At 58.9% G+C, this 56948-nt stretch carries 51 protein-coding genes (1 of these 51 cut by a window edge); 37 read left to right on the top strand and 14 right to left on the bottom strand.

What is annotated here, in order from left to right; translation table 11 throughout:
- Window positions 1-1333 carry the 5' portion of an electron transfer flavoprotein-ubiquinone oxidoreductase gene (locus H8F23_RS08785; protein ID WP_016985998.1) on the bottom strand. Its footprint begins 332 nt before the window's first position, so only the first 1333 of its 1665 coding nucleotides appear in the window; its start codon is at window positions 1331-1333; its stop codon lies off the left edge, out of view.
- Window positions 1334-1883: 550 nt separating this feature from the next.
- Here H8F23_RS08785 and H8F23_RS08780 point away from each other — a divergent pair.
- From H8F23_RS08780 to H8F23_RS08735, 10 genes are all read left to right on the top strand, one after another.
- Window positions 1884-2633 (top strand): electron transfer flavoprotein subunit beta/FixA family protein, encoded by a 750-nt coding sequence (locus H8F23_RS08780; RefSeq protein WP_007908338.1) that lies wholly within the window; start codon window positions 1884-1886, stop codon window positions 2631-2633.
- Window positions 2634-3563: an electron transfer flavoprotein subunit alpha/FixB family protein gene (locus H8F23_RS08775; protein WP_093435361.1), complete on the top strand. Its 930-nt coding sequence runs from the start codon at window positions 2634-2636 to the stop codon at window positions 3561-3563.
- A gap of 80 nt (window positions 3564-3643) precedes the next feature.
- A complete protein-coding gene (locus H8F23_RS08770; RefSeq protein WP_095048587.1) occupies window positions 3644-4465 on the top strand; it encodes a substrate-binding periplasmic protein in 822 nt (273 codons plus the stop codon).
- A gap of 9 nt (window positions 4466-4474) precedes the next feature.
- A complete protein-coding gene (locus tag H8F23_RS08765; protein WP_093435356.1) occupies window positions 4475-4831 on the top strand; it encodes a DUF4398 domain-containing protein in 357 nt (118 codons plus the stop codon).
- Window positions 4828-5640, top strand: coding sequence for an OmpA family protein (locus H8F23_RS08760; RefSeq protein WP_194934057.1), 813 nt, complete (start codon window positions 4828-4830; stop codon window positions 5638-5640). Before H8F23_RS08765 ends, H8F23_RS08760 begins: the two co-directional genes overlap by 4 nt.
- Before the next feature lie 201 nt (window positions 5641-5841).
- A complete protein-coding gene (locus tag H8F23_RS08755) occupies window positions 5842-7281 on the top strand; it encodes an aminotransferase-like domain-containing protein (protein WP_016985994.1) in 1440 nt (479 codons plus the stop codon).
- Window positions 7282-7360: 79 nt separating this feature from the next.
- Complete coding sequence (locus H8F23_RS08750; RefSeq protein ID WP_099759341.1) at window positions 7361-7831, top strand: translation initiation factor 2; 471 nt, start codon at window positions 7361-7363, stop codon at window positions 7829-7831.
- A 166-nt stretch (window positions 7832-7997) separates the two neighbouring features.
- The gene (locus H8F23_RS08745; protein ID WP_007908349.1) at window positions 7998-8252 is read left to right on the top strand and encodes a YkgJ family cysteine cluster protein; all 255 of its coding nucleotides are present in this window, start codon (window positions 7998-8000) and stop codon (window positions 8250-8252) included.
- Window positions 8253-8293: 41 nt separating this feature from the next.
- Complete coding sequence (locus tag H8F23_RS08740; protein WP_016985992.1) at window positions 8294-8899, top strand: START domain-containing protein; 606 nt, start codon at window positions 8294-8296, stop codon at window positions 8897-8899.
- 314 nt (window positions 8900-9213) lie between these two features.
- Complete coding sequence (locus H8F23_RS08735; RefSeq protein ID WP_194934056.1) at window positions 9214-11307, top strand: LTA synthase family protein; 2094 nt, start codon at window positions 9214-9216, stop codon at window positions 11305-11307.
- 74 nt (window positions 11308-11381) lie between these two features.
- On the opposite strand, the gene H8F23_RS08730 is transcribed toward H8F23_RS08735, so the two are convergent.
- Window positions 11382-11540 (bottom strand): DUF3309 family protein, encoded by a 159-nt coding sequence (locus H8F23_RS08730; protein WP_169432680.1) that lies wholly within the window; start codon window positions 11538-11540, stop codon window positions 11382-11384.
- 323 nt (window positions 11541-11863) lie between these two features.
- Here H8F23_RS08730 and H8F23_RS08725 point away from each other — a divergent pair, with 323 nt between their 5' ends.
- The 3 genes from H8F23_RS08725 to csrA all read left to right on the top strand — a co-directional run bounded on the left by H8F23_RS08725 (window position 11864) and on the right by csrA (window position 13396).
- Window positions 11864-12679, top strand: a complete 816-nt coding sequence (locus H8F23_RS08725; RefSeq protein ID WP_194934055.1) for an SDR family oxidoreductase — start codon at window positions 11864-11866, stop codon at window positions 12677-12679.
- Between the two features lie 63 nt (window positions 12680-12742).
- Window positions 12743-13075, top strand: coding sequence for a YnfA family protein (locus tag H8F23_RS08720; protein ID WP_016985989.1), 333 nt, complete (start codon window positions 12743-12745; stop codon window positions 13073-13075).
- Window positions 13076-13210: 135 nt separating this feature from the next.
- A complete protein-coding gene (csrA, locus tag H8F23_RS08715) occupies window positions 13211-13396 on the top strand; it encodes a carbon storage regulator CsrA (protein ID WP_016985988.1) in 186 nt (61 codons plus the stop codon).
- Window positions 13397-13401: 5 nt separating this feature from the next.
- On the opposite strand, the gene H8F23_RS08710 is transcribed toward csrA, so the two are convergent.
- From H8F23_RS08710 to mnmC, 5 genes are all read right to left on the bottom strand, one after another.
- A complete protein-coding gene (locus H8F23_RS08710) occupies window positions 13402-13629 on the bottom strand; it encodes a YheU family protein (RefSeq protein WP_003192759.1) in 228 nt (75 codons plus the stop codon).
- Window positions 13630-13799: 170 nt separating this feature from the next.
- The gene (locus tag H8F23_RS08705; RefSeq protein WP_016985987.1) at window positions 13800-14990 is read right to left on the bottom strand and encodes an osmoprotectant NAGGN system M42 family peptidase; all 1191 of its coding nucleotides are present in this window, start codon (window positions 14988-14990) and stop codon (window positions 13800-13802) included.
- 156 nt (window positions 14991-15146) lie between these two features.
- Window positions 15147-16892, bottom strand: coding sequence for an N-acetylglutaminylglutamine synthetase (gene ngg, locus H8F23_RS08700; protein WP_194934054.1), 1746 nt, complete (start codon window positions 16890-16892; stop codon window positions 15147-15149).
- Window positions 16893-16895: 3 nt separating this feature from the next.
- Entirely contained in the window at window positions 16896-18668 is a 1773-nt protein-coding gene (locus H8F23_RS08695) for an N-acetylglutaminylglutamine amidotransferase (RefSeq protein ID WP_093435339.1), read from the bottom strand.
- Window positions 18669-18830: 162 nt separating this feature from the next.
- Entirely contained in the window at window positions 18831-20810 is a 1980-nt protein-coding gene (mnmC, locus tag H8F23_RS08690) for a bifunctional tRNA (5-methylaminomethyl-2-thiouridine)(34)-methyltransferase MnmD/FAD-dependent 5-carboxymethylaminomethyl-2-thiouridine(34) oxidoreductase MnmC (protein WP_194934053.1), read from the bottom strand.
- 172 nt (window positions 20811-20982) lie between these two features.
- Here mnmC and pap point away from each other — a divergent pair, with 172 nt between their 5' ends.
- Together pap and H8F23_RS08680 are read left to right on the top strand one after the other, a co-directional pair.
- Window positions 20983-22497, top strand: a complete 1515-nt coding sequence (gene pap / locus H8F23_RS08685; protein ID WP_095048579.1) for a polyphosphate:AMP phosphotransferase — start codon at window positions 20983-20985, stop codon at window positions 22495-22497.
- Between the two features lie 102 nt (window positions 22498-22599).
- Entirely contained in the window at window positions 22600-23784 is a 1185-nt protein-coding gene (locus H8F23_RS08680) for a thiolase family protein (RefSeq protein ID WP_194934052.1), read from the top strand.
- A gap of 102 nt (window positions 23785-23886) precedes the next feature.
- Here the strand turns inward: H8F23_RS08680 and H8F23_RS08675 are convergent, their stop codons facing one another.
- A complete protein-coding gene (locus H8F23_RS08675; protein WP_194934051.1) occupies window positions 23887-24090 on the bottom strand; it encodes a DUF6316 family protein in 204 nt (67 codons plus the stop codon).
- Window positions 24091-24300: 210 nt separating this feature from the next.
- Here H8F23_RS08675 and H8F23_RS08670 point away from each other — a divergent pair, with 210 nt between their 5' ends.
- Entirely contained in the window at window positions 24301-25260 is a 960-nt protein-coding gene (locus H8F23_RS08670) for a DMT family transporter (protein ID WP_194934050.1), read from the top strand.
- A 104-nt stretch (window positions 25261-25364) separates the two neighbouring features.
- Here H8F23_RS08670 and H8F23_RS08665 read toward each other — a convergent pair whose 3' ends face one another.
- Window positions 25365-26759 (bottom strand): class II fumarate hydratase, encoded by a 1395-nt coding sequence (locus tag H8F23_RS08665; RefSeq protein ID WP_194934049.1) that lies wholly within the window; start codon window positions 26757-26759, stop codon window positions 25365-25367.
- A gap of 194 nt (window positions 26760-26953) precedes the next feature.
- On the opposite strand from H8F23_RS08665, the gene H8F23_RS08660 reads away from it, so the two are divergent.
- The 7 genes from H8F23_RS08660 to H8F23_RS08630 all read left to right on the top strand — a co-directional run bounded on the left by H8F23_RS08660 (window position 26954) and on the right by H8F23_RS08630 (window position 34790).
- Window positions 26954-27475 (top strand): DUF2059 domain-containing protein, encoded by a 522-nt coding sequence (locus H8F23_RS08660; RefSeq protein ID WP_034155305.1) that lies wholly within the window; start codon window positions 26954-26956, stop codon window positions 27473-27475.
- A gap of 12 nt (window positions 27476-27487) precedes the next feature.
- Window positions 27488-27787 (top strand): BolA family protein, encoded by a 300-nt coding sequence (locus H8F23_RS08655; protein WP_007908388.1) that lies wholly within the window; start codon window positions 27488-27490, stop codon window positions 27785-27787.
- 102 nt (window positions 27788-27889) lie between these two features.
- The gene (gene trhO / locus H8F23_RS08650; RefSeq protein WP_194934048.1) at window positions 27890-28831 is read left to right on the top strand and encodes an oxygen-dependent tRNA uridine(34) hydroxylase TrhO; all 942 of its coding nucleotides are present in this window, start codon (window positions 27890-27892) and stop codon (window positions 28829-28831) included.
- A 35-nt stretch (window positions 28832-28866) separates the two neighbouring features.
- Entirely contained in the window at window positions 28867-29469 is a 603-nt protein-coding gene (locus tag H8F23_RS08645) for a DsbA family protein (protein ID WP_194934173.1), read from the top strand.
- Window positions 29462-31288: an ABC transporter ATP-binding protein gene (locus H8F23_RS08640; protein WP_194934047.1), complete on the top strand. Its 1827-nt coding sequence runs from the start codon at window positions 29462-29464 to the stop codon at window positions 31286-31288. Before H8F23_RS08645 ends, H8F23_RS08640 begins: the two co-directional genes overlap by 8 nt.
- A gap of 201 nt (window positions 31289-31489) precedes the next feature.
- Window positions 31490-33949 carry an EAL domain-containing protein gene (locus H8F23_RS08635; RefSeq protein ID WP_194934046.1) on the top strand — a complete coding sequence of 820 codons (2460 nt, stop codon included), beginning with the start codon at window positions 31490-31492 and terminating at the stop codon, window positions 33947-33949.
- A gap of 79 nt (window positions 33950-34028) precedes the next feature.
- A complete protein-coding gene (locus tag H8F23_RS08630) occupies window positions 34029-34790 on the top strand; it encodes a TenA family transcriptional regulator (protein WP_189661354.1) in 762 nt (253 codons plus the stop codon).
- Between the two features lie 134 nt (window positions 34791-34924).
- Here the strand turns inward: H8F23_RS08630 and H8F23_RS08625 are convergent, their stop codons facing one another.
- The 5 genes from H8F23_RS08625 to H8F23_RS08605 all read right to left on the bottom strand — a co-directional run bounded on the left by H8F23_RS08625 (window position 34925) and on the right by H8F23_RS08605 (window position 39829).
- Window positions 34925-35851 (bottom strand): GGDEF domain-containing protein, encoded by a 927-nt coding sequence (locus H8F23_RS08625; protein WP_093435313.1) that lies wholly within the window; start codon window positions 35849-35851, stop codon window positions 34925-34927.
- Window positions 35852-36214: 363 nt separating this feature from the next.
- Window positions 36215-36955 (bottom strand): YciK family oxidoreductase, encoded by a 741-nt coding sequence (locus H8F23_RS08620; RefSeq protein ID WP_025113079.1) that lies wholly within the window; start codon window positions 36953-36955, stop codon window positions 36215-36217.
- A gap of 108 nt (window positions 36956-37063) precedes the next feature.
- Window positions 37064-37735 carry an N-acetylmuramic acid 6-phosphate phosphatase MupP gene (mupP, locus tag H8F23_RS08615; protein ID WP_194934045.1) on the bottom strand — a complete coding sequence of 224 codons (672 nt, stop codon included), beginning with the start codon at window positions 37733-37735 and terminating at the stop codon, window positions 37064-37066.
- A 4-nt stretch (window positions 37736-37739) separates the two neighbouring features.
- Window positions 37740-38438, bottom strand: coding sequence for a bifunctional 2-polyprenyl-6-hydroxyphenol methylase/3-demethylubiquinol 3-O-methyltransferase UbiG (gene ubiG, locus H8F23_RS08610; protein ID WP_093435309.1), 699 nt, complete (start codon window positions 38436-38438; stop codon window positions 37740-37742).
- A 56-nt stretch (window positions 38439-38494) separates the two neighbouring features.
- A complete protein-coding gene (locus H8F23_RS08605) occupies window positions 38495-39829 on the bottom strand; it encodes a TRZ/ATZ family hydrolase (RefSeq protein ID WP_194934044.1) in 1335 nt (444 codons plus the stop codon).
- Window positions 39830-39937: 108 nt separating this feature from the next.
- Here H8F23_RS08605 and mtnA point away from each other — a divergent pair, with 108 nt between their 5' ends.
- The 14 genes from mtnA (at window position 39938) to rfbA (ending at window position 56789) form a co-directional block, all read left to right on the top strand.
- Entirely contained in the window at window positions 39938-41014 is a 1077-nt protein-coding gene (mtnA, locus tag H8F23_RS08600) for an S-methyl-5-thioribose-1-phosphate isomerase (protein ID WP_194934043.1), read from the top strand.
- Window positions 41015-41448: 434 nt separating this feature from the next.
- Window positions 41449-44223 (top strand): DNA gyrase subunit A, encoded by a 2775-nt coding sequence (gene gyrA / locus H8F23_RS08595; RefSeq protein WP_093435302.1) that lies wholly within the window; start codon window positions 41449-41451, stop codon window positions 44221-44223.
- A gap of 251 nt (window positions 44224-44474) precedes the next feature.
- Entirely contained in the window at window positions 44475-45560 is a 1086-nt protein-coding gene (gene serC / locus H8F23_RS08590; protein WP_194934042.1) for a 3-phosphoserine/phosphohydroxythreonine transaminase, read from the top strand.
- Complete coding sequence (gene pheA / locus H8F23_RS08585; protein WP_016770924.1) at window positions 45560-46654, top strand: prephenate dehydratase; 1095 nt, start codon at window positions 45560-45562, stop codon at window positions 46652-46654. The genes serC and pheA overlap by 1 nt, the downstream gene beginning before the upstream one ends.
- Before the next feature lie 12 nt (window positions 46655-46666).
- A complete protein-coding gene (gene hisC / locus H8F23_RS08580; RefSeq protein WP_194934041.1) occupies window positions 46667-47779 on the top strand; it encodes a histidinol-phosphate transaminase in 1113 nt (370 codons plus the stop codon).
- Between the two features lie 28 nt (window positions 47780-47807).
- Window positions 47808-50015 (top strand): bifunctional prephenate dehydrogenase/3-phosphoshikimate 1-carboxyvinyltransferase, encoded by a 2208-nt coding sequence (locus H8F23_RS08575; protein ID WP_267464068.1) that lies wholly within the window; start codon window positions 47808-47810, stop codon window positions 50013-50015.
- Complete coding sequence (cmk, locus tag H8F23_RS08570) at window positions 50012-50701, top strand: (d)CMP kinase (RefSeq protein WP_064391442.1); 690 nt, start codon at window positions 50012-50014, stop codon at window positions 50699-50701. The genes H8F23_RS08575 and cmk overlap by 4 nt, the downstream gene beginning before the upstream one ends.
- A 119-nt stretch (window positions 50702-50820) precedes the next feature.
- On the top strand, window positions 50821-52506 hold the full coding sequence (rpsA, locus tag H8F23_RS08565) for a 30S ribosomal protein S1 (RefSeq protein ID WP_034155290.1): 1686 nt from the start codon (window positions 50821-50823) through the stop codon (window positions 52504-52506).
- Between the two features lie 204 nt (window positions 52507-52710).
- On the top strand, window positions 52711-52989 hold the full coding sequence (locus H8F23_RS08560) for a hypothetical protein (protein WP_194934039.1): 279 nt from the start codon (window positions 52711-52713) through the stop codon (window positions 52987-52989).
- 152 nt (window positions 52990-53141) lie between these two features.
- Window positions 53142-53438 carry an integration host factor subunit beta gene (gene ihfB, locus H8F23_RS08555; RefSeq protein WP_003189779.1) on the top strand — a complete coding sequence of 99 codons (297 nt, stop codon included), beginning with the start codon at window positions 53142-53144 and terminating at the stop codon, window positions 53436-53438.
- 27 nt (window positions 53439-53465) lie between these two features.
- Window positions 53466-53726 carry a lipopolysaccharide assembly protein LapA domain-containing protein gene (locus H8F23_RS08550; protein WP_095125174.1) on the top strand — a complete coding sequence of 87 codons (261 nt, stop codon included), beginning with the start codon at window positions 53466-53468 and terminating at the stop codon, window positions 53724-53726.
- A gap of 203 nt (window positions 53727-53929) precedes the next feature.
- The gene (gene rfbB, locus H8F23_RS08545) at window positions 53930-55006 is read left to right on the top strand and encodes a dTDP-glucose 4,6-dehydratase (RefSeq protein ID WP_194934038.1); all 1077 of its coding nucleotides are present in this window, start codon (window positions 53930-53932) and stop codon (window positions 55004-55006) included.
- On the top strand, window positions 55003-55896 hold the full coding sequence (gene rfbD, locus H8F23_RS08540) for a dTDP-4-dehydrorhamnose reductase (RefSeq protein WP_194934037.1): 894 nt from the start codon (window positions 55003-55005) through the stop codon (window positions 55894-55896). Before rfbB ends, rfbD begins: the two co-directional genes overlap by 4 nt.
- Window positions 55893-56789 carry a glucose-1-phosphate thymidylyltransferase RfbA gene (rfbA, locus tag H8F23_RS08535; protein WP_194934036.1) on the top strand — a complete coding sequence of 299 codons (897 nt, stop codon included), beginning with the start codon at window positions 55893-55895 and terminating at the stop codon, window positions 56787-56789. The genes rfbD and rfbA overlap by 4 nt, the downstream gene beginning before the upstream one ends.
- Window positions 56790-56948: the final 159 nt, after the last annotated feature.

Raw genomic sequence — 56948 nt, 5'->3', positions numbered from 1 at the left:
AGTCGATCTTCTTGCAGTCCGCCGCGAGCTTGAGGCAAGCGTAATCCGGCTTGGTGTCGTGCAGGGTGAACGGCAGTTTGCCGCCGAAGATGTTCTGGTCCAGCCAGTTGAAGCCGCCGCCAACGATGGCGCCGAACTTGTGGATCGCCGGGCCGAAGTTACGGCTGGCGAACAGTTCGTCGTAGAGCCAGCTCTTCTTGAACGCGTCGACGTAAGTGGTCAGCTCTTCAGTGCCGTCCTTTTCCGCGAACAGCGCGTCAGCCACCGATTCTGCGGCGAGCATGCCGGACTTCATCGCGGTGTGGCTGCCCTTGATCTTGGCGAAGTTCAGGGTGCCGAGGTCGCAACCGATCAGCGCGCCGCCCTTGAAGACCATTTTCGGCAGCGAGTTCAGGCCACCTTTGCAGATCGCGCGCGCGCCGTAGCTGATGCGCTTGCCGCCTTCAAGGTACTGCGCCAGCACCGGGTGATGCTTGAGGCGCTGGAACTCGTCGAACGGCGACAGGTAAGTGTTGCTGTAGGACAGGTCAACGATCAGACCAACCACCACCTGGTTGTTTTCCAGGTGATAGAGGAACGAGCCACCGGTGTTTTCGGTGCCCATGATGTCCAGCGGCCAACCGGCGGTATGCACCACCAGGCCTGGCTGGTGTTTGGCCGGGTCGATTTCCCAGATTTCTTTCAGGCCGATGCCGTAGTGCTGGGCGTCGGCATCGCTGTCGAGGTTGTAGCGCTTGATCAGTTGCTTGCCGATGTGGCCACGGCAGCCTTCGGCGAACAGCGTGTACTTGCCACGCAGTTCCATGCCTGGGGTGTACAGGCCTTCTTTCGGGTTGCCTTCGCGGTCAACGCCCAGATCACCGGTGATGATCCCGCGCACCACGCCTTGTTCGTCGATCAGCGCTTCCTGAGCGGCGAAACCCGGGTAGATTTCCACGCCAAGGTTCTCGGCCTGCTGGGCCAGCCAGCGGCACAGGTTGCCGAGAGAAATAATGTAGTTGCCTTCGTTGTGCATGGTCTTGGGCACAAAGAAGTCTGGAATTTTCTGCGCGTTTTCGGCGTTTTTCAGCACGAAAATATCGTCGCGGGTCACTGGCGTGTTCAGCGGAGCGCCAAGTTCTTTCCAGTCCGGGAACAGTTCGTTCAGAGCGCGTGGTTCGAATACGGCACCGGACAGGATGTGTGCGCCGACTTCGGAGCCTTTTTCGACCACGCAGACGCTGATTTCCTTACCGGCTTCGGCGGCCTTCTGCTTCAGACGGCAGGCGGCGGACAGGCCAGCGGGGCCGGCACCGACGATGACCACGTCGAATTCCATGTATTCGCGTTCCACAGGCTATCTCCTACTCAAGGCTCAACAGTTTTTTTTCTAATTTGGAGGTTTGATGTCGCATCCGCTATTCCTTTACGTTAACGTCAAGGGGAATATTGGAGACCGACCTTTCTCTCTAGGCGGCGCATTATATCTACACCACTCCGAGCGTCCAATACAAACGTTTGTTTGAATCGGCTCCAGCCCAGAGAAATCAAAGAAGCGCGGCTTATGAATGGTCATTTTGCTGTATTGACCGGAATAGGCGTTCCGGTCAAGATACGGGCGGTTTTGCGCTCGTCGTAGGCAGACTGGCGGTTTCAAGAGCACGTCTAAAGACAGGGCACAGGCGGTTGAGAGTGATGCGCAGCGCAGTCTGGCGCGCAGTTTACACAGCGTGAGGATCAATGACTTGTCGGTCACCACTGACGAACGGTCGCACCCCCCTCACATCGTGGAATCACTTCGCACCCCGGTCGGCGTTTTTAGAGGTGCCCTTTTAGCCTGATGAGCATCAACCGCCAGGTTCGCCTAGGCGACTTTCTTTTCACCGGAGAGTAACGAGGAATCCATGAAGGTTCTTGTAGCTGTCAAACGCGTTGTGGATTACAACGTCAAGGTTCGCGTCAAGGCGGACAATTCCGGCGTCGATCTCGCCAACGTCAAGATGTCGATGAACCCGTTCTGCGAAATCGCAGTGGAAGAAGCCGTACGCCTGAAAGAGAAAGGTGTTGCGACTGAAATCGTCGTCGTCTCCATCGGCCCGACCACCGCTCAGGAGCAACTGCGTACCGCACTGGCTCTGGGTGCCGACCGTGCCATCCTCGTCGAATCCGCTGAAGATCTGACCTCGCTCGCCGTGGCCAAGCTGCTCAAGGCTGTGGTCGACAAGGAACAGCCGCAACTGGTTATCCTCGGCAAACAGGCGATCGATAGCGACAACAACCAGACCGGCCAGATGCTTGCTGCACTGAGCGGCTACGGTCAGGGCACATTCGCCTCGAAAGTCGAAGTCTCCGGCGACAGCGTTGCCGTGACCCGTGAAATCGACGGCGGCGCGCAGACGGTTTCCCTGAAACTGCCGGCAATCGTCACTACCGACCTGCGTTTGAACGAGCCGCGCTACGCGTCCCTGCCAAACATCATGAAAGCCAAGAAGAAGCCTCTCGAAGTGCTGACTCCGGACGCTTTGGGCGTTTCCACCGCCTCCACCAACAAGACCCTGAAAGTCGAAGCGCCGGCTGCACGCAGCGCAGGTATCAAGGTCAAATCGGTGGCTGAACTGGTCGAGAAACTGAAAAACGAAGCGAAGGTAATCTAAATGACTATCTTGGTTATTGCTGAACACGACAACAAAGTGCTGGCCCCGGCCACACTGAACACCGTGGCTGCTGCGGTCAAAATCGGCGGCGACGTCCACGTTCTGGTTGCAGGTCAAGGCGCTGGCGCCGTGGCTGAAGCCGCTGCGAAAATCGCTGGCGTGAGCAAAGTCCTCAACGCTGACAATGCCGCTTACGCGCATCAGTTGCCGGAAAACGTTGCGCCATTGGTTGCAGAGCTGGGCGCTGGCTACAGCCACATCCTGGCTGCCGCGACCTCCAACGGCAAAAACATCCTGCCGCGCGTTGCCGCGCAACTGGACGTTGACCAGATCTCCGAAATCATCTCGGTCGAAAGCGCTGACACGTTCAAGCGTCCGATCTACGCCGGTAACGCCATCGCTACCGTACAGTCGACCGCTGCAATCAAAGTGATCACTGTGCGTGCTACCGGTTTCGACCCGGTTGCCGCTGAAGGTGGTTCGGCTGCTGTTGAAGCCGTTGCTGCTGCGCACAACGCTGGCACTTCGAGCTTCGTCAACGAAGAACTGGCCAAGTCCGATCGTCCGGAACTGACCGCTGCCAAGATCGTCGTTTCCGGCGGCCGCGGCATGCAGAACGGCGACAACTTCAAGCACCTGTACGCTCTGGCCGACAAGCTGGGCGCTGCGGTGGGTGCTTCGCGCGCCGCCGTCGACGCAGGTTTCGTACCGAACGACATGCAGGTCGGTCAGACCGGCAAGATCGTTGCGCCACAGCTGTACATCGCCGTCGGTATCTCCGGCGCGATCCAGCACCTGGCCGGTATGAAAGACTCCAAAGTGATCGTTGCGATCAACAAGGACGAAGAAGCGCCGATCTTCCAGGTGGCCGATTACGGTCTCGTGGCAGATCTGTTCGAAGCCGTCCCCGAGCTGGAGAAGCTGGTCTAATCCAGCGGCTTCACTTATAAAGAGCCCGACCTTTTGGTCGGGCTTTTTTTTGTCTCGGATTTGAGTGGGAGCGTGTTGCCATGGATCTGCGTTGCGGATGGTTGTTGGGGTTGGCCCTGTTGCCGGGGTTGGCGATGGCCGCTGGCAAATGCGAGCGCCTCGTCGTCACCGGTAGCCCGGATGCGCCGCCGTATCTGTGGCAAGACCCACAAAACCCCAAGCAGTTGATCGGTGCCAGCGCTGATCTGCTGCAACAAGTCGCCAAAGACCTCGGCATCAAAGTCGAATTGCTCTACGCCGGCAAACGTTCGCAAGCCCTCGATGAAGTGCGCAGCGGGCGCATGGACATGCTCGCCGACGCGCCGCTGACCCTCAATGAGCTGGAAAACCTCGACTACATCCATCCGCCGTTGCTGGAAAACGACTATCTGGTGTGGACCCGCAAAGGCTCGACGCTGGTCTACAGCGAGGCCAAAGACTTGCACGGTCACGTCGGTGCGTTGTCGGAAAAGTCTCGTATGACCCAGGCATTTGGCACTTTCGCCGAGCAGAATCTGACCCTGACCCGGACAGCCAACCTCACTCAGGCGCTACAGAAATTGCTCTTGGGCGAAGTGGAATATGTACTCGCCGGGCGCTACTCGGGCATGGCCGCCGCGCAGGCATTGGGTATGGCCAATGACCTGTTGGTGTTCGAGCAACCGGTCGACCGGCCGGGGCTGTTCCTCGCGGTTTCGCATAACTCGGCATGCAACGATCCGTGGTTGCGCGGACAGTTGGCCAAAAAGATGACAGAATTGCCCGCGTCCGGACTGACGGAAGCCGCGCTGCAACGCAACATCGAGCGCTGGAAGGCGCAGCAGCAACAGCCGCCACAACCCGTCAGTGCCCCAAAACAGTAGGGATTCTTAGTGAGTATTCGACCTCTTTTCGCGGCTGTGGCCGTTCTGGCCCTGGCCGGTTGCGCGACCGATCCGGCACCCAATGAACAAATGCGCCTGACCGAGCAAGCCATCACCCAGGCCAAAGCTGTTGGCGCCACCGCCGATGAAGTGCCGGAAATGAAACTGGCCGAAACCAAGTACAACCGCGCCAAAGGCAACATGGCTGACCAGTCCTATCGGAACGCGCGTATGCGCTCCGAACAGGCTGAACTGGATGCACGTCTGGCCGAAGCCAAAGTGCTGACGCAAAAAAGTCAAGAACAGGTGAATGTGCTTAACACCCGCATCGTCCGTTTGCGCAAGCAATTGGGAGATGCCCAATGAGCCTCAAGTCGAAAGTCCTCGGCGGTCTGCTGCTCGCCGGTTGCGTCAGCCTGTACGGCTGCGCCGGTCAGCACAGCGAATCCGCTCTGCAAGCCGCCAGCGCCGACTTCCAGAAGGTCAAGGAGGACTCCAACGTGCTGCGCATCGCACCGAAAGACGTGATCCGTGCCGGTGAGTCGCTGGCCCGTGCCGATCGCCTGTCGACCTATTGGGGCAGCGGTTCCGATGTTGTGCACTACGCCTACCTGAGCCAGCGTTACAGCGAAATTGCCCGCGAGCACACCAATCAGGTGCTCAACGAAGAGCGCGCGGCCAAGCTCGAGCTGGATCGCCAGCGCTTGCAACTGGCCCTGCGTGAATCCAAGTTGCTCAGCGTGCAGCAACAGGGCAAATGGCTGGAAGAACAGATCGTTGCACTGGCCACCACGCAGACCGACCGTGGTCTGGTGATGACCCTCGGCGATGTGCTGTTCGACACCGGTGAAGCAGAGCTGAAAAACTCGGCCAACCGTGTTGTGCTGAAAATCGTCCAGTTCCTGCAACTGAACCCCAAACGTGTAGTGCGCATCGAGGGCTACACCGACAGCACCGGCGGCAAACAGGAAAACCTCAAGCTGTCCCGTGATCGCGCGCAAGCGGTGGCCGACGTGCTGATGGACCTGGGCATCGACGACAAACGTATTCAGGTCGAAGGCTACGGCGACGAATACCCGGTGGACGCCAACGCTTCCGAGCGTGGGCGGGCACAGAACCGTCGCGTGGAAATTGTCTTCTCCGATGAAAAAGGCCAGCTCGGCGCCGCCCGTTAAGGGTTGCGTCTCTGGAAAGCCCGGGCTGTCATGCAGTGCCGGGCTTTTTTACGTCTGTCGATTGGCTCGCAATCCGTACAGTAGGGGGCAGACACCGCACTGTATGGTCGAGTAATGTGGCAACTGTCCCAGTACACTTCTAAACTGTTCCGGTATTGTTTCACACAAGAATAAAATGCCCGTGAAATCGAGTGCTGCGTCATGACCAATCTCTTGCTCTACCAACGTATTGCTCAGCAACTGGCCGAAGACATCCGCCGTGGGGTCTATCAACCGGGGGAGCGCGTGCCTTCGGTGCGCAAGATGAGTTCGCAGCTCAACGTCAGCCATGCAACGGTGTTGCAGGCTTACGCCAATCTCGAAGATCAGGGGCTGATTCGGGCGCGCCCGCAGTCCGGTTATTACGTGCACCAGACGCCGGCATTGACGGCGCCGACGCCGGACATCGCCCGTGTCGAGCGGCCGGGGCTGGTCACCCGCAGCAGCATCATTCAACAGGTGTTGGTCGAATCGCGCCGTGAGGGTGTATTCCCGCTCGGCGCTGCGGTGCCCAGTGTCGATTACTTGCCGGTGCGCGCACTGCATCAGCAACTGGCCAAGGTCACCCGTTTCCATAGCCCGCGCGCTTTCAGCTACATGTTCAGCCCCGGTTTCGAACCGCTGCGCCGGCAAGTGGCGATCCGCATGCGCGACGCCGGTGTGGTGGTCGATCCATCAGAAGTGGTCATCACCCACGGTTGTGTCGATGCCTTGCAGATGTCGTTGCGCGTGCTGACCCGGCCGGGCGATCTGATCGCCGCCGAATCACCAACCTATTACGGTTTGCTGCAATTGGCCGATCTGCTCGGCTTGAAGGTCATCGAAATCCCTAGCGATCCGGCCACTGGCATGAGCCTCGAAGCCTTGCAACTGGCCGCCAACCAATGGTCGATCAAGGCGCTGGTGCTGACCACGCGCCTGAGCAATCCGTTGGGCGGCACCATGCCCGAAGAGCGGCAGAAACAGTTGCTGCGTCTGGCCTCGGACTTCGACATCCAGATTGTCGAAGACGACATCTATGGCGAGTTGATGTTCGAACAGGGCAAAACCAAAGCGCTCAAGGCTTATGACCGACTGGATCGGGTGATCTACTGTTCGAGCTTCTCCAAAACCTTGTCACCCGGTGTGCGCATCGGCTGGATGATCGCTGGCAAGTATCAGCAGGAAATCCAGCGCTTGCAGACCTTCAGCACCCACTCGGCGTGCAGCGTGACGCAGATGGCGATTGCCGCTTATCTGGAAAACGGCGGTTATGACCGGCATTTACGGTACATCCGCCAGGAATACCGAAAAAACCTCAGCGCGTTCCAGTTGGCGGTGCAGCAGTACTTCCCCGAAGGCACGCAAATGACCCGGCCCACGGGCGGTTTCATCCTCTGGGTGAGCTTGCCGGGGAGGGTGAATACCCAGGAATTGCATGTTCGCGCCCTGCAGCAGGGCATCAGCATTGCGCCGGGACTGATCTTCAGTAATACCGAGCAGTTCAACCACTGTATTCGCCTGAACTGCGGAATTCCGTGGAACCGCGAGGCGGAGCGGGCGTTGATGACCCTTGGCTTGCTGGCGACGCAACTGTGCCAGGAAACCGCTGGCGGATTCTGAACGAGCGGTGGCTGATGCTTGTCTTGTGGCGCCCAACAAGCGAGCATATGGCCATCTGCCGTTTGCCACTGTTGGGTTCATGAAAGCGATTGCTCCTGCCGCTTGGGTTTTGCTGGGTTTGCTGATGATCGGTCATGCGCCTGGCGTTGTGGCCGCTGCGGCTCAGGAAAAACCGGCGGCGACGAGCCCGGCGAAAAAAAACACGCCAGCGCAGAAGGCAGCTCCCGCGAAGAAACCTCAGCAAAAAGTCATCAAGAAGCGCAAGCCAATCGCGTCCAAATCGAAACCTGCCAGCGAAGTGGTGAAAACCAGACTGCCGCCGGCCAGGCTCGATTTGAGTCTGCCCAAAGACATGGTTCAGGAACTGAAGCCCAAAGGCACGGTTGAGTTGCCCAAGCGCGAGGCGATCCTGCCGCAGATGTTTGGCGAGAAGAACAACGGCTTCCAGCTCAACGGCCGTTTGCTCAGCAACGAAATGCAGTTGCAACTGCGCAATGAAGAGCGCCGTGAAGTCGAAGGTGCGGCGCTGGATTTTGAATTCAAGCAGTGACTGCAGGCCATCTGTGACCCGCAGACCAGACGCTTTGTCGGAGACTGGTCAGTCACATTCAGTTATCGGTAAAAACCCCGGTTCAGGGAATTTAAAACAGCCGTTTTAGCGGTTACTCTGTTCTGCGTCCCTTTTACACATCGCCCGTCGCGAGGAAATGTTCGTCATGAAGTGCCGTGAAGGCTGTGGCGCCTGCTGTATTGCCCCGTCCATCAGTTCGCCGATTCCCGGCATGCCTGATGGCAAACCTGCCGGCGAACGTTGCGTGCAACTCTCGGTCGAAAACCTGTGCAGCATTTTCGGCCGCCCCGAGCGCCCGGCAGTCTGTTCCGGTTTTGCGGCGGATGTCGAAGTCTGTGGCAGCAGCTCGGAAGAAGCGATCAGGCTGATTGGCTGGTGGGAGCAGATGACGGCGGCGTGATGTGTCAAACGAACGGAACTTCAACAATAAGGAATAAGACTATGGGTTCGCTGCATCGTATCGCTGTGTTGTGTGGTTTGACCGCTGTGCTGGCCACCTCCGTCGCTCAGGCTGAAGACTGGAAAGTCGCCAAGAATGAGGACGGCATCAAGGTGTCCCTGAGTGAAGTGCCAGGTTCGGACTACAAGTCCTACCAGGGCGTTGCGCTGATGAAAACCACCGTCGCCAAACTGCGCGCACTGCAGGAAGATGTCTCCGGCGCGTGTGCCTGGATTCACGAATGCAAGACCCAGAAACTGCTCAAGCACGAGGGCGATCAGAGCTGGACCTACACCCAGTTCAACACGCCTTGGCCGGTGACCCCGCGTGATTCGGTGCTGCACATCACCACCGTTGAAGGCGCCGATGGCAGCCTGACCCGTAACCTCGAAGGTCTGCCCAAGTACATTCCGGAAGAGAAAGGCTTTGTCCGTGTAGCGCAGGTCAAAGGCTTCTGGAAATTCGTACCCAAAGGTGATCAGGTTGAAGTGACCTATCAGGTGCATACCGAGCCGGGTGGTAGCGTGCCTTCGATGATTGCCAACAAGTTTGTCGTCGATGCACCGTTCAATACCCTCAAAGCCTTGAAAGAGCGCGCCGAGAAGTAATCTCGCGTTCCAACAAAACGCCCCGATCGATTCGGGGCGTTTTGTTTTGTATCTATATTGTGTTTCCAGATATGCGTTGCACGAAATTTTCACAAAGTGTTCCTGACAATTCGCCCGCGCTGTTTGCACGCTGTCCCGGTTCGCCGCTGCACTAAATGAAAGTGTCGGGCGGCAGGGCAGTTATCAATGGCAATGGTGCGGGTGATCGTGCAACATTTGCGCACCGCGCAAGCCCCGGGGTCTGGAATGACCAATAGAGGGCCTGGCGCCGCTGTATTTTTGCAACTTCAACTTCCAATGGGTCCTAAAACGACATGGCAAACCCGGACGCCCTGAATCAGCAGCGATCTTCTGCTCGCCTGCTGCAACCGACCGTCAAATCGCATCTGGCCTACACGCTGCTTTGCGCGCTGGTCATGATGGTGATGTTTTCCGTGCTGCGCCTCGCGCTGCTGGTCTACAACCGCGAGATGATCCTCGACACCCCGGCTTCGACCTTCCTCGAAGCCTTCGCCAACGGCCTGCGTTTCGACCTGCGCCTGGTGGTTTACGTGTGCATTCCGCTGGTACTGGCGCTGTTCAGTGCCCGCGCCATGGCCGCACGCGGCTTCTTCCGCTTGTGGCTGACCATCGCCTCAAGCATCGCGCTGTTTCTCGGCCTGATGGAGATGGATTTCTACCGCGAGTTCCACCAGCGCCTCAACGGTCTGGTGTTCCAGTATGTGAAAGAAGACCCGAAAACCGTGATGAGCATGCTCTGGTACGGTTTTCCGGTGGTGCGCTACCTGCTGGCGTGGGTGATCGGCACCGTCATTCTGACCCTCGCGTTCAAAGGCGCCGACCGTGCCACGCGTCCGCGCGGCCCGTTCAGTGGTGGCAGTGTCGGTACCCGTCAAGTTGCGCCGTGGTACACCCGTCTGGCGGTGTTCGTGGTCTGCCTGTTGATCTGTGTAGTTGCCGCCCGTGGCACCCTGCGTCAAGGCCCGCCAATGCGTTGGGGGGACGTGTACACCACTGATTCCAACTTCGCCAACCAGCTCGGCCTCAACGCCACGCTGTCGCTGATCGAGGCCGCCAAATCCCGCATGGGCGAAGATCGCGACAACATCTGGAAAGCGACGTTGCCGCAAGAGCAGGCGCAGAAAGTCGTGCGCGACATGCTGCTGATGCCAGACGACAAATTGGTCGATGCCGATATTGCCGCTGTGCGCCGTGATTACACGCCGCCGGCCGACAAGACCCTGCCGATCAAAAACGTTGTGGTGATCCTGATGGAAAGCATGGCCGGTCACTCGGTCGGTGCACTGGGCGCGCCAGGCAACATCACGCCATACCTGGACAAACTGTCGAAGGAAGGTCTGCTGTTCGATCGCTTCTTCTCCAACGGTACGCACACCCATCAGGGCATGTTCGCGACCATGGCCTGCTTCCCGAATCTGCCAGGTTTCGAATACCTGATGCAGACCCCGGAAGGCAGCCACAAACTGTCCGGCTTGCCGCAGGTGCTCAGCGCCCGCAACTACGACGACGTATACGTCTACAACGGCGACTTCGCCTGGGACAACCAGTCGGGCTTTTTCAGCAACCAGGGCATGACCAACTTCGTTGGCCGTAACGACTTCGTCAACCCGGTGTTCTCCGATCCGACCTGGGGCGTGTCCGACCAGGACATGTTCGACCGTGGTCTGCAAGAGTTGAAGGCGCGGGAAAACGGCAAGCCGTTCTATGCCTTGCTGCAAACCCTGTCCAACCACACGCCATACGCCTTGCCGACGCCATTGCCGGTCGAGCGCGTGACCGATCGCGGCAGCCTCAACGAACACTTGACTGCCATGCGCTACGCCGACTGGGCGCTCGGTCAGTTCTTCGAGAAGGCGCGCAAAGAGCCGTACTTCAAGGAAACCCTGTTCGTCATCGTCGGCGACCACGGCTTCGGCAACGAGCGCCAGATCACCGAAATGGACCTGGGCCGCTTCAACGTGCCGATGCTGATGATCGCACCTGGCATTCAGGAGAAGTTCGGTACGCGTGACCACACAGTGGGTACGCAGATCGATATCGTGCCAACCATCATGGGCCGTCTCGGCGGCGAAGTGCGTCACCAGTGCTGGGGCCGCGACTTGCTCAACCTGCCGGAAGGCGACACCGGTTTCGGTGTGATCAAGCCGTCGGGCAGCGAGCAGACCACTGCTATCGTCACCGCTGACCAGATTCTGGTGTTGCCGAGAGACAAAGACATGGGGCCGAAGATGTGGCAGTACCAACTGGGGGCCAATCCGCACGCCGAAGTGGTACCGAATGCACCGCGCACCGCCGAGTTGAAACTCAAACTCGAAGCGTTCCTGCAAACGGCAACCAAGAGCCTGATGGATAACACCGCCGGTGTCATCCACGGCAAGCCGGACTGATCGATCTATAACAGAAAGATCCGCGCAATAAAAAAGAGGCCCTTAACAGTGCCTCTTTTTTTACGCGTGAATCGTTATATCCGACCGAGTAACAGCAGCACCAACAGCACCACCAACACCACGCCGATAATGCCCGAAGGACCATAACCCCAACTTCTGGAGTGCGGGAAGACCGGTAGACCACCGATCAGCAACAGGATCAGGATAATGATTAGAATTGTGCCCATGTCGATTTCCTTGTTGATAGCGTTCGAGAAGTCTTGGTATTCAAGGGCGACTGGAGACTAAGTAATTCCAGACGGCTTACAAATTCCGACCGGTGTGCATGAAAGAAAATTCAATGTTTTTTTAATGTATTTGGATCGCTCACTTATTTCCTTTACAGAGAAAAGTTCGCCGCCTCGTTTCACTCGACAGCGCCTGCAGGAATCCATGCAGGAGCTGCCGAAGGCTGCGATCTTTTGATCCTCCATTCAGCAACTTGATGGAGCGTGGGCGCACGCCGATCCTTCGCTACACTCCGCGCATCTTCCCCGGAACAACAAGGCTGTCTGCTATGCAAAATCGCATGATGATCACTGGTGCGGGCTCGGGCCTGGGTCGCGAAATCGCGCTGCGCTGGGCCCGTGAAGGCTGGCAACTGGCCTTGTCCGACGTCAGCGAACCCGGTCTGCAGGAAACCCTGAAAATGGTCCGCGAGGCGGGCGGCGACGGTTTTACCCAGCGCTGCGATGTGCGTGATTACAGCCAGCTCACCGCGCTCGCTCAGGCCTGTGAAGTGAAGCTCGGTGGCATCGACATCATCGTCAACAACGCCGGCGTGGCCTCGGGTGGCTTCTTCAGCGAGCTGTCGCTGGAAGACTGGGACTGGCAGATCGCAATCAACCTGATGGGGGTGGTCAAGGGCTGCAAGGCGTTCCTGCCACTGCTTGAACAAAGCAAAGGCAAAATCATCAACATCGCCTCCATGGCCGCACTGATGCAAGGCCCGGCGATGAGCAACTACAACGTGGCCAAGGCCGGCGTGGTGGCACTGTCGGAAAGTCTGCTGATCGAACTGGCGCAGCAGGAAGTCGGTGTGCACGTGGTTTGCCCCTCTTTCTTCCAGACCAACTTGCTCGATTCGTTCCGTGGGCCGACCCCGGCGATGAAAGCGCAGGTCGGCAAGTTGCTGGAAAGTTCGCCAATTACGGCGGCGGATATCGCTGACTACATCTATCAGCAAGTCGCCGCTGGCGAGTTCATGATCCTGCCCCACGAACAAGGGCGAATGGCTTGGGCGCTGAAGCAGAAGAACCCGCAACTGCTCTACAACGAAATGACTTCAATGGCGGAGAAGATGCGCGCCAAAGCCAAACAGAACAACGGCTGACCTTGCCCGTTGCAGACAGCGTCGTTAGGGTGGCCGCACTGGTCACCTTGTCGAGACGCATCAATGCTCAATTACCTGTGGTTCTTTCTCGCGGCGCTGTTTGAAATCGCCGGTTGTTTCGCTTTCTTCATGTGGCTGCGTCAGGGCAAAAGTGCGTTGTGGGTGATTCCTGCGCTGCTCAGCCTGACCCTGTTCGCACTGTTGCTGACCCGTGTTGAAGCCAACTATGCCGGTCGTGCCTACGCCGCTTATGGCGGCATCTACATCGTCACTTCGATTGGCTGGCTGATGGTGGTCGAGCGCGTGCGTCCCTTGGGTTCGGACTGGATCGGCGTGGCGCTGTGCGTGATCGGCGCCAGCGTGATTCTGTTCGGGCCACGTTTTTCTGCTGCCTGAAGATCTTTTGTGGGAAGTGTCTGACAGCTCGAGGCGAGCATGGGTGTAAGGCAAAACTGATTTGCACTCCGTGCATTGAAGAGGCGCGGCAAGCCGCGCATCTTCAGGGTTCGCTAACCCTGAAGGACGAATCTCATGCTTGTACTCAGCCGTGTCGTTGGTGAGTTGATTTCAATCGGTGATGACATCACCTTGCGCGTTCTGTCAGTGAACGGTGCCAGCGTGCGATTTGGCGTCGAGGCGCCACAAAAGGTCAACGTGCACCGCGCGGAGGTCTATGAGCGGATTCAGCGCAAGCAAGCCACGCAGAAAGTTCGCTGAGGATTTCAGTCGAACAGGTGCTTGGGCACGTCGTGCTTGAGCATCAACTGGCACTGCTCGCTTTCCGGGTCGAAGACGATCAGCGCCTGGCCTTTGGTCAATGCCTGACGCACGCGCAGCACGCGGGTTTCCAGCGGCGTGTCATCACCGTTGTCGGTGCCGTCGCGGGTGACGAAATCTTCGATGAGGCGGGTGAGGGTGTCGACTTCAAGAGCGTCGTAAGGAATGAGCATGGGCACCTCGGTCAAATCAATGGCGGGATGCTACGGCGATTGCGGGTTGCCTGCCAGTTTTGTGTTGCCTGTACCTACGCCATCGCGAGCAGGCTCACTCCTACAGGGGAACGCATTCCAAAGGTAGGCCTTCGCCTGCTCGCGATAGCGGTATTCCAAACAACGATGATCTAACTATCGTTACGCTGCCCCACCAGACTGTCCACCGACGGCACTCGCGTATCGCTCTCCATCTGTGTGTCATGCTCAATCTGATGACTGAAGCGATCCAGTGAAGCATTCGCTGGCGCCGCATCGCTGGCAAACACCGGCGGGCTCAGAATATAAGCGCCCAGCAAACGACTCAACGCCGCCAGACTGTCGATGTGCGTGCGCTCATACCCATGGGTCGCATCGCAGCCAAACGCGAGCAGGGCGGTGCGGATGTCGTGGCCGGCGGTCACTGCCGAGTGCGCATCGCTGAAGTAATAGCGGAACAGGTCGCGGCGCACCGGCAGTTCGTTTTCACCGGCCAGACGCAGCAAATGTCGCGACAGGTGATAATCGTACGGGCCGCCAGAATCCTGCATCGCCACACTCACCGCATGCTCGCTGGAGTGCTGGCCGGGAGCGACCGGCGCGATGTCGATGCCGACGAATTCGCTGACGTCCCACGGCAGCGCCGCCGCCGCGCCGCTACCGGTTTCCTCGGTGATGGTGAACAGCGGGTGGCAGTCGATCATCAGCTCCTGGCCGCTGTCGACGATGGCTTTGAGTGCCGCGAGCAGCGCGGCAACGCCGGCCTTGTCATCGAGGTGACGGGCGCTGATGTGACCGCTTTCGGTGAATTCCGGCAGCGGATCGAATGCGACCACGTCGCCGATGCTGATGCCCAGCGAGTCGCAGTCAGCCTTGGTCGCACAGTAGGCATCCAGACGCAGTTCAACGTGATCCCAACTGATCGGCATTTCATCGACGGCAGTGTTGAAGGCATGCCCGGACGCCATCAACGGCAAGACACTGCCGCGAATCACGCCGTTGTCGGTAAACAGGCTGACGCGGCTGCCCTCGGCAAAGCGGCTCGACCAGCAGCCGACCGGGGCGAGGGTCAGGCGGCCGTTGTCTTTGATCGCACGAACGGCGGCGCCGATGGTGTCCAGGTGCGCGGAAACGGCGCGGTCGGGGCTGTTCTTCTTGCCTTTGAGCGTGGCGCGAATGGTGCCGCGTCGAGTCATTTCAAAGGGAATGCCGAGCTCTTCCAGACGCTCGGCGACGTAACGCACGATGGTGTCGGTGAACCCGGTGGGGCTGGGAATGGCGAGCATTTCCAGCAGGACTTTTTGCAGGTAGTTGAGATCCGGTTCGGGGATTTGCGTGGTCATGGAAACTCCTGATGGGTTGAGCACTGATCGTTCCCACGCTCTGCGTGGGAATGCAGCCGGGGACGCTCTGCGTCCCAAGAGTGGACGCAGAGCGTCCGGTGAGGCGTTCCCACGCAGACGGTTCGACGCCTCGACGTGGGAACGATCAGGAAAGGGTTAAATCGCCGGCTGACTGTGCGGAAACAACAAGTCGACAAACCGCTCTGCCGTCGGCTGCGGCTCATGGTTGGCCAGACCGGCACGTTCATTGGCCTCGATAAACACGTATTCGGGCTGATCCGCCGCCGGTACCATCAAGTCGAGGCCGACCATCGGAATGTCCAGCGCCCGCGCCGCCCGTACCGCTGCATCGACCAGCGTCGGGTGCAGGATCGCGGTGACATCTTCCAGCGTGCCGCCGGTGTGCAGATTCGCCGTACGCCGTACAAACAGGTGCTCGCCGGCCGGCAGAATGCTGCTGTAGTCATAACCGGCCGCATGCAGGGTGCGCTGGGTTTCGTGATCCAGCGGGATCTTGCTTTCGCCACTGGTCGCGGCTTGCCGACGACGGCTCTGCGCCTCGATCAACGCGCCCACCGAATGCTGGCCATCGCCGACCACTTCCGCCGGCTTGCGAATCGCCGCGGCCACCACTTCAAAGCCAATCACCAGAATCCGCAGATCAAGCCCTTCGTGGAAGCTTTCCAGCAGCACGCGGCTGTCAAATTGCTTCGCCGTTTCGATGGCTTGCTGCACCTCTTCGATGCTCTGCAAATCCACCGCTACGCCTTGGCCCTGTTCACCGTCGAGCGGTTTGACCACCACCCGTTGATGCTCATCGAGGAAGGCCAGATTGTCGTCGGCATTCCCGGCCAGTTGCTGCGAGGGCAGGTTCAGTCCGGCGCCTTTCAGCACTTTGTGGGTCAGGCTTTTGTCTTGGCACAGGCTCATGCTGATCGCGCTGGTCAGGTCGCTCAACGATTCGCGGCAACGTACGCGACGCCCGCCGTGGCTGAGGGTGAACAGTCCGGCATCGGCGTCATCCACCTGCACGTCGATACCGCGTCGATGAGCCTCTTCAACAATGATCCGTGCATACGGATTGAACTGCGCTTCTGGCCCCGGGCCGAGAAACAGCGGCTGGTTGATGCCGTTTTTGCGCTTGATGGCGAAGGTCGACAGATTGCGAAAGCCGAGCTTGGCGTAGAGGTTTTTCGCCTGCCGGTTGTCATGCAGAACCGACAGATCCAGATAGCTCAAGCCGCGACTCATGAAGTGCTCGATCAGGTGGCGCACCAGCACTTCACCAACACCCGGCCGCGAGCATTGCGGATCAACCGCCAGGCACCACAGGCTGCTGCCGTTTTCCGGGTCGTTGAAAGCCTTTTGATGGTTCAGGCCCATGACGCTGCCGATCACCGCGCCGCTGTCTTCATCTTCGGCCAGCCAGTACACCGGGCCGCCCTGATGATGCGGAGTGAGCCGCGTGGCATCGATCGGCAACATGCCGCGCGCCTGATACAACAGATTGATCGCCTGCCAGTCCGCCTCACTTTGCGCGCGGCGAATACGGAAGCCGCGAAACACGCGGGTGGCCTGGCGGTAATCGCTGAACCACAGGCGCAAGGTGTCCGACGGGTCGAGAAACAGTTGCGTCGGTTCCAGGCCGAGGATCTGCTGCGGCGCAGCGACGTACAGCGCGATATCACGCTCGCCGGGCTGTTCTTTGAGCAGCTCCTGTGCCAGCGATGCCGGGTCGGGAAACGTGTGGCCGATCAGCAACCGGCCCCAGCCGCAATGCACGGCGATCGGGTCGGCGGCCAGCGTGCTGCCATCTTCGGCCAGACGCGCCTGCAAGCGTTCATAGGACGGCGTCTGACCGCGTAGTAGCCGTTGGTTGATGGCCGTGGCGTGGGGTTTCATCAATCAGATTCCTTGTTCACTGAGCCACAGGTTCAGGGCAGCCAGTTGCCACAACTTCGAACCGCGCAACGGCGTCAGTTGGCCTTGCGGATCGGTCAGCAATTTGTCGAGCATGGCCGGATTGAACAGACCGCGATCCTGACTTGGATCGAGCAGCAGTTCGCGCACCCAATTCAGCGTGTCGCCCTGCAGGTGCTTGAGGCCCGGCACCGGGAAGTAGCCTTTTTTGCGGTCGATCACTTCACTTGGAATCACTCGACGCGCGGCTTCTTTCAAGACTTGTTTGCCGCCGTCAGGCAGCTTGAATTGGCCAGGCACTCGGGCCGAGAGTTCCACCAGTCGGTAGTCGAGAAACGGCGTGCGCGCCTCCAGGCCCCAGGCCATGGTCATGTTGTCGACACGTTTGACCGGGTCATCGACCAGCATCACCGTGCTGTCCAGACGCAAGGCTTTGTCCACCGCCGCATCGGCGCCGGGCTGGGCGAAATGTTCTTTCACAAAGTCGCCGGCTGCATCGTTCGCGGTCAGCCATTTGGGCTGCACGGTGGCGGCGTAGTCGTCGTAGCTGCGGTCGAAAAATGCGTTGCGATACGCCGCGTACGGATCGGCCGCGCCGTCGACTTGCGGGTACCAGTGATAACCGGCGAACAACTCGTCAGCACCCTGGCCGCTCTGCACCACTTTGCAATGCTTGGCCACTTCGCGCGACAGCAGATAGAAGGCGATGCAGTCATGGCTGACCATCGGCTCGCTCATCGCGCGGAACGCGGCGGGCAATTGCTCGATGATTTCTTTCTCGTCGATGCGCAGTTGATGATGCTGAGTGCCGTAGTGTTTGGCGATCAGATCCGAGTACTGGAACTCGTCACCGCGTTCGCCGCCGGCATCCTGGAAACCGATGGAAAAGGTCGAAAGGTTGTCGACGCCGACTTCACGCAACAGGCCGACGAGCATGCTCGAATCGACGCCGCCGGACAGCAGCACACCGACATCCACTGCCGCGCGTTGACGAATCGCCACCGCTTCGCGGGTGCTGTCGAGGACGCGATCAACCCAATCTTCGAGGGTCAGATTTTTCTCATCATCGTGTGGGCCGTAAGGCAGCGTCCACCAGGTTTTCTGTTCGGTGGTGCCGTCGGCTTCAACGCGCATCCAGGTCGCCGGTGGCAGTTTTTCGATGCCGGCCAGCAGGGTGCGCGGCGCGGGGACCACGGCATGGAAATTCAGGTAATGATTGAGCGCCACCGGATCGAGGATCGGGTTGATGTCGCCGCCCTTGAGCAGCGCCGGCAACGCCGAAGCAAAGCGCAAACGCTGACCGGTGCGCGACAGGTACAAAGGCTTCACGCCGAGACGGTCGCGGGCGATGAACAGGCGTTTGGCGTCGCGTTCCCAAATGGCAAACGCGAACATGCCATTGAGCTTCGGCAGCAGCGCTTCGCCCCAGGCGTGGTAGCCCTTGAGCAGCACTTCGGTGTCGCCACCGGAGTAGAACGCGTAACCCAACGCTTCAAGTTCGGCACGCAGTTCCGGGAAGTTGTAGATCGCGCCGTTGAAGGCCAGGGACAAACCCAACTGGCTGTCGATCATCGGCTGCGCCGAGCCGTCCGACAGGTCCATGATTTTCAGGCGACGATGGCCCAGGGCAATCGGCCCTTGGGCATGGAAGCCCCACGCGTCGGGGCCGCGAGGGGCCAGGTGATGGGTGATTCTCTCGATCGCTGCAAGGTCTGCAGGTTGTTGATCAAAACGTAACTCGCCAGCTAATCCGCACATAAAGTCCTTACCGGTTTTTCCGTTGGGGAGGGTGTTTCTTCAGCGGCCGAAATGGCCGGTACTCAGAAACTGACCCGGTGCGGTTGTGGGAGTTTTAGAACGATAAGTTATAAGCGGCGCCGTCAGACCAGTGGGCCACCGTCATGGCCCATGGTCTTCAGTTCATTTGCCGCGAATCAACCGACGTAACGCAAAGCGGTTGGGGTGACAGGCTTCGGCGACACTGCGTGGCAGCGGCAGAGGTTCGTTGTCCAGCCACGCAGCGAGCAGTTCGCCGGACAGTGGCGCGGTGATCAGTCCGCGTGAGCCGTGGCCGCTATTGACGTATAAACCGTCCAGCCAAGGGCAGGCGATGTCCGGCACTTGGCGGGCGTCTTTGCTCAGCACCGAGTAGGTGTCGAGGAACGCTTCGCGGTCGGCGAGGGGGCCGACAATCGGCAAATAGTCAGGGCTGGTGCAGCGAAAGGCTGCGCGGCCCTGAAGATTTTCGACCGGCTGTTCGCTGATGTGCAGACGCGTAACCAGATCGCTTGAGATCTCTTCGAGCATCGCCAGATTGCCCACGTGTTCGGCGGTGGTCGGCGTCAGGTCATCGCTGTTGAAGTCGAAACTGGCGCCGAGCGTGTGTTCGCCCAGACGGGCGGGAGCGACGTAGCCTTCGGCGCAGACCACAGTTGCCAGTGCCTGGCTTTCTGCGGTTTCGGCGAGACGGGTGATCTGCCCGCGAATGCGCTTGAGCGGTAACTCGGCGCTCTGCGCAAAACATTTGATGTCGGCGGCACCGGCCAACACCACGACCGGCGCGCTGGCGAGCAAGCGGTCACCGTCGAGGGCTTGCCACTGGTCATCGACCCTGCGCAGTTGCAGTGCTTGGCAATGATTGAGCAGTTCGATGTTCGCCTGCGCCGCTTGTGCCTGACACAGCGCCGGCGGATGCACCCAACCGCCTTCGGGATAGTACAAGCCGCCATGGGCCAGACCGACCCCGGCACGGGTCTGCGCCTCGGGCTGATCAAGCCACTGCAACAGGTCTTGCGGGAAGGCTTCGGCCAATTGCGCGTGACGCTCGGCTTCCTTGGCATTGAACGCCAGTTGCAACACGCCGCAGTCGTCCCAGTCGGTGCCGCGTTGCAGGGTTTCCAGCAGGCGTCGGGTGTAACCGAAACCGCTGACAATCAGTTGCGACAGTGCTGTGCCGTGGGCGGACAGTTTCAGGTACAGCACGCCCTGCGGATTGCCCGAGGCTTCTTGCGCCACCGCCGCATGGCGTTCGAGCAACGTCACCTGCCAGCCACGTGCGGCCAGGCTGGACGCCGTGGCGCAGCCGGCGAGACCGGCGCCAATCACCAGCGCTCGACGTTCAGCCGCGATCGGTGCAGGACGAGCGAACCAGGGTTTTTCCGGCGTCGGCGGCGTCACTTCCGCCGGCCAGCCGAGAAACTCGCCACGGAGGATTTCCCACTTGTGACCGATGCCCGGCGTGCGCTTCATTTTGAACCCGGCAGCGTTGAGCAAACGGCGCACCCAACCGGTGCTGGTGAAGGTGCTGATGGTCGAACCGGGCGCTGCCAGTCGCGCCAGTTCGACGAACAGTTCTGCGGTCCACATGTCGGGGTTTTTCGCCGGGGCGAAACCGTCGAGAAACCACGCATCAATCTGCGCGTCGAGCTGCGGTAACTGCTCCAGTGCATCGCCGATCAACAGCGTCAGCGTCACGCGGCCGTGGGCCAGGGTGATGCGCTGAAAGCCGGCATGGATCGCCACGTAATGCGTCAGCAACTGATCGGCCAGCGGCTTGAGTTCCGGCCACAGGGCAAGCGCACGTTTCAGGTCGGCAGGGCTCAGCGGGTATTTTTCGACGCTGACAAAATGCAGGCGCGCACCCGCCATGGCGTGCTGCTCGAACAACTGCCAGGCGCAAAGAAAATTCAGCCCGGTGCCAAACCCGGTTTCGCCGATGACCAGTCGCCCATCCGCCGGCAGCGCGGCAAAACGCTCGGCCAGGCGGTTCTGTTCGAGGAACACGTAACGGGTTTCTTCCAGCCCCGACTGGTCGGAAAAATACACGTCATCGAACACCCGCGAACGCGGGCGTCCGTGGTCATCCCAATCGAGTTGGGCGTGGGGCAATACAGGTTTCATGGCAGGCTCGGCAACGACAAGGCCGCCATTCTAGCCGATCGCGCAGGGGCTGCTTGATCCATGGCAAGGCTTGCGCCCGTTGACTCACGGACAATCCGCCAGCCGTGGGAATTTCTGCGCCGCTGCTGTGCCCAATCCGCTAGTCTTGCTGAATCCTGGAAGGAGCCGTCCCATGTTTGAATCCGCTGAAATCGGTCACGCCATCGACAAAGACACCTTTGATGCGGCCGTCCCGGCATTGCGTGAAGCCTTGCTCGAAGCTCAGTTCGAATTGCAGCAGCAGAAGCGTTTCCCGGTGATCATCCTGATCAACGGCATTGAAGGCGCGGGCAAGGGCGAGACGGTCAAGTTGCTCAACGAGTGGATGGACCCGCGCCTGATCGAGGTGCGCACGTTCGATCAGCAGACCGATGAAGAATTGTCGCGGCCACCGGCGTGGCGCTACTGGCGAATGCTCCCGGCCAAGGGGCGCATGGGCATCTTTTTCGGCAACTGGTACAGCCAGATGCTGCAGGGGCGGGTGCATGGCCTGTTCAAGGATCCGCGTCTGGATCAGGCGATCGCCGGCGCCGAGCGTCTGGAAAAGATGCTCTGCGATGAAGGCGCGCTGATCTTCAAATTCTGGTTTCACCTGTCCAAAAAACAGATGAAGGCCCGGCTCAAAGCATTGGCCGATGATCCGCTGCACAGCTGGCGCATCAGCCCGCTGGACTGGCAACAATCGGAAACCTACGACAAGTTCGTCAAATACGGCGAGCGCGTGCTGCGCCGTACCAGTCGCGATTACGCGCCGTGGCATGTGATCGAAGGTGCCGACGCCAACTATCGCAGCCTGGCGGTCGGCAAGATTCTCCTCGAAGGTTTGCAAAATGCGCTGAAGCGTCCGGACGTACATCCGCACGATGTCAGCGCCGCGCCGTTGGGCACGCCGGTCGATCAGTTGAACCTGCTCGACAGCCTCGACCTGACCCAGCGTCTGGAGAAGAAAGACTACGAAGAACAACTGATCACCGAGCAGGCGCGCTTGTCTGGGCTGATGCGTGACAAACGCATGCGCCGCCACGCGCTGGTGGCGGTGTTCGAAGGCAACGATGCCGCCGGCAAGGGCGGGGCGATCCGTCGGGTCGCGGCGGCGCTCGATCCGCGTCAATACAACATCGTGCCGATCGCCGCACCGACTGAGGAGGAGCGCGCTCAGCCCTACTTGTGGCGCTTCTGGCGGCATATTCCGGCGCGCGGCAAGTTCACCGTGTTCGACCGCTCTTGGTACGGCCGGGTGCTGGTAGAGCGGATTGAGGGTTTCTGCACGCCGGCCGACTGGTTGCGTGCCTACGGCGAAATCAACGATTTCGAAGAGCAGCTGTCCGACGCCGGAGTGATCGTCGTCAAGTTCTGGCTGGCCATTGATAAAGACACGCAGATGGAGCGATTTCAGGCACGCGAAGCGATCCCCTTCAAACGCTTCAAGATCACCGAGGACGACTGGCGCAACCGCGACAAGTGGGACGCGTATCGCGCTGCCGTCGGCGATATGGTCGACCGCACTAGCTCGGAGATCTCGCCATGGACGCTGATCGAGGCCAATGACAAACGCTGGGCCCGGGTGAAGGTGTTGCGCACGATCAACCGTGCACTGGAAGAGGCCTTCGAGAAATCCGACAAGCACGCTAAAAAACACAAGGACTGAGCCGATAGACGCGCATACGCGGGGTGAATGATTGTCGCGGTGGTTGATGCGGTGGACTTATGCTCGGTCCACTCTCAACCGACTACAACAATGAGGTATGCCATGCGTGAAGTGGTGATCGTCGACAGCGTGCGGACTGGCCTGGCCAAGTCCTTTCGCGGCAAGTTCAACCAGACCCGTCCCGATGACATGGCGGCCCATTGCGTCAACGCGCTGCTTGAGCGCAACCACATCGATCCGGCCAGCGTCGAGGACTGCATTGTCGGCGCAGGCTCCAACGAGGGCGCGCAGGGTTACAACATCGGCCGCAATGTGGCAGTGCTGTCGCGCCTGGGCACCGGCACCGCCGGCATGACCCTCAACCGTTTCTGTTCATCGGGTTTGCAGGCGATTGCGATTGCTGCCAACCAGATTGCCTCGGGTTGCAGCGACATCATCGTGGCCGGCGGCGTCGAGTCGATCAGCCTGACGATGAAAAGCGTCAACACTGATCACTTGATCAACCCGCTGCTCAAGCAGCAAACGCCGGGCATCTACTACACCATGGGCCAGACTGCCGAAGTGGTCGCGCGGCGTTATGGCGTCAGCCGTGAAGCGCAGGATCGCTATTCATTGCAGAGCCAGATCCGCACCGCTCAGGCGCAGGCTGCCGGACTGTTCAACGATGAAATCGTGCCGATGGCGGTGAAGTACCGCGTCGAGGACAAAAACACCGGTGCAGTGCAGATTCTCGACGGTGTGGTTGATCGCGACGACTGCAATCGCCCGGACACCACCTATGAAAGTCTCGCCGGGTTGAAACCGGTGTTCGCCGAGGATGGTTCGGTGACGGCGGGCAACTCGTCGCAGCTGTCCGACGGTGCCTCGATGACGCTGGTGATGAGCCTGGAGAAAGCCTTGCAGTTGGGCCTCAAGCCGAAAGCATTTTTCCGCGGCTTCACCGTGGCCGGTTGCGAGCCGGACGAGATGGGCATCGGCCCGGTGTTCTCGGTGCCGAAACTGCTCAAGGCCAAGGGCTTGCAAGTGGCGGATATCGATCTGTGGGAGCTGAACGAGGCGTTCGCGTCGCAGTGCCTGTACAGCCGTGATCGGCTGGAGATCGATAATGAGAAATACAACGTCAATGGCGGCTCGATTTCCATTGGTCACCCGTTTGGCATGACCGGGTCACGGCAGGTCGGGCATCTGGTGCGTGAGTTGCAGCGGCGTAATCTGCGTTACGGCATCGTCACCATGTGCGTGGGCGGCGGGATGGGCGCTACCGGGTTATTTGAAGCGGTGCGTTAACGCAGGAAGTGTTTTGTTGCCTTGTCGATTGTCATCGCGAGCAGGCTCACTCCTACAGTTGGAATGCGTTCCCCTGTAGGAGTGAGCCTGCTCGCGATGGCATCAACCGGTTGTCCGGTTGGAATCCTGTAGCTGCATCCGCGCGATATACGCCTTTATTTCCTGCTCAGCCTTTTCGGGACTGTCGAACGGCCCCTCAAGGGTATTTTCCCGAGTGCTGAAAAACAGTTCGCCATTGACCCGGCACAAGCGATCGCTGCGAAAGTGTGTGGCGGGGGCGCTGTCCTGCGCGCGCATTGCTAACATGATCGGTCTCCTTTGCTGGTGCGCTGGAAGGGATCCAATGAGCTTATGCCTGAAGCACTTAACGCGCCCGGCCAGCCGATCAACGGCGCGACGTCAATTTAATGCTGCGACCTGCACAGTTTCATTCGCGTCCTGGCCTTAACTGTCCCTGTGTCGTGATCGGCGGCGCGCCTAGAATGAGCGCACTTGTCAGCAGGCTTTGGGGTTTCCATGCACATTTCATCGGGTCGCTGGGTGTACGGCTTGTTCCTGGCGCTGCTGACCGCGTTTCTGTGGGGCATCCTGCCGATCAAACTCAAACAGGTGCTGCTGGTGATGGACCCGGTCACAGTGACCTGGTTTCGTCTGTTGGTTTCCGGTGGTTGTCTGTTCGTCTATCTGACGGCGGTGAAACGTCTGCCCAGTCGCAAAGTGCTGGGGCCCAAGGGTGGCTGGCTGGTGCTGATGGCGGTACTCGGGCTGGTCGGCAACTATGTGTTGTACCTGATGGGGCTCAATCTGCTCAGCCCCGGCACTGCGCAACTGGTGGTGCAGATGGGCCCGATCATGTTGTTGATCGCCAGTCTGTTTGTGTTCAAGGAGCGTTTCAGTATTGGTCAGGGAATTGGTCTGGCGGTGCTGTTGATCGGGTTTGTACTGTTTTTCAATCAGCGCCTGGCGGAGTTATTGACCTCGTTGTCGGATTACACCGCAGGCGTGTTGCTGGTGCTGTTGGCGTCGACGGTGTGGACCTTCTATGCGCTGGGCCAGAAGCAATTGCTGACGGTATGGAATTCGTTGCAGGTGATGATGGTGATCTACCTGTTCTGCGCACTGTTGCTGACGCCGTGGGTGCACCCGCTCGAAGCGCTTAACCTGAGTCCGCTGCAGGGCTGGCTGCTGCTGGCGTGCTGCATGAACACGTTGATTGCCTATGGCGCGTTTGCTGAAGCGCTGGCGCATTGGGAGGCGTCGCGGGTCAGTGCGACGTTGGCGATTACGCCGTTGGTGACGTTCGGTGCAGTGGCGATCGCGGCGGGGATCTGGCCCGAATATGTGCATGCCGAGCAGATCAACGGGTTGGGTTATGGCGGCGCGGTGCTGGTGGTGCTGGGCTCGGCGCTGGTGGCGTTGGGGCCTTCGTTGATTGCCGGGCTCAAGGCGCGGCGGATGAAGATGGCAGCAGGCTAACCGCGTCAGGGCCATCGCGAGCAGGCTCACTCCTACATTTGGAACGCATTCCCCCTGTAGGAGTGAGCCTGCTCGCGATGACTTACTAAGAAACGCTACACATCTCAGCCCTTGGCGCCTGCCTCAATCATATTCTTCGGCCGCACCCACGCATCAAACTCTTCATCGGTCAGATAGCCCAACGCCAACGCCGCCTCACGCAAGGTCAGCCCTTCGCTGTAAGCCTTCTTGGCAATCTCCGCCGACTTGTCATAACCAATGTGCGGATTCAGTGCCGTCACCAGCATCAGCCCACGTTCCAGATGCCTGGCCATGACCTCGGCGTCCGGCTCCAGCCCGGCGATGCAGTGCTGCTGGAAGTTACTGCAGCCATCGGCAAGCAGACGAATCGATTGCAGCAGATTGTGGATGATCACCGGTTTGAACACGTTCAACTGCAAGTGACCCTGACTCGCGGCAATGCCGATGGTCACGTCGTTGCCTAGCACCTGACAGGCGAGCATCGACAGCGCTTCGCACTGGGTCGGGTTGACCTTGCCCGGCATGATCGAGCTGCCTGGCTCATTTGCCGGCAGCCGCACTTCGGCAAAACCTGCGCGTGGGCCGGAGCCGAGCAGGCGCAGGTCATTGGCGATTTTCATCAGCGCCACAGCGAGGGTTTTCAGCGCGCCGGACAGGCTGGTCAGTGGTTCGTGGCCGGCGAGGGCGGCGAACTTGTTCGGCGCGGTGACGAAGGGCAGGCCGGACAGGGCCGCCAGTTCTGCAGCAATCGCCTCACCAAAACCATGCGGCGAATTCAGCCCGGTGCCCACTGCGGTGCCGCCCTGAGCCAGTTCACACACGGCTGGCAACGCAGCGCGGATTGCGCGTTCGGCGTAATCCAGCTGCGCGATAAAACCGGAAAGCTCCTGGCCAAAGGTGATCGGCGTCGCGTCCATCATGTGCGTACGCCCGGTCTTCACCAGTTTCATGTGCCGCGCCGCCAGTTCTGCAAGACCACCGGACAACTCGGCGATCGCCGGCAGCAGTTGTTCCTGCACGGCCTGCGCGGTGGCAATGCTCATGGCGGTGGGGAAGCAGTCGTTGGAGCTTTGCGAGCGGTTGACGTGATCGTTCGGGTGCACCGGCGTCTTGCCGCCGCGCGGATTGCCGGCCAGCTCGTTGGCGCGCCCGGCGATGACTTCGTTGACGTTCATGTTGCTCTGCGTGCCGCTGCCGGTCTGCCAGACCACCAGCGGAAACTGGTCGTCGTGCTGGCCGTCGAGCACTTCGTCGGCAGCCTGTTCGATCAGGCGGGCGATGTCGGCGGGCAAATCGCCGTTACGGTCGTTGACCCGTGCAGCGGCTTTCTTGATCAGGGCCAGAGCGTGCAGTACCGGCAGCGGCATGCGTTCCTGACCAATGGCGAAGTTGATCAGCGAGCGTTGCGTCTGAGCACCCCAGTAGGCGTCGTCCGGGACTTCGATCTGGCCCAGGCTGTCGGTTTCGATACGGCTCATCGTGCACACTCCTGTTGGTCTGTTTGCGCAGTTTAGGCCGGCATCGGCCGTGGTGGTTCCCTCGAACCGATTGTTGACCGGTAAAACCCCGCCAATCAAGCACGGCAAGGCTCGGGGGGTTGAGCCACGAGGTTTTTTAGGCGCAGAATGGTCGCCCTTGGGGTTTTACCTCGCCTAGCTGAAAAGGAAACTCGATGACTCGTCTTCGTGCCATCTGCACCGCGGTTGCACTGGTTTGCGCCAGCGGCCAGGTGCTTGCCGATACCGCCAGCCACAACGCCAGTGCTGAAGCTTTCCTGACCCTGGCGCACGCTGACAAGCTGGGCACTCCGGTGTACATGCAAGTGCAGCAAATGTTCGCTCAGCGTTTTGAACAGACCAAAGCCCCGGAAGCCAAGAAAGCCGTACTGGAAACCTACCAGGCCAAGGCCAACGCCGCCCTGGACCAGGCCATCGGCTGGAACAAGCTCAAGCCTGACATGGTCAAGCTTTACACCAGCAACTTCAGCGAATCCGAGCTGAAAGACCTGGTCGCGTTCTACCAGTCGCCACTGGGCAAGAAAGTCCTGGAAAAAATGCCGCAGCTGACCCAGCAATCGGCCCAGATGACCCAGGCCAAACTGGAAAGCGCCGTGCCTGTCGTCAACAAGCTGCTCGACGACATGACCAAAGAGCTGGACCCGAAAGGCGCTGCTGCGCCGGCCAAGAAGAAGTAAGCGGAGTTCGTGATGACCATGCAACAACGCATCGAATCGACGCTGGCCCTGCTTCAGCCTGAGCACCTGCAAGTGCTGGACGAAAGCCACATGCACAGTCGCGGGTTGCAGACGCACTTCAAGGCAGTGGTGGTCAGCGCGCAGTTCGACGGCCTGAACCGGGTCAAACGCCACCAGAAAGTCTACGGCACGCTCGGTGAGCTGATGGGCGAGTTCCATGCGTTGGCGCTGCACACCTACACCCCGCAGGAATGGGCAGAGATCGGCGCCGCTCCGGCATCGCCGACCTGTGCTGGCGGCAGTAAGCATTAAGCTTCGGTTTTTTGCTAGAATCCGCAACGCGCCGCTCACCCGGCGCGTTTTTTTTTGAATCCGGTTCACCCTTTGCGAGGGTAGCCACCTGGAGAAATACCCATGACACAACCGATTGTCGTGGCGGCACTGTATAAGTTCGTCACCCTCGAAGATTACGTCAACCTGCGCGAGCCGCTGCTGCAAGCGATGGTCGACAACCAGATCAAAGGCACCCTGCTGATCGCCGAAGAAGGCATCAACGGCACGGTATCCGGTACTCGCGAAGGCATTGACGGTCTGCTCGCCTGGCTCAAGAACGACCCGCGCATGATCGACATCGATCACAAAGAGTCGTACTGCGACGAGCAGCCGTTCTATCGCACCAAGGTCAAACTGAAAAAAGAGATCGTCACCCTCGGTGTCGAAGGCGTTGATCCGAACAAAAAGGTCGGCACCTACGTTGATCCGCAAGACTGGAACGCGTTGATCAGCGACCCGGAAGTGCTGTTGATCGACACCCGTAACGATTACGAGGTATCGATCGGCACTTTCGAAGGCGCCATCGATCCGAAAACCACCAGTTTTCGCGAATTCCCCGACTACATCAAAGAACACTTCGACCCGGCCGTGCACAAGAAGGTCGCCATGTTCTGCACCGGTGGCATTCGCTGCGAGAAAGCTTCGAGCTACATGCTCGGCGAGGGTTTCGAAGAGGTTTACCACCTCAAGGGTGGCATCCTGAAGTACCTCGAAGAGGTGCCGCAGGAAGAAACCAAGTGGCAGGGCGACTGCTTCGTGTTCGACAACCGTGTGACCGTGCGTCACGACCTCAGCGAAGGCGACTACGATCAATGTCATGCCTGCCGCACACCGGTCAGTGTTGAAGATCGTACCAGCGAGCATTACGTGGCTGGCGTCAGCTGCCCGCATTGCTGGGACACGTTGAGCGAGAAAACCCGCCGCAGCGCCATCGACCGGCAGAAGCAGATCGAACTGGCCAAGGCGCGTAACCAGCCGCACCCGATCGGCTACAACTACAAGCAAGCATCCACCGAGGCTTAACCATGTCTGCGCGCCTGCTCTATGTGATGGATCCGATGTGTTCGTGGTGCTGGGGTTTTGCTCCGGTGGCCAAGGCATTGGTCGAGCAGGCGCAAGCAGCCGGGGTGGAGTTGCATCTGGTGGTCGGTGGTTTGCGCACCGGCAGCGGCTCGGCGCTGGAGCCGACCACGCGTCGCTACATTCTTGAGCATTGGCAAGCGGTCACCGAGGCCACCGGTCAACCGTTCAAGTTTGAAGGTGCGTTACCTGACGGTTTTGTCTACGACACCGAGCCCGCCTGTCGGGCGATCGTCACGGCGCGCAGTCTGGCGCCGGATTGCGCGTGGACACTGGTCAGACTGATCCAGCAGGCGTTTTACGCTGAAGGCCGCGATGTCACCCAGGCCAGCGTTCTGGTCGAGTTGGCGGAGCAGGCCGGCGTGCCGCGCATCGAGTTCGCGGCGTTGTTCGATCATGCCGATCAGCACAAAGCGACTCAGGCTGATTTCAGCTGGGTGCAGGATCTGGGCATCGCCGGTTTTCCGACCCTGCTCGCCGAGCGCAATGGCCAACTGGCGCTGCTGACCAATGGCTATCAACCGCTCAGCGAACTGTCGCCATTGCTCGGCCGCTGGCTGGAACGCGCGGCCTGTGTCTGATCTGGCCGATGACACGCCAGCCGTAAAGCGTGTCGACCGGCTGAGCTGGGCAGAAGTCCGGCGACTGGCACTCACTCACAAAAAATCCCTATGGATCGCCAACGGCGTGGCTGTGCTGGCGACGCTGTGCAGCGTGCCGATCCCATTGCTGTTGCCGCTGCTGGTGGACGAAGTCCTGCTCGGCCATGGCGATGCCGCGCTGAAAGTCATGAACCATGTGCTGCCGACTATGTGGCAGCAAGCGGCGGGCTATATCGGCCTGATGTTGCTGGTGACCCTTACCCTGCGTTGTAGTTCGCTGTGCTTCGGCGTGTTGCAGTCGCGGCTGTTTGCACGGCTGGCCAAGGACATCGTCTATCGTATTCGCGTGCGTTTGATCGAGCGCCTCAAGCGGATTTCCCTCGGCGAATACGAAAGCCTTGGTAGCGGCACAGTAACGACGCACCTGGTCACCGATCTGGATACCCTCGACAAATTCGTCGGCGAAACCCTCAGTCGCTTTCTGGTGGCGATGCTGACGCTGGTCGGCACCGCGAGCATCCTGATGTGGATGCACTGGAAACTGGCGTTGCTGATTCTGCTGTTCAACCCGTTGGTGATCTACGCCACGGTGCAGTTGGGCAAACGCGTCAAACACCTGAAGAAGCTCGAGAACGACAGCACCTCGCGCTTCACCCAGGCGTTGAGCGAAACCCTTGATGCGATTCAGGAGATCCGTGCCGGCAACCGTCAGGGTTTCTTCCTCGGGCGGCTCGGCCTGCGGGCGCAGGAAGTGCGTAACTACGCGGTCAACTCGCAGTGGAAAACCGACGCTTCCAACCGCGCCAGCGGTTTGTTGTTCCAGTTCGGCATCGACATCTTCCGCGCGGCGGCGATGCTCACGGTGTTGTTCTCCGACCTGTCGATCGGCCAGATGCTCGCGGTGTTCAGCTACCTGTGGTTCATGATCGGCCCGGTCGAACAACTGCTCAATCTGCAATACGCCTATTACGCGGCGGGCGGGGCGCTGGCGCGGATCAATGAACTGCTGGCGCGCGCCGATGAGCCGCAATATCCCGGCGGTGTCGATCCGTTCAAGGGCCGGGACACCGTAGGTATTCAGGTACAGGGCCTGAGCTTCGGCTACGGCGATGAACTGGTGCTGGATCAGCTGAATCTGTCGATTGCTCCCGGTGAAAAAGTCGCGATTGTCGGCGCCAGTGGCGGCGGCAAAAGTACCCTCGTGCAATTGCTGCTCGGGCTCTATACACCACTGTCCGGGACCATCCGCTTCGGCGGTTCGACCCAGCAGGAAATCGGTCTGGACACGGTTCGCGAAAACGTCGCGGTGGTGTTGCAGCACCCGGCGCTGTTCAACGACACCGTGCGCGCCAACCTGACCATGGGCCGCACCCGCAGTGACGAGGCGTGCTGGCAGGCGCTGGAAATCGCTCAGCTCGAAGCGACCATCCGCGCCTTGCCCAATGGTCTGGACAGTATCGTCGGCCGCTCCGGCGTGCGCCTGTCCGGCGGGCAGCGGCAACGTCTGGCCATCGCGCGGATGATCCTCGCCGAGCCGAGAGTCGTGATCCTCGACGAAGCCACCTCGGCCCTCGACGCCGCCACCGAGTACAACCTGCATCAGGCCATGGCGCGCTTCCTCAATGGCCGTACCACGCTGATCATTGCCCACCGACTGTCGGCGGTGAAACAGGCTGATCGCGTGCTGGTGTTCGATGGCGGTCAGGTCGCTGAAGATGGCGATCATCAGCAGTTGATTGCCGACGGTGGCCTGTATGCCAAGCTCTATGGTCATCTGCAGCAGATTCAGCGCCCTTGAGTTTCGTGCCGGTTTCTGCGCTTAGTGCTTGAATTGCATTAAGTAAAATCACTCGGAACGCCCGTACAGTCCCGCCATTTGCACAATCGACCTAGAGGACGGCAGAGCTGTCCCTTTGACTTGGCGAAAATTAGCCTAGGCTGAGCTGTCAGGAGCGGGATTTTCCGGTGTTCATCTGGCAGTGCTTGCGCAAGGGATCTCATGAAGCAAAAGCGGACTCTCGGAACGCCACGGTTGTTGGGCATCGTCTGGCCATTTATTGCCGTCGTGTTGTTCCAAGCGTTATTGGGCGGCGTGAGTCTTTACGTGCTCTCGGCGGTTCGCGGTTACGTCGCCGGCGAGAGCCTCTGGTCCAAGGGCCAGAAAGACGCGATTTACTACCTCAATCTCTACGCCGACAGCCGTGACGAGGCGATTTTCCTCAAGTACCGCACTGCGATCGGTGTGCCGCAAGGCGGGCATCAGTTGCGCCTGGCGCTGGATCATCAGCCGCCGGATCTGGCCGCGGCGCGCGAAGGCATTCTCAAGGGTGGCAACCACCCGGACGATGTTTCCAGCCTGATCTGGCTGTACCTCAACTTCCGCCATTTCAGTTATCTGGAAACCGCAATTGACCGCTGGACGGTCGGTGACGCCTATCTGGTCGAGCTGGATGACGTGGCGCAGGAGATGCACCGCAGCATTTCGCAAAACACCGCCAGCAGCGCCGATATCCAGGGTTGGAAAGCACGCATTTTTGCCATCAACGATGGCGTGACCCCGGCCGCGAAAGCCTTCAGCGATGCGCTAGGCGAAGGCTCGCGGATGATCCTGCGGCTGCTGCTGTTGACCAATCTCGCCACGGCGCTGGGGCTGATCGTGCTGGCCCTGTGGCGTACGCACAAGTTGCTCAAACAGCGCCATGCCTTTGCCGAGGCGCTGCAACTGGAGAAGGATCGGGCGCACGTCACCTTGCATTCGATCGGTGATGGCGTCATCACCACCGACGTCAGTGGCGCGATCGATTACATGAACCCGGCCGCTGAAGCCATGACCCACTGGAAGGCCGAACAGGCCGCGGGTTTGCCGCTGGCGGCATTGTTCAATCTGCTCGACGACAACGCCCAGTCCGAAGGGCTGACCCTGATCGAGCACATTCTCAGCGGCAAGCTCAGTGGCGGCAGCGAGCACTCGAAGCTGATCCAGCGCCTCGATGGCACGACATTGTCGGTGACCCTGGTCGGCGCGCCGATCCGTAATGCCGGAAAGGTCAGTGGCACGGTGCTGGTGTTGCACGATATGACCCAGGAACGGCAATACATCGCCAATCTGTCGTGGCAGGCCACCCATGACGCGCTGACCGGGCTGGCTAACCGTCGCGAGTTCGAATATCGCCTGGAGCAGGCGCTGCACAACCTCACGCGCCATACCGGGCGGCATGCGCTGATGTTCCTCGATCTTGATCAATTCAAACTGGTCAACGACACCTGCGGCCATGCCGCCGGCGATGAGTTGTTGCGGCACATTTGTACGCTGCTGCAGTCCGGATTGCGCGAGGGCGATACGCTGGCGCGACTGGGTGGTGATGAGTTCGGCATTTTGCTGGAGAACTGCGCGCCGGACGCGGCGGAAAAGATTGCCGAGGCGCTGCGTCAGACTGTGCAGAATCTGCACTTTGTCTGGAAGGGGCGGCCGTTCCTGACCACCGTGAGCATTGGCCTGGTGCATATCGCACAAACCCCGACGACCCTCGAAGCCTCATTGCGCGCCGCAGATATGGCCTGTTACATGGCCAAGGAAAAGGGCCGCAACCGCGTGCAGGTCTATCACGCTGACGATTCCGAACTGTCCCTGCGCTTTGGTGAGATGGCCTGGGTGCAGCGCTTGCACATGGCCCTGGAAGAAAACCGTTTTTGTCTGTACGCCCAGGAAATCGCTCCGCTCAAGCCGGGCGACAACAACGGTGGGCACATCGAGATTCTGCTGCGTCTGCACGATGAAGCGGGGCGGATGATTCTGCCGGACAGTTTCATTCCGGCCGCCGAGCGCTATGGTTTGATGAGTCAACTGGATCGTTGGGTAGTTCAGAATGTATTCAAGGTTATTGCTCAATGTATTGCCCAGGAACATCAACAACCTTTAGCAATGTGTGCGATTAATCTGTCAGGCATTACTATAGGAGATGACGCGTTTTTGCACTTTCTGCGGGAGCAGTTTGTTAACTACGCAATACCGCCTGAAATGATTTGTTTTGAAATTACAGAAACCAGTGCAATTTCAAATCTGGGCAGTGCAATAAGATTTATTAATGAACTCAAAGGCTTAGGTTGCTATTTTTCGTTAGATGATTTTTGCGCCGGAATGTCTTCATTCGCTTATCTGAAACATTTGCCTGTAGACTTCCTGAAGATCGACGGGAGTTTCGTAAAGGATATGCTGGACGACCCGATTAACCGCGCAATGGTCGAAGTGATCAATCACATCGGGCATGTCATGGGTAAAAAGACAATTGCCGAGTTTGTTGAAACAATCCAGATCGAGCAGGCCCTGCTTGAGATTGGTGTGGATTACGCTCAGGGTTATGTTATAGAACGCCCACAGTTGTTTACCTGCGACAGTTTGCAAAGTCGGCCCGCCAGACCGCAACCGCTGTTATTCAAAGCGCCTGGCACGTTCCGTTGAAATCTCTCGCCGATCCTTACAATCACAAATCAAAAGGAGCCGAACAGTGATCGACACATTCAACCGAACCGGACCACTCATGGAAGCTGCAAGTTATCCTGCCTGGGCACAACAGCTCATTGCAGATTGCAGCGAGAGCAAGCGCCGGGTTGTCGAACATGAACTTTACCTGCGCATGCGTGATAACAAGCTCAGCGCCAGAACCATGCGTCAGTACCTGATCGGGGGCTGGCCGGTGGTTGAGCAATTTGCGCTGTACATGGCGCAGAATCTCACCAAAACCAGGTTTGCCCGGCATCCGGGCGAAGACATGGCGCGGCGCTGGCTGATGCGCAATATCCGCGTTGAACTCAATCATGCGGATTATTGGGTGCACTGGAGTCGTGCACATGGCGTCAGCCTGGAAGACCTTCAGGCCCAACATGTGCCGCCCGAGCTGCATGCCTTGAGTCATTGGTGCTGGCACACCAGTTCAGCCGATTCGTTGATTGTGGCCATCGCGGCCACCAACTATGCCATCGAAGGCGCGACCGGGGAGTGGTCGGCGCTGGTTTGCTCCACTGGCGTGTACGCCGCAGCGTTTCCCGAAGAGGATCGCAAGCGTGCAATGAAGTGGCTGAAGATGCACGCCCAGTACGATGATGCTCATCCTTGGGAAGCGCTGGAAATCATCTGCACCCTGGCCGGGATGAACCCGAGCAAGGCGTTGCAGGCCGAGTTGCGTCAGGCCGTCTGCAAGAGCTATGACTACATGTATCTGTTTCTGGAGCGTTGCATGCAACTGGAGACGTCGGAACGTTTGCTGGTCAACCGAGAGCGCAGGGCGGTAGTCGAGAGCTGATTCAAGCCTCACGCAATACCAATGTGGGAGCGAGCCTGCTCGCGAAGGGGTCATGTCAGTCAGCATTGCTTTGACTGATTCACCGCTTTCGCGAGCAAGCTCGCTCCCACACTGTTTTGTGTTGCCTGAAAGGCTTAGCCCGCCATCGCCAGGCGGTTGCGACCTTCACGCTTGGCCACATACAACGCACTGTCGGCGCGCCGCAGCAAGCTGTCAGCCGATTCGCCCGGCAACAACGTCGAACATCCCAGGCTCACCGTCAATTCAATCAACTGCCCATCGGCATAGTATTCGGCCGCCTGCGTCGCATAACGAAGGCGTTCGCCGACCATTGCCGCCGCATCCCGGCTGGTGTTGGACAGCAGCACCAGAAACTCTTCGCCACCGTAACGGAACACCATGTCGACGTTGCGCAGTTGCGCCTTGATTGTCGCCGCGATGGCTTTAAGCACGTCATCGCCGGCGCTGTGGCCATGGCTGTCGTTGACCCGTTTGAAGTGGTCGATATCCAGCATCAGCAGCGACAACGGTTGCTGATGCCGGCGGGACATATCGATCTCCCGCTGCAGGGTTTGCTCCATGGCGATGCGGTTACCGGCGCCGGTCAGCGGATCGCGCAGGGCACTCTGAGTCGCCTCGCGATAAAGCAGCGCGTTGCGCATCGGGTACAGCAAGGATGACAGTAACGACTCCAGTTGACCTTGTTCCTTGTCGTTGAAGCGCTGATTGCGACGGAACACCAGTTCGCCCATGTGCTCGCCTTCGTGGCTCAGGGTATAGCTGATCGAGTGGTGGCCGCGGGCACCGAACTCCAGACGCAGGTCACTGCCCTGATGCACGTAGCTAAGCGCGTCCAGGGGCACGAGACGCTGAACTTCGCGGAAAAACAGACCGAGGATGCGTTGCGGCTCGAGGCTGGTTTGCAGTTGCAGGCTCATTTGCTGGCGCAATTGCGCAAGACTGGCCGGTCGCTCCAGAAGGGGAGGCAGCTGACCAAAGCCCAGGCGTTGCAATTTGGCACTGTCAAAGTCAATTGCATTGGTCTGGGAGGGTGATTTCATATGGCGTGAGCCCCTAAAGCAGTAAGTCTGTCTTACAGGCTGGGTGAGAGCGGCTATGGGCTGCGCGTCATACTGATCCATCAGTCCCGTAGGACATTTGGCGTAAGTTTAGTCTGCCTGAAGACGATTAGTCAGCTATCGAAATCGGCCTTGCCCCACTGCCTTCACACGGCATGCTTTGAGGATATTTAGAGCGAAAGTCGTGCCATTCGGTTCGGTTTTATTTAAACCGTTTGGAATCAACAAGTTGGCTGAGCGAGGAGGAAGGGTGCGGTGGAAAATTGACTGAAATATGACAGTCGCCAGCGGCAAATGCATGCCGCGACAGGAATCTGCCGCGGCAACAAAAGCGACGTATGGCAGTTATTGCGCGTTGAACGCCTGTCCATTGATGCCGGTGCTGTCCGGGCCCATCAGGTACAGGTAGACCGGCATGATCTCCTCCGGCGTCGGATTGTTCAGCGGGTTTTCGCCCGGATAGGCTTGTGCGCGCATGCTGGTGCGGGTGCCGCCCGGGTTGATGCTGTTGGAGCGAACTGGCGCGACGCCGTCGACTTCATCGGCCAGGGTTTGCATCAAGCCTTCGGTGGCGAACTTCGATACGCCATAAGCGCCCCAGTACGCACGGCCCTTGCGCCCGACGCTGCTGGAGGTGAACACCACCGAGGCATCCTGCGACAGCTTGAGCAGCGGCAGCAGGGTGCTGGTCAGCATGAACATGGCGTTGACGTTGACTTGCATGACGCGCATGAAGTTTTCACCGGACAACTGTTCGATCGGCGTGCGCGGGCCGATGATCGATGCGTTGTGCAGCAGGCCGTCGAGGTGGCCGAACTCGGTCTCGATCATCGCGGCCAGCTCATCGTACTGATGGGGCAGGGCGGTTTCGAGGTTGAACGGAATCACTGCCGGTTGAGGGTGGCCTGCCGCTTCGATTTCGTCATAGACCTGCGTCAGGTTCGCTTCGGTCTTGCCCAGCAGCAATACGGTGGCGCCGTGGGCCGCGTAGGTTTTCGCGGCCGCCGCGCCTATGCCACGACCGGCACCGGTGACCAGAATGACCCGATCCTTGAGCAATTCGGGGCGAGCGGAATAATCAAACATAAAAACCTCACAATCCATTAATAGCTAAAAGATCGCAGCCTGCGGCAGCTCCTACAAATGATCACTGTTCTGTAGGAGCTGCCGCAGGCTGCGATCTTTTGACTTTGATCAGCAACTGCAAAGCGCGCTATCGAGCACCTTGCGCAGCTCCGACGGATGATCCACCACCACGTCCGCCCCCCAATGCCGCGGGTTGTCGTCCGGATGGATATAACCAAACGTCACCGCCGCCGTTTTCGTACCGGCATCGCGCCCCGACTCGATATCACGCAGATCATCACCGACAAACAGCACAGTCGACGGATCCAGATCAAGCATCTTGCACGCAAGAATCAACGGCTCCGGATCCGGCTTGCTGTTCTTCACGTGATCCGGGCAGATCAGCAAGGCCGAACGCTCAGCCAATCCCAGTTGCTGCATGATCGGCTCGGCAAAGCGCAGTGGCTTGTTGGTGACCACGCCCCAGACCAGCTTGGCCTTTTCGATATCAGCCAGCAGTTCACCCATGCCGTCAAACAGTTTGCTGTGCACGGCGCAGCCAACCAGATAGCGCTCAAGGAACTCCAGACGCAGTTCTTCGAAGCCCGGCGATTCCGGGTCCATCGAAAACGTCACCGCGACCATGGCTTTGGCGCCACCGGAAATCTCGTCGCGGATGTGCTTGTCGTTGATCGGCGGCAAGCCGCGATCTGCACGCATGGCCTGGCAGATGGCGATGAAGTCCGGCGCCGTGTCGAGCAGGGTGCCGTCCATGTCGAAGAGAACTGCTCTGATCGCCATCGGCTTACTCCTCGCGCAGGGTCTGGATCATGTAGTTGACGTCAACGTCGCTGGCCAGCTTGTAGTGCTTGGTCAGCGGGTTGTAGGTCAGGCCGATGATGTCTTTGACGGTCAGGCCGGCCATGCGGCTCCAGGCACCCAGCTCGGACGGGCGGATGAATTTCTTGAAATCGTGGGTGCCGCGCGGCAGCAGCTTCATGATGTATTCAGCGCCGATGATGGCGAACAGGTAGGCCTTCGGGTTGCGGTTGATGGTCGAGAAGAACACCTGACCGCCCGGCTTGACCATGCGGAAGCAGGCGCGGATCACTGACGAGGGATCCGGCACGTGCTCGAGCATTTCCAGGCACGTGACCACGTCAAACTGCTCCGGCATTTCTTCGGCCAGGGCTTCGGCGGTGATCTGGCGGTACTCAACGCTGACGCCGGACTCCAGCTGATGCAGTTGCGCGACCGCCAGCGGCGCTTCGCCCATGTCGATGCCCATCACAGTAGCGCCGCGTTGCGCCATGGCTTCGCTGAGGATGCCGCCGCCGCAACCGACATCGAGGACTTTCTTGCCGGCCAGATTGACCCGCTCGTCAATCCAGTTGACCCGCAGCGGGTTGATGTCGTGCAGTGGTTTGAACTCGCTTTCGCGGTCCCACCAGCGATGGGCCAAGGCTTCGAATTTGGCGATTTCGGCGTGGTCGACGTTGCTCATGTTAAATCCTCTAAAACTTTAAAAGTGCTGTAGCCCTGGCGTTTGCGCCAAGGTGTTTACGATTCGGTGTGGCCGCTGATGCGCTGGCCCCAGGTCCGGGCGGTGGCGCCCAGTTGCTCTTCGTCCATGCGCGTCAGGCGGCGGTCGTCGAGCAGTTGCTTGCCGGCGACCCACAGGTGTTTCACGCAATCGCGACCGGTGGCATATATAAGCTGCGAAACCGGGTCATACACTGGTTGCTGCGCCAGACCGGACAGGTCGAAAGCGACGATGTCCGCAGCTTTGCCGATTTCCAGCGAGCCGACTTGCGCTTCGATCCCCAGTGCGCGCGCGCCATTCAGCGTGGCCATGCGCAGTGCTCGATGGGCATCCAGCGCGGTGGCCGAACCGGCGACGGCTTTGGCCAGTAGGGCGGCGGTGCGGGTTTCGCCGAGCAGATCCAGATCGTTATTGCTGGCGGCGCCATCGGTGCCAACGGCCACGTTGACGCCAGCCTGCCACAAACGCTCGACCGGGCAGAAGCCGCTGGCGAGTTTCAGGTTCGATTCCGGGCAGTGGATCACGCTGGTGTTGCTTTCTACCAGCAACGCCAGGTCGTCATCGCTGATCTGGGTCATGTGTACGGCCTGGAAGCGCGGGCCTAGCAGGCCCAGACGACCGAGGCGCGCGAGCGGACGTTCACCGCGCTGCTCCAGTGACTGCTGAACTTCGAAAGCGGTTTCGTGCACGTGCATATGGATCGAGGCGTCCAGCTCCTCGGCAATCACACGGATTTTCTCGAGGTTTTCGTCGCCGACGGTGTACGGTGCATGGGGGCCGAAGGTGATCTTGATCCGTTCATGGTGCTTGAGATCGCCGAACAACTCGACGCCCTGACGAATGGCTTCATCGGCGCTGCTGGCGCCCGGAATCGGGAAATCAAGGATTGGAATGGCGATCTGCGCGCGAATACCGCTGTTGTGCACGCGCTCGCTGGCGACTTTCGGGAAGAAATACATGTCTGAGAAACAGGTTATGCCGCCCTTGATCTGCTCGGCGATAGCCAAATCAGTCCCGTCGCGAACGAAATCTTCATCGACCCACTTGGCCTCGGCCGGCCAGATGTGATTTTCCAGCCAGGTCATCAGCGGCAAATCATCGGCCAAGCCACGAAACAGCGTCATCGCCGCATGACCGTGCGCATTGATCAGACCGGGGGCGAGCAGCACATCCGGCAATTCCCGGGTTTCTGTGGCGTTACACTTCAATGCTTCGGCGCGCGGGCCGATAAACACGATGCGACCGTCGCGGATGCCCAGGCCGTGCTCCTTGAGCACAACGCCTGCAGGTTCGACGGGTACCAGCCAGGTCGGCAGCAATAATAAGTCGAGCGCAATGGCAGGTTTCGGCATCGAAGGTCGGTTCCAGTGCTTTTGTAAAGGATGGCGAAGTATACCCGAGCGTCTTCGCGGGGGGATCGCTATAATCGGCGGCTTTTGTTCATGAGTGCGGGGTGAGGGATGCGCGATCGACTGTTGGCTGCGGAGAAAGTAAAGGCCATCGATTGGCGAGATGGCGCGCTTCACCTGCTGGATCAGCGTATTTTGCCGTTCGAGGAAACCTGGATTGCCTACACCAGCGCCGCCGGCGTGGCTAAGGCGATTCGTTCGATGGTGGTGCGCGGTGCGCCGGCCATCGGCATCAGCGCAGCCTATGGCATTGTGCTGGCGGCCCGTGCCCGTCTGGCCGAAGGTGGCGACTGGGCTGCGGCGCTGGAAGAAGATTTCGCCTTGCTGGCCGATTCTCGTCCGACCGCAGTCAATCTGTTCTGGGCGTTGGGCCGGATGCACGATCGACTGGATCGTCTGAAAGGCAACGCCGACCCGTTGGCGGCGCTGGAAGCCGAAGCCATTGCCATTCATGAAAGCGACCGCGAAGCCAACCTGACCATGGCCCAACTCGGCGTTGACCTGATCCGCAAGCACCAGGGCAATGCGCAGGCGATTCTGACTCACTGCAACACCGGTGCGCTGGCTACCGGCGGGTTCGGTACGGCACTGGGGGTGATTCGCGCGGCTTATCTGGAAGGCATGGTCGAGCGCGTTTATGCCGATGAAACCCGTCCGTGGCTGCAGGGGTCGCGCCTGACCGCTTGGGAACTGGCCAACGAAGGCATTCCGGTCACCCTGAATGCCGACTCCGCCGCTGCGCACATCATGAAAACCAAAGGCGTGACCTGGGTGATCGTCGGTGCGGACCGCATCACCGCCAACGGTGACGTGGCCAACAAGATCGGCACCTACCAACTGGCGGTCAACGCCATGCACCATGGCGTGCGTTTCATGGTAGTGGCGCCAAGTTCGACCATCGACATGAATCTGGCCAGCGGTGATGACATCCCGATCGAGGAGCGTGATGGCGCCGAGTTGCTCGAAGTGGGTGGCAAGCGCGTCGGCGCGGACGTTGAAGCGTTCAACCCGGTATTTGACGTGACGCCGGCTGACCTGATCGACGCGATCGTCACCGAAAAAGGCATCGTCGAGCGCCCGGATACCGCGAAAATGGCCCAGTTGATGTGCCGCAAACGCCTGCATTGATGCGGTGATACTCAATGTAGGAGCTGCCGAAGGCTGCGATCTCTTGATCTTGCTTTTTAGAGGTCAGGATCAAAAGATCGCAGCCTTCGGCAGCTCCTACAGGTGTGCGTGCCCCTAAAAGTCAATAAACATCGCTAATTCAAGCCGCAAATCTGCATTCAACTAAGCTCTGAGCCTCTCTCGTCTCCGTTAAGCCTGTCACCGGTCAACTAACTATGCTCCATGCGCATCAGGGGGATAGGTGCGTGGCGGCTCTTGTGATAACATCCGGCGTTTTCCGAGGCAGCTCCACGGAGCTGTCTTTACTGCGCAAATCCGCGATCCAATGTTGATTTGTCGTAAGTCGGTGCATGGCACTCGGTCTGCCCCGACGAGCTTCGTTGGTCCCATATGGATATGACGAAGTTTCACCAGAAAAAGGAATCAGGCTTCTCATGGGCGAACTGGCCAAAGAAATCCTCCCGGTCAATATCGAAGACGAGCTGAAACAGTCCTACCTCGACTACGCGATGAGCGTGATCGTCGGCCGTGCACTGCCGGATGCGCGCGATGGCCTCAAGCCCGTGCACCGTCGCGTACTGTTCGCGATGAGCGAGCTGGGCAACGACTTCAACAAGCCGTACAAGAAATCTGCCCGTGTTGTCGGCGACGTGATCGGTAAGTATCACCCGCACGGTGATACTGCGGTGTACGACACCATCGTTCGTATGGCCCAGCCTTTCTCCCTGCGCTACCTGCTGGTAGACGGTCAGGGCAACTTCGGTTCGGTCGACGGCGACAACGCCGCGGCCATGCGATACACCGAAGTGCGCATGACCAAGCTGGCGCACGAGTTGCTGGCTGACCTGCACAAGGAAACCGTGGACTGGGTGCCGAACTACGACGGCACCGAAATGATCCCGGCGGTCATGCCGACCCGTATCCCCAACCTGCTGGTCAACGGCTCCAGCGGTATCGCCGTGGGCATGGCGACCAACATTCCGCCGCACAACCTCGGTGAAGTCATCGATGGTTGCCTGGCGCTCATCGACAACCCTGAGCTGACCGTCGATGAACTGATGCAATACATCCCTGGTCCGGACTTCCCGACCGCCGCGATCATCAACGGTCGCGCCGGCATCATCGAAGCTTACCGTACCGGTCGTGGCCGTATTTACATGCGCGCCCGCTCGATCATTGAAGACATCGACAAGGTCGGTGGCCGTCAGCAGATCGTCATCACCGAGCTGCCGTACCAGCTGAACAAGGCGCGTCTGATCGAGAAGATCGCCGAGCTGGTCAAAGAGAAGAAGCTGGAAGGCATCACCGAACTGCGCGACGAGTCCGACAAGGACGGTATGCGCGTCGTGATCGAACTGCGTCGCGGCGAAGTGCCTGAGGTGATCCTCAACAACCTCTACGCCCAGACCCAGCTGCAATCGGTATTCGGCATCAACATCGTTGCGCTGATCGACGGCCGCCCACGCATTCTGAACCTCAAGGATTTGCTGGAAGCCTTCGTCCGTCACCGTCGCGAAGTGGTCACCCGTCGTACCGTGTTCGAACTGCGCAAGGCGCGCGAGCGTGGCCACATCCTCGAAGGTCAGGCCGTTGCCCTGTCGAACATCGACCCGGTCATCGCCCTGATCAAGGCTTCGCCGACGCCGTCGGAAGCCAAAGAAGCGCTGGTCAGCACGCCGTGGGAATCCTCGGCAGTGGTGGCGATGGTTGAGCGTGCCGGTGCCGACTCGTGCCGTCCGGAAAACCTCGATCCGCAATACGGTCTGCGTGAAGGCAAGTACTTCCTGTCGCCAGAACAGGCGCAAGCCATTCTGGAACTGCGTCTGCACCGTCTGACCGGTCTGGAACACGAAAAACTGCTGGCCGAGTATCAAGAGATCCTCAACCAGATCGGCGAGCTGATCCGCATCCTCAACAGCGCCGTGCGCCTGATGGAAGTGATCCGCGAAGAGCTGGAAGTGATCCGCGCCGAATACGGCGACCAGCGTCGCACCGAGATTCTCGATGCCCGTCTCGATCTGACCCTGGGTGACATGATCCCGGAAGAAGAGCGCGTCGTGACCATCTCCCACGGTGGCTACGCCAAGACCCAGCCATTGGCTGCGTATCAGGCTCAGCGTCGTGGCGGTAAAGGCAAGTCGGCCACCGGCGTCAAGGATGAGGACTACATCGCTCACCTGCTGGTTGCCAACAGCCACACCACGCTGCTGCTGTTCTCCAGCAAGGGCAAGGTGTACTGGCTCAAGACCTACGAGATTCCGGAAGCGTCCCGCGCTGCCCGTGGTCGTCCGCTGGTCAATCTTCTGCCATTGAGCGAAGGCGAATACATCACCACCATGCTGCCGGTCGATCTCGAAGCCATGAAGCGTCAGGCTGATGAAGAAGAGGCCGAAGGCGCCGAGGCTGATGTAGAAGAAATCGAAAACAGCAACGAGACCGATGAAGAGCGTCGTGCTCGCATCAAGGCTGCCGACCGCAAGAAAGCCCCGTTCATCTTCATGTCGACCGCCAACGGTACCGTGAAGAAGACCCCGCTGGTGGCCTTCAGCCGTCAGCGCAGCGTCGGTCTGATCGCGCTGGAACTGGACGAAGGCGACATCCTGATCTCCGCCGCCATTACCGATGGCGAGCAGGAAATCATGCTGTTCTCCGACGGCGGCAAAGTGACTCGCTTCAAGGAATCCGAAGTTCGCGCCATGGGCCGTACCGCCCGCGGTGTGCGTGGTATGCGTCTGCCAGAAGGGCAGAAGCTGATTTCCATGCTGATTCCGGAAGAAGGCAGCGAAATCCTCACGGCTTCCGAGCGCGGCTACGGCAAGCGCACGGCGATCACCGAGTTCCCTGAATACAAGCGTGGCGGTCAGGGCGTTATCGCCATGGTCAGCAACGAGCGTAACGGCCGTCTGGTCGGCGCGGTTCAGGTGCAGGACGGTGAAGAAATCATGTTGATCTCCGATCAGGGCACTCTGGTGCGTACCCGTGTCGACGAAGTGTCGAGCCTGGGCCGTAACACTCAGGGCGTCACGCTGATCAAGCTGGCCAAGGATGAAACCCTGGTCGGGCTGGAGCGGGTTCAGGAGCCTTCGGAAGTTGAAGGTGAAGAGCTTGAGGGTGAAGAGGGCGAGGAATTCGAAGGCAATGTCGTGATCGACGATGCTGCCGAAGACCAGCAACTTGACGCCGCAGCAGACGAAGAACCGCAAGAATAAGCGGACAAACGAGGGGGCGGATGAGAATTCGCCCCCTTGTTATTTGTCCGGTATGAAATATCGTCAGGCAAGGAGATCCCCTGTAGGAGTGAGCCTGCTCGCGATAGCGGTGTGTCAGATAAGCATTCGTTGACTGACACACCGCTATCGCGAGCAGGCTCACTCCTACACTGGAAAGCGTTTCATCGCCGCTCCACTGTCGACGGTCGATACGATTTAATGCGTGATATCAAATCAGAGCGAGATTGGATGTGAGCAAGCGAGCCTATAACTTCTGCGCCGGTCCTGCGGCGCTTCCTGAAGCTGTCCTGCAACGTGCCCAGGGTGAACTCCTTGATTGGCACGGCAAGGGTCTGTCGGTCATGGAAATGAGCCATCGCAGCGATGAGTTCGTGTCCATTGCCACCCAGGCCGAGCAGGATCTGCGTGACCTGCTGAATATCCCGTCGAACTACAAAGTGCTGTTTCTGCAAGGTGGCGCCAGTCAGCAGTTCGCGCAGATTCCACTGAACCTGCTGCCGGAAAACGGCTCGGCCGACTATATCGACACCGGTATCTGGTCGCAGAAAGCCATCGAAGAAGCCTCGCGCTACGGTCACGTCAACGTTGCCGCTACCGCCAAACCTTACGACTACTTCGCCATCCCGGGCCAGAACGAGTGGAACCTGTCGAAAGACGCCGCTTACGTTCACTACGCGCCGAACGAAACCATCGGCGGTCTGGAATTCCAGTGGATCCCCGAAACCGGTGACGTGCCGCTGGTGGCCGACATGTCTTCGGACATCCTCTCGCGTCCGGTCGATATCTCGCGTTTCGGCATGATCTACGCCGGCGCACAGAAAAACATCGGCCCGAGCGGCATCGTCGTCAACATCATCCGCGAAGACCTGCTCGGCAAGGCGCGTTCGCTGTGCCCGACGATGCTCGACTACAAAGTCGCGGCCGATAACGGCTCGATGTACAACACCCCGCCGACACTGGCCTGGTACCTGTCCGGTCTGGTGTTCCAGTGGCTGAAAGAGCAGGGTGGCGTTGAAGCGATCGCCAAGCTCAATGATGTCAAGCAGCGCACGCTTTACGACTTCATCGACGCCAGCGGCCTCTACAGCAACCCGATCAACAAGTCGGACCGCTCGTGGATGAACGTGCCGTTCCGTCTGGCTGATGATCGTCTGGACAAGCCTTTCCTGGTCGGTGCCGAAGAGCGCGGCTTGCTCAATCTGAAGGGCCACCGCTCCGTGGGCGGCATGCGCGCCTCCATCTACAACGCCGTCGACATCACCGCCGTTAACGCGCTGGTGGCGTACATGGCTGAATTCGAGAAGGAACACGGCTGATGTCCGAGCAAGAACTCAAGGCACTGCGCGTTCGTATTGACGCTCTGGACACCAAAGTCCTTGAGCTGATCAGTGAGCGTGCGCGTTGCGCCCAGGAAGTCGCGCGAGTAAAGATGGCCTCGCTGGCCGAAGGCGAAGTGCCGGTGTTCTATCGTCCTGAGCGCGAAGCTCAGGTGCTCAAGCGCGTGATGGAGCGCAATCAGGGACCGCTGGGTAACGAAGAGATGGCGCGGCTTTTCCGCGAAATCATGTCCTCGTGCCTGGCGCTGGAGCAGCCGCTGAAAGTGGCTTACCTCGGCCCTGAAGGCACCTTCACCCAGGCTGCAGCGATGAAGCACTTCGGTCACGCCGTGATCAGCAAGCCGATGGCGGCGATCGACGAAGTGTTCCGTGAAGTGGCGGCCGGTGCGGTGAACTTTGGCGTGGTGCCGGTGGAAAACTCCACCGAAGGCGCGGTCAATCACACGCTGGACAGCTTCCTCGAACACGACATGGTCATCTGTGGTGAAGTCGAGCTGCGCATTCACCATCACTTGTTGGTCGGTGAGAACACCAAGACCGACAGCATCAGCCGCATCTATTCCCACGCGCAATCGCTGGCCCAGTGCCGCAAGTGGCTGGACGCGCATTACCCGAATGTCGAGCGCGTTGCGGTATCGAGCAACGCCGAAGCGGCCAAGCGGGTCAAGGGTGAGTGGAACTCGGCGGCGATTGCCGGTGACATGGCGGCCGGTCTGTATGGCCTGACGCGTCTGGCCGAGAAGATCGAAGACCGTCCGGATAACTCGACACGCTTCCTGATGATTGGTAATCAGGAAGTGCCGCCGACCGGTGACGACAAGACCTCGATCATCGTATCGATGAGCAACAAGCCCGGCGCGCTCCACGAGCTGCTGGTGCCGTTCCACGACAACGGGATCGACCTGACCCGCATCGAAACCCGTCCATCGCGCAGCGGTAAATGGACCTACGTGTTCTTCATCGACTTCGTCGGCCACCACCGTGATCCGTTGATCAAAGGTGTACTGGAAAAGATCAGTCAGGAAGCAGTAGCACTCAAAGTGCTGGGTTCCTACCCGAAAGCAGTTCTCTAAGGGCGTTAGCAAATGAGTGGCAACTTCCTCGCTCTGGCACAGCCGGGCGTGCAACAACTTTCGCCGTACGTTCCGGGCAAGCCTGTGGACGAACTGGCGCGCGAGCTGGATCTGGATCCGGCCAAAATCGTCAAACTGGCGAGCAATGAAAATCCGCTAGGCGCCAGTCCGAAAGCCTTGGCGGCGATCCGCGAAGAGCTGGCCGAACTGACGCGTTACCCGGATGGCAACGGTTTTGCGCTGAAATCCCTGCTGGCCGAGCAGTGCCGTGTCGAACTGAGCCAGGTCACTCTGGGCAACGGTTCCAATGACATTCTTGAGCTGGTCGCGCGTGCCTATCTGGCACCGGGCCTGAACGCTGTTTTCAGCGAGCATGCGTTTGCGGTGTATCCGATTGCCACTCAGGCGGTCGGTGCTCAGGCCAAAGTGGTGCCGGCCAAGGATTGGGGGCATGACCTGCCTGCGATGCTCGCCGCTATCGATGCCAACACCCGCGTGGTGTTTATCGCCAACCCGAACAACCCGACCGGTACCTGGTTCGGCGCAGAAGCGCTGGACGAGTTCCTGCAGGATGTTCCGGAGCATGTACTGGTGGTGCTGGACGAGGCTTATATCGAATACGCCGAAGGCAGTGATCTGCCGGATGGTCTGGATTTCCTCGCGGCTTACCCGAACCTGCTGGTTTCGCGCACCTTCTCCAAGGCTTATGGTCTGGCGGCACTGCGCGTCGGCTACGGTCTGTCGACCCCGGTGGTGGCGGACGTGCTGAACCGTGTTCGCCAACCGTTCAACGTCAACAGCCTCGCCTTGGCGGCAGCCTGTGCGGCGTTGAAGGATGAGGAATATCTGGCGCAAAGCCGCCAGCTCAACGAGGCGGGCATGCAGCAGCTGCAAGCCGGTTTCCGTGAATTGGGCCTGAGCTGGATCGAATCCAAAGGCAACTTCATCTGCGTCGACCTCGGTCGGGTAGCTGCTCCGATATTTCAGGGCTTGCTGCGCGAAGGCGTGATCGTGCGTCCGGTGGCCAACTACGGCATGCCGAACCACCTGCGGGTGACCATTGGTCTGCCGGCGGAAAACAGCCGCTTCCTCGAAGCGCTGCGCAAGGTTCTGGCTCGTGGGTGATGTCACTGCACTGCAATCTGCTGCACCTATGATCGGGCGCCTTGTGGTGGTCGGTCTGGGGTTGATCGGTGGTTCGTTTGCCAAAGGCTTGCGTGAAAGTGGCATCTGCCGCGAAGTGGTCGGGGTCGATCTAGACCCGCAATCGCGCAAGCTGGCGGTCGAGTTGGGTGTGGTCGATCGTTGCGAAGATGATTTGGTAGCCGCTTGCCAAGGCGCTGACGTGATTCAACTGGCGGTGCCGATTCTGGCCATGGAAAAAGTGCTGGCGCGTTTGGCGAGTATTGATCTGGGGGCGGCGATTCTGACTGATGTTGGCAGCGCCAAAGGCAATGTGGTGCGCGCGGCGACCGAGGCGTTTGGTGGCATGCCGGCGCGTTTCGTGCCGGGCCATCCGATTGCCGGCTCCGAGCAGAGCGGGGTGGAAGCCTCCAATGCCGAACTGTTCCGTCGCCACAAAGTGATCCTCACGCCGCTTGAGCAAACCGACCCGGCCGCATTGGCTGTGGTTGATCGTCTGTGGCGCGAATTGGGTGCCGATGTCGAGCACATGCAAGTCGAGCGTCATGATGAAGTGCTGGCCGCGACCAGTCATCTGCCGCACCTGCTGGCCTTTGGTCTGGTCGACTCTTTGGCCAAGCGCAATGAAAATCTTGAGATCTTCCGTTACGCTGCGGGCGGTTTCCGCGATTTCACAAGAATCGCCGGAAGCGACCCGGTGATGTGGCACGACATCTTCCTCGCCAACCGCGAGGCTGTCCTGCGCACACTCGATACATTTCGCAGCGACCTCGACGCCTTGCGCGACGCGGTCGATGCAGGGGATGGGCACCAATTGTTGGGCGTCTTCACGCGCGCCCGGGTTGCCCGCGAGCATTTCAGTAAAATCCTGGCCCGCAGGGCCTATGTGGACGCTATGAATTCCAACGATCTGATCTTCCTGGCTCAACCTGGTGGCCGCCTGTCCGGTCGGATTCGCGTACCGGGTGACAAATCCATTTCCCACCGTTCGATCATGCTCGGCTCGCTGGCCGAAGGCGTCACCGAAGTCGAAGGCTTCCTTGAGGGCGAAGACGCCCTGGCGACCTTGCAGGCATTTCGCGACATGGGCGTGGTCATCGAAGGCCCGCACCACGGCCGCGTGACCATTCACGGTGTCGGCCTGCACGGCCTGAAGCCGGCGCCGGGCCCGATCTATCTGGGCAACTCCGGTACGTCGATGCGTCTGCTGTCCGGCCTGTTGGCTGCACAGAGCTTCGACAGCGTTTTGACTGGCGATGCCTCGCTGTCCAAGCGTCCGATGAACCGCGTGGCCAATCCGCTGCGCGAAATGGGCGCGGTCATCGAAACTGCTGCCGAAGGTCGTCCACCAATGACCATTCGTGGCGGGCATAAACTCAAAGGCCTGACCTACACCATGCCGATGGCTAGCGCACAGGTGAAATCCTGCCTGCTGCTCGCCGGTCTGTACGCTGAGGGCAAGACCACCGTGACCGAGCCGGCTCCGACTCGCGACCATACCGAGCGCATGCTGCGTGGTTTCGGTTATTCGGTAAGCGTTGATGGCGCCACGGCATCGGTTGAGTCCGGTGGCAAACTGACTGCGACCCATATTGAAGTGCCGGGCGACATCTCGTCGTCGGCGTTCTTCCTGGTCGCAGCGTCGATCGCTGAAGGTTCGGAGCTGGTGCTTGAGCACGTCGGCATCAACCCGACCCGTACCGGCGTGATCGACATCCTGCGCCTGATGGGGGCGGACATCACTCTGGAAAATCAGCGTGAAGTCGGCGGCGAGCCGGTCGCGGACCTGCGCGTACGGGCAGCTAAACTCAAAGGTATCGAGATTCCCGAAGAGCTGGTTCCGCTGGCCATCGACGAATTCCCGGTGCTGTTCGTGGCGGCTGCCTGTGCCGAAGGGCGCACTGTGCTGACCGGCGCTGAAGAATTGCGAGTCAAGGAGTCGGATCGCATCCAGGTGATGGCGGACGGTCTATTGGCGCTGGGCGTCAAATGCCAGCCGACCCCGGACGGCATCATCATCGACGGCGGCCAGATTGGCGGCGGCGAAGTGCATGGTCACGGCGATCACCGTATCGCGATGGCGTTCAGCGTTGCATCGTTGCGCGCTACTGCGCCAATCCGCATCCATGATTGCGCTAACGTCGCGACGTCGTTCCCGAACTTCCTCGCGCTGTGCGGGCAGGTCGGTATTCGTGTGGCACAAGAGGCTCAGTCGTGAAAAACATTGCACCGGTCATCACCATTGATGGGCCAAGCGGCTCGGGCAAAGGCACCGTAGCCGGAATTCTGGCCAAGCGTCTGGGCTGGAACCTGCTGGATTCCGGTGCGTTGTACCGCTTGCTGGCATTTGCTGCGCACAACCATGGTGTCGACCTGACCAATGAAGAGCTGCTGAAGAAGCTTGCCGCTCATCTGGATGTTCAGTTCATTGCGGCGACCGAAGGTCAGTTGCAACGGATCATTCTGGAAGGTGACGAAGTCAGCGATGTGATCCGCACCGAAAGCGTCGGCTCCGGCGCTTCGCAAGTGGCTGCATTGCCGGCCGTACGTGAGGCGCTGCTGCAGCGCCAGCGTGCTTTTCAGGAAGCGCCGGGGCTGGTGGCCGATGGTCGCGACATGGGCACAGTGGTTTTTCCGGATGCACCGCTGAAGATTTTCCTGACCGCCAGTGCCGAGGAGAGGGCGCGCCGTCGATATTTGCAGTTGAAGGGCAAAGTCGAGGGTGTTAGTCTGTCGAGTCTGCTAGATGAGATCCGTGCACGCGATGAGCGTGACACCCAGCGAGCGGTAGCCCCGCTTAAGCCGGCGGCTGACGCCATACAGCTGGATTCCACGGAGTTGTCCATCGATCAGGTGCTTGAACGCATCATGAGCGAGATCGCCATTCGCGATATCGCCGGGTGACCAAGAAGGCCGCAGGGGACCAGTCATAGTCCTGCGACGCTTCTTCTATATGAAACTAACCCACACCGTCTGGGGTGTGGAGATGGGCGTATCCTTCGCCCTCATTTACAGGAATTAAAATGAGCGAAAGCTTTGCGGAACTCTTTGAAGAAAGCCTAAAAACCCTGAACCTTCAGGCAGGCTCCATCATCACCGGTGTTATCGTTGATATCGATTACCAAGCTCGCTGGGTAACCGTTCACGCTGGCCTGAAGTCTGAAGCACTCATCCCGCTTGAGCAGTTCTACAACGACGCTGGCGATCTGACTATCAATGTCGGTGACGAAGTTCACGTTGCGCTGGACTCGGTTGAAGACGGTTTCGGTGAAACCAAGCTGTCCCGTGAAAAAGCCAAGCGCGCTGAATGCTGGATCGTTCTGGAAGCAGCCTTCGCAGCTGAGGAAGTGGTCAAGGGCGTTATCAACGGTAAGGTTAAAGGCGGCTTCACTGTCGACGTTAACGGCATCCGTGCGTTCCTGCCAGGTTCCCTGGTTGACGTCCGTCCAGTGCGCGACACCACGCACCTGGAAGGCAAAGAGCTGGAATTCAAGGTCATCAAGCTGGACCAGAAGCGCAACAACGTTGTCGTTTCCCGTCGCAGCGTCCTGGAAGCCGAGAACTCCGCCGAGCGTGAAGCTCTGCTGGAATCCCTGCAGGAAGGCCAGCAAGTCAAAGGTATCGTCAAAAACCTCACCGATTACGGCGCATTCGTCGATCTGGGTGGCGTGGACGGCCTGCTGCACATCACCGACATGGCCTGGAAGCGCATCAAGCATCCTTCCGAGATCGTCAACGTTGGTGACGAAATCGACGTCAAGGTTCTGAAATACGATCGCGAACGCAACCGTGTTTCCCTGGGCCTGAAGCAACTGGGCGAAGATCCATGGGTTGCTATCAAAGCCCGTTACCCAGAAAGCACTCGCGTTACCGCTCGTGTAACCAACCTGACCGACTACGGCTGCTTCGCTGAGCTGGAAGAAGGCGTTGAAGGTCTGGTACACGTTTCGGAAATGGACTGGACCAACAAGAACATCCACCCTTCGAAAGTCGTACAAGTCGGCGACGAAGTGGAAGTTATGGTTCTGGACATCGACGAAGAGCGTCGTCGTATCTCCCTTGGCATCAAGCAGTGCAAATCTAACCCATGGGAAGATTTCTCTGGCCAGTTCAACAAGGGCGATAAAATCTCCGGCACCATCAAGTCGATCACCGATTTCGGTATCTTCATTGGTCTGGACGGCGGCATCGACGGTCTGGTTCACCTGTCCGACATCTCCTGGAACGAAGTTGGCGAAGAAGCCGTACGTCGTTTCAAGAAGGGCGACGAGCTGGACACCGTTATCCTGTCGGTTGACCCAGAGCGCGAGCGTATCTCCCTGGGTATCAAGCAACTGGAAAGCGATCCGTTCTCCGAGTACGTCTCGGTTAACGACAAAGGCGCAATCGTTACTGGCACCGTGAAAGAAGTTGACGCCAAAGGCGCCATCATCGTTCTGGCCGACGATATCGAAGCGACTCTGAAAGCCTCCGAAATCAGCCGTGACCGCGTTGAAGACGCGCGCAACGTTCTGAAAGAAGGCCAGGAAGTAGAAGCCAAGATCATCAGCGTTGATCGTAAGAGCCGTGTAATTCAGCTGTCGATCAAATCGAAAGACGATGCTGAAGAGAAAGAAGCTATCCAGAGCCTGAAAGAAACTGCTCCGGAAGAAAAAGGCGACACCACCATGGCGGCACTGCTGCGCCAGGCAATGGCCAAACAGAACTAAGTTCTGCTTGATCATGAAAAAGGGCGACTTCGGTCGCCCTTTTTTGTGCCTGCGATTTAGTGTCCGCGGCTTCCATGATGGTTTTGGTGAAACCAATCTGGCTTCCGGGTGGTCTGTTTCTTTAATCGGATCAATCGCCTATTCACGACTAAGCTTGGTCTTAAGCGTGTAGTCGTCGGGCAGTTGCCTGGCATAAGGAAGTGGATGAACAAGTTTATTGTCCTCATGGCTGTACTGGTTCTGGCTGGCTGTACCACCAGTGTCAAAACCCATGCGGTGCGTGGCGTCAGTGGTATAGAGGTCGACTGCTCAGGGTTGGGCTCTGGCTGGGAAAAATGCCAGAAGCGCGCGGCTAAGGAGTGCAAGGGCGCGGGGTACAAGGTGATCACGCGATCGGATGATGCCAAGGATGAAGATGAGTTTCCTTTTGGCTTCAATCCGGCGGGCTACGTGACGCGCACCATGCTGGTGATCTGTCGATAAGCATGCATTGCTCAGTTTGTTGCTTTGATGCCCTGAAAATGGGCGTTTCGACGCCAAGGAAGATATGTCAATCCCTGGGCTGTTCAAAATCTTCCGGGCGTGCTAAAACCTTTCAAGCGCTGATCTAGCTGCTTGAAAAAGAAGGGAAAAATATGACGAAGTCGGAGTTGATCGAACGAATTGTCACCCATCAAGGGCTACTCTCATCCAAGGATGTGGAGCTGGCCATCAAGACTATGCTTGAACAAATGTCCCAGTGCCTCGCCACCGGTGATCGTATCGAGATCCGTGGGTTTGGCAGCTTCTCTCTGCACTACCGTGCGCCGCGCGTCGGTCGTAATCCGAAGACCGGTCAGTCGGTCAGTCTGGACGGTAAGTTCGTACCGCATTTCAAGCCGGGTAAAGAGCTGCGTGATCGGGTGAATGAGGAAGAGGAGGAGGGGGTTTGATCTTCGCTATATTTCAAGGGGGCGCTGATGCGTAACCTCAAGCGCATACTTCTTGGCGTTTTTATTCTTTTACTGATTTTGGTGATTCTGGCGTTTGTTCTCGAGAATCAGCAGTCGGTTTCGTTATTGTTTCTGGGTTTGTCTGGGCCTCAGTTGCCGATTTCGTTGATCGTGGTTTTGGCTTTGCTTGTCGGGATGCTGATCGGGCCGGTGTTAGGCTGGTTTTTGGGGCGCTCATCAAGAGTCGCGAGTAGAAACAGAGCTGCGCGCAAGCATTTGACAGAGTGAAAGCCTCATATGCTTGCTTCCAGGCTTAGCTATATCCAATAGTAAAACGCCTATGAAGCTGTAAAATGCGATCCTCTTTTGGTTGTGAGGTTTTCACACCCATTCAGACTGAATTTGATAAAAGCTACGATTGGTAGCTTTTGCATTCGTGGATTGGACAGCGCTCCCGAGTCGCTGTCAGCAGCTCAAAGGCATGGTACCGCGTGAAAATTCTAGTAACCGGCGGCGCCGGGTTTATCGGCTCAGCAGTTATCCGTCACATCATTTCCAATACCGGCGATTCTGTCGTTAACGTCGATAAGCTGACCTATGCCGGCAATCTGGAGTCTCTGGCTGATGTGAGTCAGAGCTCGCGCTATGCATTTGAGCGGGTAGACATTTGTGATCGCGCTCAAATGGATCGAGTTCTGCGTGAGCACCAGCCTGACGCGATCATGCATTTGGCGGCAGAGTCGCACGTTGACCGCTCCATATCGGGTCCGTCGGAATTCATCCAGACCAACATCATTGGCACCTACACGCTTCTGGAATCAGTGCGTCATTACTGGAGCGGCCTGGAGCAAGGTCGTAAAGCCGTTTTTCGCTTTCATCATATCTCTACTGATGAAGTGTACGGCGATCTGGAAGGGCCTGAAGATCTGTTTACCGAAACCACGCCCTACCAGCCAAGTTCGCCTTACTCTGCCAGCAAGGCTAGCTCCGATCACCTGGTTCGCGCGTGGTCTCGCACCTATGGTCTGCCGACCCTGGTTACCAATTGTTCGAACAACTATGGTCCGTACCACTTTCCGGAAAAGCTGATTCCGCTAATCATACTTAACGCTCTGGAAGGCAAGGCGCTACCGGTTTACGGCAAGGGCGACCAGGTACGTGACTGGCTGTATGTGGAGGATCACGCTCGCGCGCTCTACAAAGTCGTCACCGATGGCGTCATCGGCGAGACTTACAATATTGGTGGCCACAACGAGAAGCAAAATATCGAAGTGGTGCATGCTCTCTGCGCGTTGCTGGATGAGTTTTGCCCGGCGTCGCCTCATCGCCCCCATGCCGGATTGATCACTTACGTGCAGGACCGCCCAGGTCATGATCAGCGCTATGCGATCGATGCGAGCAAGATACAGCAAGAGCTCGGTTGGGCGCCGGAAGAAACGTTTGATAGCGGTATCCGCAAGACTGTGGAGTGGTACCTGAACAACACTGAATGGGTCGCGCATGTGAAGAGCGGCAGCTATCAGCAGTGGATTGATCAGAACTACGCAGATCGTGCGGGCAAGGCATGAAAATCCTTCTTCTGGGAAAAAACGGTCAGGTCGGTTGGGAGTTGCAGCGCTCTCTCGCGCCCCTCGGTGAGTTGGTGGCGCTGGATCGTCAGGTAACCGATGGTCTGTGCGGTGACCTGAGCAATATTGATGGGTTACGGGCAACTCTCCGCGCAATCAGACCAGATGTCGTTGTCAATGCGGCTGCTTACACCGCAGTCGACAAGGCTGAGGCCGAGACTGAGTTGGCAGATCTTGTGAACGCCCGTGCTGTTGGAGTGTTGGCGCAAGAGGTGAAAGCGCTCGGCGGGTGGCTGGTTCATTACTCGACAGACTATGTCTTCGATGGGCATGGATCTGCACCATGGCAGGAGAGTGATGCCGTGGCTCCGGTGAATCACTACGGTGCCAGCAAACTTGCGGGAGAGCGATTGATCATCGAATCCGGCTGCAAGCATCTTATCTTTCGCACCAGCTGGGTGTATGGCACTCGTGGCAATAATTTCGCCAAAACGATGCTGCGGCTGGCAAAAGAGCGCGAAAGTCTGAGTGTCATCGCTGATCAGATGGGCGCCCCAACCGGCGCAGACCTGATTGCGGACGTCAGTGCTTTAACCCTTCAACAGGCTTTGCTGCGCCCTGAATTGTCAGGTCTTTATCACATGGCGGCCGCTGGTGAGATCTCTTGGCATGGGTATGCCACTCATGTGATTGACTTCGCCAAAGCGCATGGAGAAGAACTCTGTGTGAAGGACATTAATGCGATCGAGACTTCTGCCTATCCAACGCCTGCACGTCGCCCGCTGAACTCTCGGTTGAACACCGGGAAACTGCGCGATAATTTTTCTTTGCACTTGCCGGATTGGCGCAGTGGCGTAACCCGAATGCTTACGGAAGTTCTCAATAAATGACCACGATAAATCGTAAAGGCATCATCCTCGCTGGCGGTTCGGGTACTCGTTTGCACCCGCTGACCCTTGGCGTGTCCAAGCAGATGCTGCCGATCTACGACAAGCCGATGATCTTCTATCCCTTGTCCGTGCTGATGTTGGCGGGGATGCGCGAAATTCTGATTATTTCCACGCCTGAAGATTTGCCGTGCTTTCAAAAGCTGTTGGGCGACGGTAGCCAATATGGCATCAAGCTGTGTTACGCCGAACAGCCGAGCCCGGACGGTCTGGCCCAGGCTTTCATTATCGGTGAGGAGTTCATCGGCGATGATCCCTGCTGTCTGATCCTGGGAGACAACATTTTCTACGGTCAGCACTTCTCGGACAACCTGCGTTCGGCCGGTCTGCAGGAGGACGGTGCAACTATCTTCGGATATCACGTATCCGATCCCGAGCGCTTTGGTGTGGTTGAGTTTGACGCTAATGGATCAGCATTGAGTATCGAGGAAAAGCCGATAGTGCCCAAGTCCAACTACGCTGTGACAGGTCTATATTTCTACGATAATCAGGTTGTCGATATTGCCAAGAAGATCAAGCCGTCCGCGCGCGGCGAGCTGGAAATAACCGATGTCAATCTCGCTTATCTTCAACAGAAGTCGCTGAAGGTTGAAATGCTCGGTCGAGGCTTCGCATGGCTTGATACCGGTACGCATGATTCGCTGCTAGAGGCCAGTCACTTCGTGCATACCATCGAAAAGCGCCAGGGCTTGAAGGTCGCCTGCCTTGAAGAGATTGCTTACAGTAATGGCTGGATTGACATGGCGCAGTTGCGTGCTCAAGCCGAGCGTCTGAAGAAAACCGGCTATGGACAGTACCTGGAGAAGCTTCTGGATTCCGCAGTGCGCGAGGGCTGACATTGTTGGCGCAGTAGCCATTTTTCGTAGAGATTGTGATGTGTTACGCCGAGCCGGGTTGATGTCGGTTTGATATCGATCTTGTTCGGATGCTTTCAATTTTAAGGGCGTTTTTTTGTGCCTTCCGCCGGGAGGGAGTTATTAATGTCCAAGCACAAG

The sequence above is a fragment of the Pseudomonas neuropathica genome (genome assembly GCF_015461835.1).
GTDB classification, from domain to species: domain Bacteria; phylum Pseudomonadota; class Gammaproteobacteria; order Pseudomonadales; family Pseudomonadaceae; genus Aquipseudomonas; species Aquipseudomonas neuropathica.
Note: the sequence above shows the minus strand (reverse complement) of the source record. Positions and strands in the feature narration are given on the sequence as shown.

What these genes read in the sequence shown, in the direction of transcription:
- H8F23_RS08780 (WP_007908338.1), top strand. Translation starts at nt 1,884, where the DNA reads ATGAAGGTTCTTGTAGCTGTCAAACGCGTTGTGGATTACAACGTCAAG.
- H8F23_RS08775 (WP_093435361.1), top strand. Translation starts at nt 2,634, where the DNA reads ATGACTATCTTGGTTATTGCTGAACACGACAACAAAGTGCTGGCCCCG.
- H8F23_RS08770 (WP_095048587.1), top strand. Translation starts at nt 3,644, where the DNA reads ATGGATCTGCGTTGCGGATGGTTGTTGGGGTTGGCCCTGTTGCCGGGG.
- H8F23_RS08760 (WP_194934057.1), top strand. Translation starts at nt 4,828, where the DNA reads ATGAGCCTCAAGTCGAAAGTCCTCGGCGGTCTGCTGCTCGCCGGTTGC.
- H8F23_RS08755 (WP_016985994.1), top strand. Translation starts at nt 5,842, where the DNA reads ATGACCAATCTCTTGCTCTACCAACGTATTGCTCAGCAACTGGCCGAA.
- H8F23_RS08750 (WP_099759341.1), top strand. Translation starts at nt 7,361, where the DNA reads ATGAAAGCGATTGCTCCTGCCGCTTGGGTTTTGCTGGGTTTGCTGATG.
- H8F23_RS08745 (WP_007908349.1), top strand. Translation starts at nt 7,998, where the DNA reads ATGAAGTGCCGTGAAGGCTGTGGCGCCTGCTGTATTGCCCCGTCCATC.
- H8F23_RS08740 (WP_016985992.1), top strand. Translation starts at nt 8,294, where the DNA reads ATGGGTTCGCTGCATCGTATCGCTGTGTTGTGTGGTTTGACCGCTGTG.
- H8F23_RS08735 (WP_194934056.1), top strand. Translation starts at nt 9,214, where the DNA reads ATGGCAAACCCGGACGCCCTGAATCAGCAGCGATCTTCTGCTCGCCTG.
- H8F23_RS08725 (WP_194934055.1), top strand. Translation starts at nt 11,864, where the DNA reads ATGCAAAATCGCATGATGATCACTGGTGCGGGCTCGGGCCTGGGTCGC.
- H8F23_RS08720 (WP_016985989.1), top strand. Translation starts at nt 12,743, where the DNA reads ATGCTCAATTACCTGTGGTTCTTTCTCGCGGCGCTGTTTGAAATCGCC.
- csrA (WP_016985988.1), top strand. Translation starts at nt 13,211, where the DNA reads ATGCTTGTACTCAGCCGTGTCGTTGGTGAGTTGATTTCAATCGGTGAT.
- H8F23_RS08710 (WP_003192759.1), bottom strand. Translation starts at nt 13,629, where the DNA reads ATGCTCATTCCTTACGACGCTCTTGAAGTCGACACCCTCACCCGCCTC.
- H8F23_RS08705 (WP_016985987.1), bottom strand. Translation starts at nt 14,990, where the DNA reads ATGACCACGCAAATCCCCGAACCGGATCTCAACTACCTGCAAAAAGTC.
- ngg (WP_194934054.1), bottom strand. Translation starts at nt 16,892, where the DNA reads ATGAAACCCCACGCCACGGCCATCAACCAACGGCTACTACGCGGTCAG.
- H8F23_RS08695 (WP_093435339.1), bottom strand. Translation starts at nt 18,668, where the DNA reads ATGTGCGGATTAGCTGGCGAGTTACGTTTTGATCAACAACCTGCAGAC.
- mnmC (WP_194934053.1), bottom strand. Translation starts at nt 20,810, where the DNA reads ATGAAACCTGTATTGCCCCACGCCCAACTCGATTGGGATGACCACGGA.
- pap (WP_095048579.1), top strand. Translation starts at nt 20,983, where the DNA reads ATGTTTGAATCCGCTGAAATCGGTCACGCCATCGACAAAGACACCTTT.
- H8F23_RS08680 (WP_194934052.1), top strand. Translation starts at nt 22,600, where the DNA reads ATGCGTGAAGTGGTGATCGTCGACAGCGTGCGGACTGGCCTGGCCAAG.
- H8F23_RS08675 (WP_194934051.1), bottom strand. Translation starts at nt 24,090, where the DNA reads ATGTTAGCAATGCGCGCGCAGGACAGCGCCCCCGCCACACACTTTCGC.
- H8F23_RS08670 (WP_194934050.1), top strand. Translation starts at nt 24,301, where the DNA reads ATGCACATTTCATCGGGTCGCTGGGTGTACGGCTTGTTCCTGGCGCTG.
- H8F23_RS08665 (WP_194934049.1), bottom strand. Translation starts at nt 26,759, where the DNA reads ATGAGCCGTATCGAAACCGACAGCCTGGGCCAGATCGAAGTCCCGGAC.
- H8F23_RS08660 (WP_034155305.1), top strand. Translation starts at nt 26,954, where the DNA reads ATGACTCGTCTTCGTGCCATCTGCACCGCGGTTGCACTGGTTTGCGCC.
- H8F23_RS08655 (WP_007908388.1), top strand. Translation starts at nt 27,488, where the DNA reads ATGACCATGCAACAACGCATCGAATCGACGCTGGCCCTGCTTCAGCCT.
- trhO (WP_194934048.1), top strand. Translation starts at nt 27,890, where the DNA reads ATGACACAACCGATTGTCGTGGCGGCACTGTATAAGTTCGTCACCCTC.
- H8F23_RS08645 (WP_194934173.1), top strand. Translation starts at nt 28,867, where the DNA reads ATGTGTTCGTGGTGCTGGGGTTTTGCTCCGGTGGCCAAGGCATTGGTC.
- H8F23_RS08635 (WP_194934046.1), top strand. Translation starts at nt 31,490, where the DNA reads ATGAAGCAAAAGCGGACTCTCGGAACGCCACGGTTGTTGGGCATCGTC.
- H8F23_RS08630 (WP_189661354.1), top strand. Translation starts at nt 34,029, where the DNA reads ATGGAAGCTGCAAGTTATCCTGCCTGGGCACAACAGCTCATTGCAGAT.
- H8F23_RS08625 (WP_093435313.1), bottom strand. Translation starts at nt 35,851, where the DNA reads ATGAAATCACCCTCCCAGACCAATGCAATTGACTTTGACAGTGCCAAA.
- H8F23_RS08620 (WP_025113079.1), bottom strand. Translation starts at nt 36,955, where the DNA reads ATGTTTGATTATTCCGCTCGCCCCGAATTGCTCAAGGATCGGGTCATT.
- mupP (WP_194934045.1), bottom strand. Translation starts at nt 37,735, where the DNA reads ATGGCGATCAGAGCAGTTCTCTTCGACATGGACGGCACCCTGCTCGAC.
- ubiG (WP_093435309.1), bottom strand. Translation starts at nt 38,438, where the DNA reads ATGAGCAACGTCGACCACGCCGAAATCGCCAAATTCGAAGCCTTGGCC.
- H8F23_RS08605 (WP_194934044.1), bottom strand. Translation starts at nt 39,829, where the DNA reads ATGCCGAAACCTGCCATTGCGCTCGACTTATTATTGCTGCCGACCTGG.
- mtnA (WP_194934043.1), top strand. Translation starts at nt 39,938, where the DNA reads ATGCGCGATCGACTGTTGGCTGCGGAGAAAGTAAAGGCCATCGATTGG.
- gyrA (WP_093435302.1), top strand. Translation starts at nt 41,449, where the DNA reads ATGGGCGAACTGGCCAAAGAAATCCTCCCGGTCAATATCGAAGACGAG.
- pheA (WP_016770924.1), top strand. Translation starts at nt 45,560, where the DNA reads ATGTCCGAGCAAGAACTCAAGGCACTGCGCGTTCGTATTGACGCTCTG.
- hisC (WP_194934041.1), top strand. Translation starts at nt 46,667, where the DNA reads ATGAGTGGCAACTTCCTCGCTCTGGCACAGCCGGGCGTGCAACAACTT.
- H8F23_RS08575 (WP_267464068.1), top strand. Translation starts at nt 47,808, where the DNA reads ATGATCGGGCGCCTTGTGGTGGTCGGTCTGGGGTTGATCGGTGGTTCG.
- rpsA (WP_034155290.1), top strand. Translation starts at nt 50,821, where the DNA reads ATGAGCGAAAGCTTTGCGGAACTCTTTGAAGAAAGCCTAAAAACCCTG.
- H8F23_RS08560 (WP_194934039.1), top strand. Translation starts at nt 52,711, where the DNA reads ATGAACAAGTTTATTGTCCTCATGGCTGTACTGGTTCTGGCTGGCTGT.
- ihfB (WP_003189779.1), top strand. Translation starts at nt 53,142, where the DNA reads ATGACGAAGTCGGAGTTGATCGAACGAATTGTCACCCATCAAGGGCTA.
- H8F23_RS08550 (WP_095125174.1), top strand. Translation starts at nt 53,466, where the DNA reads ATGCGTAACCTCAAGCGCATACTTCTTGGCGTTTTTATTCTTTTACTG.
- rfbD (WP_194934037.1), top strand. Translation starts at nt 55,003, where the DNA reads ATGAAAATCCTTCTTCTGGGAAAAAACGGTCAGGTCGGTTGGGAGTTG.
- rfbA (WP_194934036.1), top strand. Translation starts at nt 55,893, where the DNA reads ATGACCACGATAAATCGTAAAGGCATCATCCTCGCTGGCGGTTCGGGT.